The sequence below is a fragment of the Nostoc sp. EspVER01 genome, from assembly GCF_034530635.1.
Taxonomy (GTDB): domain Bacteria; phylum Cyanobacteriota; class Cyanobacteriia; order Cyanobacteriales; family Nostocaceae; genus Nostoc.
Genome location: NZ_JAVRCS010000009.1, coordinates 137,876 through 195,546 on the forward strand (window position 1 = coordinate 137,876; position 57,671 = coordinate 195,546).

The 57,671-nt window shown below is 42.5% G+C and carries 45 protein-coding genes, 1 tRNA gene, 2 pseudogenes and 1 riboswitch (1 of these 49 cut by a window edge); of the genes and pseudogenes, 18 read left to right on the plus strand and 30 right to left on the minus strand.

The genetic code is table 11. From position 1 onward, the window contains the following. Nucleotides 1-287 precede the first annotated feature (287 nt). From RMX69_RS10520 to RMX69_RS10555, 8 genes are all read right to left on the minus strand, one after another. Nucleotides 288-1,268: a 2-dehydropantoate 2-reductase gene (locus RMX69_RS10520; RefSeq protein WP_322637430.1), complete on the minus strand. Its 981-nt coding sequence runs from the start codon at nt 1,266-1,268 to the stop codon at nt 288-290. Nucleotides 1,269-1,379: 111 nt separating this feature from the next. Continuing rightward, nucleotides 1,380-2,255 carry an inositol monophosphatase family protein gene (locus RMX69_RS10525; RefSeq protein WP_322637431.1) on the minus strand — a complete coding sequence of 292 codons (876 nt, stop codon included), beginning with the start codon at nt 2,253-2,255 and terminating at the stop codon, nt 1,380-1,382. A 168-nt stretch (nt 2,256-2,423) separates the two neighbouring features. Next, a complete protein-coding gene (locus RMX69_RS10530) occupies nt 2,424-2,912 on the minus strand; it encodes a PEP-CTERM sorting domain-containing protein (protein ID WP_289797097.1) in 489 nt (162 codons plus the stop codon). A 77-nt stretch (nt 2,913-2,989) separates the two neighbouring features. Beyond that, nucleotides 2,990-3,793 carry a cobalt-precorrin-6A reductase gene (locus RMX69_RS10535; RefSeq protein ID WP_322637474.1) on the minus strand — a complete coding sequence of 268 codons (804 nt, stop codon included), beginning with the start codon at nt 3,791-3,793 and terminating at the stop codon, nt 2,990-2,992. A 222-nt stretch (nt 3,794-4,015) separates the two neighbouring features. After that, complete coding sequence (locus tag RMX69_RS10540) at nt 4,016-4,429, minus strand: DUF1636 family protein (RefSeq protein WP_289799988.1); 414 nt, start codon at nt 4,427-4,429, stop codon at nt 4,016-4,018. Nucleotides 4,430-4,450: 21 nt separating this feature from the next. Beyond that, nucleotides 4,451-4,613: riboswitch (cobalamin riboswitch) on the minus strand. 78 nt (nt 4,614-4,691) lie between these two features. Further along, nucleotides 4,692-5,471, minus strand: a complete 780-nt coding sequence (cobA, locus tag RMX69_RS10545; protein WP_322637432.1) for a uroporphyrinogen-III C-methyltransferase — start codon at nt 5,469-5,471, stop codon at nt 4,692-4,694. Beyond that, a complete protein-coding gene (locus tag RMX69_RS10550) occupies nt 5,468-6,193 on the minus strand; it encodes a sirohydrochlorin chelatase (RefSeq protein WP_322637433.1) in 726 nt (241 codons plus the stop codon). The genes cobA and RMX69_RS10550 overlap by 4 nt, the downstream gene beginning before the upstream one ends. 383 nt (nt 6,194-6,576) lie before the next feature. Beyond that, complete coding sequence (locus RMX69_RS10555) at nt 6,577-6,960, minus strand: DUF4359 domain-containing protein (RefSeq protein ID WP_289797100.1); 384 nt, start codon at nt 6,958-6,960, stop codon at nt 6,577-6,579. 124 nt (nt 6,961-7,084) lie between these two features. On the opposite strand from RMX69_RS10555, the gene RMX69_RS10560 reads away from it, so the two are divergent. The 4 genes from RMX69_RS10560 (at nt 7,085) to RMX69_RS10575 (ending at nt 13,208) form a co-directional block, all read left to right on the plus strand. Next, nucleotides 7,085-7,157 (plus strand) — tRNA-His (locus RMX69_RS10560). Nucleotides 7,158-8,488: 1,331 nt separating this feature from the next. Further along, nucleotides 8,489-10,909, plus strand: coding sequence for a sucrose synthase (locus RMX69_RS10565; RefSeq protein WP_322637434.1), 2,421 nt, complete (start codon nt 8,489-8,491; stop codon nt 10,907-10,909). A 551-nt stretch (nt 10,910-11,460) separates the two neighbouring features. Next, nucleotides 11,461-12,555, plus strand: coding sequence for an AAA family ATPase (locus RMX69_RS10570; protein WP_322637435.1), 1,095 nt, complete (start codon nt 11,461-11,463; stop codon nt 12,553-12,555). Beyond that, nucleotides 12,552-13,208, plus strand: a complete 657-nt coding sequence (locus tag RMX69_RS10575) for a DUF4276 family protein (protein ID WP_289797103.1) — start codon at nt 12,552-12,554, stop codon at nt 13,206-13,208. Before RMX69_RS10570 ends, RMX69_RS10575 begins: the two co-directional genes overlap by 4 nt. Nucleotides 13,209-13,375: 167 nt before the next feature. On the opposite strand, the gene RMX69_RS10580 is transcribed toward RMX69_RS10575, so the two are convergent. Both RMX69_RS10580 and RMX69_RS10585 read right to left on the minus strand, forming a co-directional pair. Beyond that, a complete protein-coding gene (locus RMX69_RS10580; RefSeq protein WP_322637436.1) occupies nt 13,376-13,930 on the minus strand; it encodes a peptidoglycan-binding domain-containing protein in 555 nt (184 codons plus the stop codon). Nucleotides 13,931-14,574: 644 nt separating this feature from the next. Then, a complete protein-coding gene (locus RMX69_RS10585; RefSeq protein WP_322637437.1) occupies nt 14,575-15,291 on the minus strand; it encodes an ROK family protein in 717 nt (238 codons plus the stop codon). Between the two features lie 422 nt (nt 15,292-15,713). Between RMX69_RS10585 and RMX69_RS10590 the strand changes: the two genes are divergently transcribed. Next, nucleotides 15,714-16,217, plus strand: a complete 504-nt coding sequence (locus RMX69_RS10590; protein ID WP_289797106.1) for a 2TM domain-containing protein — start codon at nt 15,714-15,716, stop codon at nt 16,215-16,217. 95 nt (nt 16,218-16,312) lie between these two features. Here RMX69_RS10590 and RMX69_RS10595 read toward each other — a convergent pair whose 3' ends face one another. Both RMX69_RS10595 and RMX69_RS10600 read right to left on the minus strand, forming a co-directional pair. Continuing rightward, complete coding sequence (locus RMX69_RS10595) at nt 16,313-16,879, minus strand: phycobiliprotein lyase (RefSeq protein ID WP_322637438.1); 567 nt, start codon at nt 16,877-16,879, stop codon at nt 16,313-16,315. 75 nt (nt 16,880-16,954) lie between these two features. Next, a complete protein-coding gene (locus RMX69_RS10600) occupies nt 16,955-17,635 on the minus strand; it encodes a HEAT repeat domain-containing protein (RefSeq protein ID WP_099104155.1) in 681 nt (226 codons plus the stop codon). A 500-nt stretch (nt 17,636-18,135) separates the two neighbouring features. On the opposite strand from RMX69_RS10600, the gene RMX69_RS10605 reads away from it, so the two are divergent. The 6 genes from RMX69_RS10605 (at nt 18,136) to RMX69_RS10630 (ending at nt 27,843) form a co-directional block, all read left to right on the plus strand. Then, the gene (locus RMX69_RS10605; RefSeq protein ID WP_322637439.1) at nt 18,136-19,149 is read left to right on the plus strand and encodes a zinc-dependent alcohol dehydrogenase family protein; all 1,014 of its coding nucleotides are present in this window, start codon (nt 18,136-18,138) and stop codon (nt 19,147-19,149) included. 280 nt (nt 19,150-19,429) lie between these two features. Then, nucleotides 19,430-21,418, plus strand: a complete 1,989-nt coding sequence (locus tag RMX69_RS10610) for a pentapeptide repeat-containing protein (RefSeq protein WP_322637475.1) — start codon at nt 19,430-19,432, stop codon at nt 21,416-21,418. A 515-nt stretch (nt 21,419-21,933) separates the two neighbouring features. After that, nucleotides 21,934-22,782, plus strand: coding sequence for a hypothetical protein (locus RMX69_RS10615; protein ID WP_322637440.1), 849 nt, complete (start codon nt 21,934-21,936; stop codon nt 22,780-22,782). A 360-nt stretch (nt 22,783-23,142) separates the two neighbouring features. Then, the gene (locus tag RMX69_RS10620) at nt 23,143-24,447 is read left to right on the plus strand and encodes a hypothetical protein (RefSeq protein ID WP_322637441.1); all 1,305 of its coding nucleotides are present in this window, start codon (nt 23,143-23,145) and stop codon (nt 24,445-24,447) included. 275 nt (nt 24,448-24,722) lie between these two features. Then, nucleotides 24,723-26,069, plus strand: coding sequence for a P-loop NTPase fold protein (locus RMX69_RS10625; RefSeq protein WP_289797112.1), 1,347 nt, complete (start codon nt 24,723-24,725; stop codon nt 26,067-26,069). Continuing rightward, nucleotides 26,026-27,843: a tetratricopeptide repeat protein gene (locus RMX69_RS10630; RefSeq protein WP_322637442.1), complete on the plus strand. Its 1,818-nt coding sequence runs from the start codon at nt 26,026-26,028 to the stop codon at nt 27,841-27,843. Before RMX69_RS10625 ends, RMX69_RS10630 begins: the two co-directional genes overlap by 44 nt. Before the next feature lie 108 nt (nt 27,844-27,951). Here RMX69_RS10630 and RMX69_RS10635 read toward each other — a convergent pair. The 11 genes and pseudogenes from RMX69_RS10635 to RMX69_RS10685 all read right to left on the minus strand — a co-directional run. Beyond that, nucleotides 27,952-28,215: pseudogene (locus RMX69_RS10635) on the minus strand (type II toxin-antitoxin system RelE/ParE family toxin); the annotation flags it as partial. A 23-nt stretch (nt 28,216-28,238) separates the two neighbouring features. Further along, nucleotides 28,239-28,427: a hypothetical protein gene (locus tag RMX69_RS10640; protein WP_322637443.1), complete on the minus strand. Its 189-nt coding sequence runs from the start codon at nt 28,425-28,427 to the stop codon at nt 28,239-28,241. Nucleotides 28,428-28,876: 449 nt separating this feature from the next. Next, the gene (locus RMX69_RS10645; protein WP_322637444.1) at nt 28,877-30,742 is read right to left on the minus strand and encodes an ABC transporter ATP-binding protein; all 1,866 of its coding nucleotides are present in this window, start codon (nt 30,740-30,742) and stop codon (nt 28,877-28,879) included. A 100-nt stretch (nt 30,743-30,842) separates the two neighbouring features. Then, nucleotides 30,843-31,898: an aliphatic sulfonate ABC transporter substrate-binding protein gene (locus RMX69_RS10650; RefSeq protein ID WP_416211621.1), complete on the minus strand. Its 1,056-nt coding sequence runs from the start codon at nt 31,896-31,898 to the stop codon at nt 30,843-30,845. Nucleotides 31,899-31,968: 70 nt separating this feature from the next. Then, nucleotides 31,969-32,967, minus strand: coding sequence for an aldo/keto reductase (locus RMX69_RS10655; RefSeq protein ID WP_322637446.1), 999 nt, complete (start codon nt 32,965-32,967; stop codon nt 31,969-31,971). A gap of 109 nt (nt 32,968-33,076) precedes the next feature. Then, entirely contained in the window at nt 33,077-33,679 is a 603-nt protein-coding gene (locus RMX69_RS10660) for a GDSL-type esterase/lipase family protein (RefSeq protein ID WP_322637447.1), read from the minus strand. A 154-nt stretch (nt 33,680-33,833) separates the two neighbouring features. Then, nucleotides 33,834-34,502, minus strand: coding sequence for a dienelactone hydrolase family protein (locus tag RMX69_RS10665; protein WP_322637448.1), 669 nt, complete (start codon nt 34,500-34,502; stop codon nt 33,834-33,836). Between the two features lie 169 nt (nt 34,503-34,671). Continuing rightward, on the minus strand, nt 34,672-36,210 hold the full coding sequence (locus RMX69_RS10670) for an amidohydrolase family protein (RefSeq protein WP_289797120.1): 1,539 nt from the start codon (nt 36,208-36,210) through the stop codon (nt 34,672-34,674). 242 nt (nt 36,211-36,452) lie between these two features. After that, entirely contained in the window at nt 36,453-37,817 is a 1,365-nt protein-coding gene (locus RMX69_RS10675) for an LLM class flavin-dependent oxidoreductase (protein WP_322637449.1), read from the minus strand. A 1,149-nt stretch (nt 37,818-38,966) separates the two neighbouring features. Next, the gene (locus tag RMX69_RS10680) at nt 38,967-42,140 is read right to left on the minus strand and encodes an efflux RND transporter permease subunit (protein WP_322637450.1); all 3,174 of its coding nucleotides are present in this window, start codon (nt 42,138-42,140) and stop codon (nt 38,967-38,969) included. Nucleotides 42,141-42,420: 280 nt separating this feature from the next. After that, nucleotides 42,421-43,770, minus strand: a complete 1,350-nt coding sequence (locus RMX69_RS10685) for an efflux RND transporter periplasmic adaptor subunit (protein ID WP_289797124.1) — start codon at nt 43,768-43,770, stop codon at nt 42,421-42,423. A 731-nt stretch (nt 43,771-44,501) separates the two neighbouring features. Between RMX69_RS10685 and RMX69_RS10690 the strand changes: the two genes are divergently transcribed. The 5 genes from RMX69_RS10690 to RMX69_RS10710 all read left to right on the plus strand — a co-directional run bounded on the left by RMX69_RS10690 (nt 44,502) and on the right by RMX69_RS10710 (nt 50,722). Then, entirely contained in the window at nt 44,502-44,675 is a 174-nt protein-coding gene (locus tag RMX69_RS10690) for a hypothetical protein (RefSeq protein ID WP_322637451.1), read from the plus strand. 284 nt (nt 44,676-44,959) lie between these two features. Then, nucleotides 44,960-46,837, plus strand: a complete 1,878-nt coding sequence (locus tag RMX69_RS10695) for an NAD(P)H-quinone oxidoreductase subunit F (RefSeq protein ID WP_289797125.1) — start codon at nt 44,960-44,962, stop codon at nt 46,835-46,837. A gap of 51 nt (nt 46,838-46,888) precedes the next feature. Then, nucleotides 46,889-47,602 (plus strand): carbonic anhydrase, encoded by a 714-nt coding sequence (locus RMX69_RS10700; RefSeq protein WP_322637452.1) that lies wholly within the window; start codon nt 46,889-46,891, stop codon nt 47,600-47,602. Between the two features lie 181 nt (nt 47,603-47,783). Then, the gene (locus tag RMX69_RS10705) at nt 47,784-49,280 is read left to right on the plus strand and encodes an NADH-quinone oxidoreductase subunit M (protein WP_322637453.1); all 1,497 of its coding nucleotides are present in this window, start codon (nt 47,784-47,786) and stop codon (nt 49,278-49,280) included. Between the two features lie 134 nt (nt 49,281-49,414). Continuing rightward, complete coding sequence (locus RMX69_RS10710) at nt 49,415-50,722, plus strand: CO2 hydration protein (protein WP_322637454.1); 1,308 nt, start codon at nt 49,415-49,417, stop codon at nt 50,720-50,722. Nucleotides 50,723-51,222: 500 nt separating this feature from the next. Here RMX69_RS10710 and RMX69_RS10715 read toward each other — a convergent pair whose 3' ends face one another. Continuing rightward, a complete protein-coding gene (locus tag RMX69_RS10715) occupies nt 51,223-51,828 on the minus strand; it encodes a hypothetical protein (protein WP_322637455.1) in 606 nt (201 codons plus the stop codon). A 589-nt stretch (nt 51,829-52,417) separates the two neighbouring features. Here RMX69_RS10715 and RMX69_RS10720 point away from each other — a divergent pair. Next, on the plus strand, nt 52,418-52,777 hold the full coding sequence (locus RMX69_RS10720; protein ID WP_322637456.1) for a hypothetical protein: 360 nt from the start codon (nt 52,418-52,420) through the stop codon (nt 52,775-52,777). Here the strand turns inward: RMX69_RS10720 and RMX69_RS10725 are convergent. Continuing rightward, a pseudogene (locus RMX69_RS10725) lies at nt 52,754-53,539 on the minus strand (chromate transporter). The gene RMX69_RS10720 and the pseudogene RMX69_RS10725 overlap by 24 nt on opposite strands. Then, nucleotides 53,532-53,975, minus strand: coding sequence for a beta-lactamase hydrolase domain-containing protein (locus tag RMX69_RS10730; RefSeq protein WP_289797129.1), 444 nt, complete (start codon nt 53,973-53,975; stop codon nt 53,532-53,534). Before RMX69_RS10730 ends, RMX69_RS10725 begins: the two are co-directional and overlap by 8 nt. A gap of 568 nt (nt 53,976-54,543) precedes the next feature. Here RMX69_RS10730 and RMX69_RS10735 point away from each other — a divergent pair. Further along, nucleotides 54,544-55,080 carry a GNAT family N-acetyltransferase gene (locus RMX69_RS10735; RefSeq protein WP_322637457.1) on the plus strand — a complete coding sequence of 179 codons (537 nt, stop codon included), beginning with the start codon at nt 54,544-54,546 and terminating at the stop codon, nt 55,078-55,080. 130 nt (nt 55,081-55,210) lie between these two features. Here RMX69_RS10735 and RMX69_RS10740 read toward each other — a convergent pair whose 3' ends face one another. The 4 genes from RMX69_RS10740 to RMX69_RS10755 form a co-directional block, all read right to left on the minus strand. Then, entirely contained in the window at nt 55,211-55,651 is a 441-nt protein-coding gene (locus tag RMX69_RS10740) for a hypothetical protein (protein WP_289797131.1), read from the minus strand. 83 nt (nt 55,652-55,734) lie between these two features. After that, nucleotides 55,735-56,589: a DUF72 domain-containing protein gene (locus RMX69_RS10745; RefSeq protein WP_322637458.1), complete on the minus strand. Its 855-nt coding sequence runs from the start codon at nt 56,587-56,589 to the stop codon at nt 55,735-55,737. A gap of 209 nt (nt 56,590-56,798) precedes the next feature. Beyond that, a complete protein-coding gene (locus RMX69_RS10750; RefSeq protein WP_094347732.1) occupies nt 56,799-57,446 on the minus strand; it encodes a pentapeptide repeat-containing protein in 648 nt (215 codons plus the stop codon). A 161-nt stretch (nt 57,447-57,607) separates the two neighbouring features. After that, nucleotides 57,608-57,671, minus strand: the 3' portion of a protein-coding gene (locus tag RMX69_RS10755) for a hypothetical protein (RefSeq protein ID WP_094347731.1). 431 nt of this gene lie beyond the right edge of the window; 64 of the gene's 495 nt are visible here — the last part of the coding sequence; its start codon lies off the right edge, out of view; the stop codon is at nt 57,608-57,610.

Sequence of the window (57,671 nt, forward strand, 5' to 3'; positions counted from 1 at the left end):
TGCCATTGCATCGACTTGTTATGCCATTGCATCGACTTGTTATGCCATTGCATCGACTTGTTATGCCATTGCATCGGCTTGTTATGCCATTGCATCGACTTGCAAGCCTTAATTAATGCATAATAAAGTCTCTGCTTAGGGAACTCTAATAAATAAATTATTCAATCTTGTGGGGTGGGCAACATGAGCGCCCAATTCACAGGACAGGCAAGATGCCCATCCCACAAGAAATATTGTGATATTTTATTACTTGGAAATCCCTTAATCCCATAAAAACTTCGGGACTGTCAAATTCTGACTTTAGTCGCCTCCAGCAACTTAACGCTGGCATAAATCGCATCAATATAAGGTGTAGGAATTTGAGTAAGTTTTCCCAATTCTGCCACCGCACCAACGATCGCGTCTATCTCCGTAGCGCGTCCGGCTTCAATATCTTGTAGCATTGAGGTTTTATGGGCACCAACGTTTTCTGCGCCATTAATTCGCTGTTCTAAAGTGATGCCAAACTTGATACCTAAGTTTTCTGCGATCGCTTGAGTTTCTGTCATCATTTGTCGCGCTAGTTCGCGGCTGAGGGGATAACGACAAATATCCTCTAGAGTCGCACCAGTTAAGGCACTGATGGGATTAAACGCTACATTTCCCCACAACTTGATCCAAATTTCCGTGCGAATCTGATTGCGGATTGGTGCTTTGAATCCTGCTTGTTTTAAAGTCTGTGCCAATAATTGGATGCGTTCTGTTTTACTACCATCGATTTCACCGAGAGTAAAGCGATCGCCTTCAATATGTTTGATTACACCCGGTTCAATTATCTCAGTTGCCGGGTAAACCACACAACCGATAGCGCGTTCAGCACCGATACTAGCTTCAATGATCCCATCTGCGTCAACAGATTGAATCCGCGTACCTTCAAACTCACCGCCATGCTTGCGAAAGTACCACCAAGGAACGCCATTTTGGGCTGTCACCACCATCGTATGAGGATTGTAGAGTGCAGGGAGAAAAGGTGCGATCGCACGAACACTGTGAGCCTTCACAGTTAAAATTACTACATCCTGTAGCCCCGCTTCTTGAATATCGCTAGTTGCCAGAAATGGAGTAGCAATTTGGCTAGAACCATCTGCCATGAGTAACTTCAGCCCATTTTTTTGAATTGTCTCCAAATGAAAACCACGCGCGATTAGTGTCACCTCTTCACCCGCCAGTGCCAATTTCACCCCTAAATATCCACCAATCGCACCCGCGCCAACAATACAGATTTTCATTTAGCCAAAAAATATGATTTGTAGAAAACGGTATCCAATTAAGTTCCCAGTAGTAAATTCTCCAGATCAGAGTGGAAAGATTCACAACTACTACTCATTACTCATTACTCATTACTCATTACTCCTAAAGCTTCGCATCGCTTCTAATAAATCTTGATGAACAGATTTTGAAGCAGCTACGATCAATCCAGGCATACTATAGTTTTGACAAGTATGCAGTGGCGGTAAAGTTGAACCGTCCAGAGTAGTTACAATCCAGCCAGCCTCTTTTGCAATAAAAGCGAGTGCAGCACTATCAAGAAATTTGCCCGATTTAATGACTGCTCCACTCAAATCGCCACTGAGAATACCATTGAGATTGGGAATTTGAATATCACTAGAGTAATCAGCCGCTATATCGATTACTTTATATTTATCTTTTAATAAATGTGCGATAGAATTCATTCCCCATCCCAATAAAATAGAAGGTTTGGCGGACGTTATATCTAATGGGGCACAAGCTTCTAAATTCATCTCCAGCGTGCCTTTAAAAGCACCTTCACCTCGAAGGGCGTAAAAATAAATGTTTTGGGCAGGAGAAATGGCAATTACTGCTTCAAAGTCATCCGCATTTAGAATACTGAGAATAATTTGGTAATTAGAATGTCCATCCATATAAAACTTCGTGCCATCAATCGGGTCAAGTGTTACTAAGTAATCACCTTCTGAACCGAGGTCGGTAGCACGAAAATATTTGGTATTATTAGAACTTTCATATTCTTCACCATAAAAGCGAATATCTGGAAAAGTTCCTAGTAATACTACTTCTACTAGATTTTGAATAGCCACATCTGCATCAGTAAGAGCGGCACTAAAAAAGTTGTTTGCTTGTTCTTTGGCAGGAAGTGCAGCAATTTTTGGTTGTAGAAAATGGGCATAGGCTGCTGCTACTTTGAGATGGGGGAGTAAAGTCTCTAAAATTAATCGAGTAGTTGGTTTTGTGGACATTGCAGCAAACTCCTTTTAGAAATAATCTATCGTCCGCAAGGCAATAGAATTCTATATCTAGACAAAATTACGGTATCATTTGGATGCAATGATACCACCGTTGCTATATTACTTTAATCTGTATGTCTCTAAGAGCCTATAGAGGAGTAAACTCAAAATAGAAGTGGGTTAAGGGGCAATGATTAGGGTCGCAGAAAAACTAATGGGTAATTCCCTATCTTCTAATCCTAAATTTTCAAAACCTGGTTTAGTTGGTGCAGAAAAAACCTCTAAATAACCTGGTGTCGGCAAAAAACTAGCGAAAAATGGACTAGAATAATTTCCTCCCGAAGTGGAATAGGCAAAACCCTTATCTGTTAATTGCTGAGTATTAAGGCTAATTAAATTATCAATATCAAAAGGTTCGTTTCCTGGCATTGGAGTACCGGCGGGTTGCAGGCCAGTAATTGTTTCACCATTTCGTGTACCAGTAATTTCAGTAATCAGGTAAAAACCCAAATCGTTAGGGGTGTCATTAGTCGTCAAAGTACCGTTCGCCGCTATGCCAGTACCAGAATAATTCCAACTCCAACTTAAAGCAGAAGCGGCTGGCATTGTCCCGAAAACTAATCCAGATATGGTGGCAAGGGCTATAACAGATAAAGCTAGATTTTTCATGGAATTTGTGACTGCGATCGTTCCCGTGTATTATACGGAATTAGGAAAGATCGTATTATCAATTTTGCCTATATTATTTAGCAGCGATCCCTACGGTGGTCACTGAGTGGCTGGTGAGCGGAGTCGAACCATGTCGAAGTGCGGGCTACGCCTACGCATAACCACGCCAAAGCAGCATCAACATTACTAACCTGCTCTCCTGGCGGTACAGCTGGGCGATTTACCATCACAACCTTTACGCCCAGTTCTCGCGCTGCAATTATCTTGGGCTTTGTGGCATCGCCACCGCTATTTTTACTGACGATGGTATCAATGTTATTCTCAATCAGAATTTGTCTCTCATTATTGAGGGTAAAAGGCCCGCGATCGCACAATACCATCCCCGGCGGTACTAAAGCATCTTCGCCAGGAGGGTCAATCATCCGCATCAAAAACCAAATTTCCTCCAAATGAGCAAAAGCGCCCAGTTCTTGCCTTCCAACTGTCAAAAATACCCGCTGTGACTGATTTTGCAGGGCTATTGCTGCGGCTGCAACATTATCAACTTCAATCCAGCGATCGCCACTTTCTTTTTCCCAAGGTGGACGGATTAACATTAGACGGGGTACTCCAACTTCCGTTGCCGCATCTGCTGCATTGAAGGAAATCTGACTAGCGAAAGGATGGGTTGCATCAATTAATAAGTCGATTTCCATAACTCGCAGATAGCTAGCCAATCCAGCCGCACCACCGAAGCCTCCAACTCGCAAATCGCCCAACGGTACTGACGGTTCGCGGGTGCGGCCAGCTAGAGAGGTGATTACTTCTAACCCTTGGATAGTCGTAACTTTGGCAGCTAGTTCTGCTGCATCACCAGTCCCACCCAAAATCAAAACACGCATCATTAAAAAGGAGTCAGAATTCAGAATTCAAGATTCAGAATACTGTACCCATAAAAGGACAGGTTCAAGGAAGAAATATTTGAATTTCTTTTTGCCCACGGAGAAAGAGGTTTTAATCTATACTTACACTCTCGCGGACTCGCTTTGCTTGGCTCTATCAGCTATTCGTACAGAAAACTTTACTGAATTCTGACTCCTGACTCCTGACTTCTGACTTCTTCTTCATAAAGGTGGAATCTTTGCTAAAATGCCCTTTTTCATTGCTTCTGGACGCTCTGACCAAGGCAGCAAACCATCTGCTTTAGCATAGTATTGACTAGCACATTCCAGCACCGCAGAAGCACTCCCATCAACAGCTAAATCACCAAATAAATATGTTAATTTGCCTTTGGCACTAAAGGCGACTACACAAGAACGATTACAAGCACTCATGCATTCAACTTCCTGAATTGGGAATTGATCTCGTAAGTCCCAATCTTGTGCCAACTGCTGAAGTTGGTGTAAAAGTTTTTCACCACCACTTTCACCTAAACGTTTTCCATTTTGCCAAACACTGGCACAGGTTTTGCAAACAAATAAAGTATGTTCAGCAACTTCCATTGGACTGGTTGGGGAAATATTTACAGTCGTAGTCATCTGTACCTCGCAGATATGTGAAACTAATAAATCGATTTCGGCGGGCATCCTGACTCACTCAACTTGAGATTTTCCTTAATCTCAAATTGGTTCACAGTTGCGGGACAGCGCCGGATTTGCACCGAACTTTCCCCGTTACCTCTGGTAGCTGACTCCCACCAGAACCGAATAACCTTATCGATCATACACTCGCAACAGCCAAGATCCCCGACTTATTGAAGAAGTCGGGGATCTCGTTTGTGCGCGTTTGATTCAGGATTGCTTATACTGGACGACAGCCAGATAAAATACTGTGCATTTTCACTACTTGTCCAATAACTGCGATCGCAGGCGCACTAAATCCAGTTTCCTCTACTTGTGTGACTATTGTTTCCAATGTCCCAATTAATTCTTCTTGTTCTGGGCGCGTACCCCAGCGTACCAAAGCAATGGGCGTTTCTACATTCAACCCAGCAGTACTTAATTCTTCCACAATATAAGGCAGATTGTGAATTCCCATATAAATTACAATGGTTTCGGAACCGTGAGCGATCGCACTCCAATTCACTTGCGGTCTATACTTACCTGCCGCCTCATGTCCAGTGACAAATGTCACCGATGAACTATACAGCCGATGCGTTAAAGGAATACCTGAATATGCTGCTGCTGCAATTCCCGATGTGATACCTGGCACAACTTCCGTTGAGATTCCAGCGTTGACTAATTCTTCCATCTCTTCGCCACCGCGACCAAAAATAAAGGGATCGCCACCCTTTAACCGCACCACAATTGCATGATCCTGCGCTTTATCAATCAGCAATTGAGTTGTTTCTGACTGCAACAACGAATGTCTCCCCGCACGTTTACCAGCATTAATTTGCTCGGCTTGGGGATTAATCATTGCCAGAATTGCCGGACTCACCAAGGCATCATAGATAACTACATCTGCACATTCCAACAAACCTTTCGCCTTCAGGGTAATTAATCCTGGATCTCCTGGCCCCGCACCTACTAAATAAACCTTTCCCAAATACTTGTTCTCCTGCTTTTCTGTGCGGTTCATCTCTGTGTTAAATCCCAAATTAGCTCGGCTAATTCTGCACTTGCTCCCAGTGGCTTGGCCAGTTGGAAATTCACCGCAGAAAATTGTAATTTTAGCTCCTCTATTGAGGTGGCGATCGCATCGGTTATTCCACCAGCGAATAAAAAGTATGGCAAAATTGCAATTTCCCGATAACCAGCAGTTACTAACTCTTTCACCCGTGATTCTAAACTAGGAGGCCCAGCCCAATAAGCAGTCACGGCTCCCAAACTCGCCGCCATTGCTTCCACAGTTTCTTGCGAACCTGGGCGACGGCTACCATGAGCTAAGAGAATCCATGCTTCTGCTTTGATAGCAGCTATTTGCTTTGCCAGCAATTTCTCTAAATTAGGATGAGAACCTAAATATGGTTGCAACTCAATGATGATATCTTGACCAGTAGCCTGTTGTGCGAGTGCTACTTCGGCAGGAATATCTGTCATCACATGCACTCCCGGCAATAGAAATAGCGGTATAATTTTGAGGCGATTCTCATTTTGAGACTGTGTGCAATCGCCAAAAGCGCTTTTAGCAAATTGTTGAATCTGCTCGTGTAAAGGTTGAGGACTCATTTCTAAAGCAGCGATGCCAACTAAATGTTCGCTTGGCAATTTCTGACATACCAGACTAGCTAGTTGCTGCATAGCAATTTCTGGGCGGCGATCGCGACTTCCATGAGATAATAATAGATAGGCAGATGACATCGGCAAAGCTTGAACTTTCAGTTACTATATCTTACTTAAGATTCAGCCTGGGTTCATAAGTACTCTGGTAATTATTGAAACTATTATCAATTACTAAACAGAATTAGGGGTTGCATATTTGCGGGATGATTTTACTATTTTTGTGGGATGGGCAACATGAGCGTCCCTTGTATTTCCGGGCGGGCAGGATGCCCACCCCACAAGAATCATCCCTTAATTCAGCAACACCCAGAATTATTCTTAATCACTTTTACAGCGGAATTCAAGTTGTAAAGTACACAACTATTCGTTTCAAAAGCAGGTATAAAGCTTGTTTTTATTCTGTTAGCGCAGCCGATTCTGATTACTGAATTCTGCTGTATATTCTTCCCCTGCTGCTTACCTTATTGTTCTTCGGCAGTGTAAGTATAAAATTGATTAAAAGCTCCTACCGTTTCAAATTTGTATGAAGGTATCCAAGAGTTTATTTTTAAATCTGTACGGTAAACACTAAAAATAAGGAAATCTTGCCTTTCTGTAGTCTTGGCAATAATTTCTTGGATTTGCGGGCTAGCCGAGTCAACCAATTTATCACAATTAAAACGGATTAAATTTTCTATAATATTCGTAGTTTTTTTACATACATCGGTTTTTAAGTATTTTGTCAGGCGTTGAACTGCATATTCTTCATATTCAACTTGACCGGGATTGGTTTTCGCCATTGTCACACCCAAGGCGGCGAGGCCTACTGCTGCTCCAGTATACGCAATGATGGTCAATGGTTTCATATTTGCCAAGTAAAATTCGTTGTAATCGTTAGATTCCAGAGACTCTAAATCAACTAAGTCCGTTCCTTGAACAAAAACTCTTGATCGATTGCCAAATTATTGCTATAATTCAAATTGTTGAATGGCGAGCGTAGCCAAGTGGTTAAGGCAGTGGTTTGTGGTACCACCATTCGTGGGTTCGATTCCCATCGTTCGCCCTATATAATTTTATATTGATATATATATTCCTATATAAAGATAGGTTGTGGTTCTGAAGATTCATAACCATTACTTTAGCAATGATTTGTTGTATACGAGTTCATAGACTTGGAAGGGTTACAAACCTATAATGATTTATTACTTTATCTTATCAAGAAGTTGATGTATATAAGCAAATCTACTTTTTAGCAGCTTCTCTAGGAGACGGGCTATAGATAGAGAACCTGTTACTATGCTATCGGACTAAGCAGATGCTCTTACTTCTCTGGAGCCTGAGCTATTTATATTAAGAATTCCCGACTTCTCCAAGAAATCGGGAATTTGAGTGTCAGAAGTTTTTGAACGCACATTTAACTCTTAAAAAATGCCTAGAAGAATGATCAAAGTCAGCCCACAGAAGGCAAGTAAAGAAATAATCAGAATGTTGCCTATACTGTGGTCAGAAGGTGTTAACTTATCTGTATTGGTAGCCATATAAATCGACCCAATTTAAACAACCTTTGCCTAAATTATAACTATGGCAAATCAATATTAGTCTGCTTTTGAACAAAAATTTATTTTAATTTATTTAAGTTGAGCTAAATAGTTAAACTTCAGTAAAACTATTAACTTTTGTTTCAACTATTTAAAAAGAGATTAATGCCAAGACTATTACTTATTCCCAAAATTAATGCAAAACATGAATCATATTTTATTTTTGAAATTATTTACCTTATGTACAACAGATTTCAAGTTGGTGAGCTATACAAGCTATCAAAGCCTATTTTACCGGAATATTGGGTCTAAAGCCCCGTGCTTCTAACACAGCTTTAAAGTAATGAGTACGGAGTAATGAGTAGATGAAAAATGGGTATTTACTCATTACTCATTACTCATTACTCATTACTCCAGAATCACCGTGCGTTCACGGCGGTGAGGATGTCAATTCTGTTAGCGCAGCTTATTCTGATTATTATCAATTCTGAATTATGCTGTATGTGCCGCTCATCAAAATATACGCAAATCAATGATATAGTAAAGATTACATTAAGCAATTGAGGGCGTGATAATTTGTGCCCCAAATCTTATGATGGACTTATTTACTAACATCTATCAAAAGAAATAAAAATTGTATTCCTTTAGTGAGATCCAAAAATACTGAGTCATAGATACTTTAAGTAAAGTAGAACATGATTTAAGTGCCTGCTAAAAAGTTGATACTTGTAGGTACACAGGTAAATATAATTTATCTGTGTTGTTTCGTGTTTATATATGTCTAACAAAAGGTTGAGGCTTATTTGTCTCGCCTAGAAAGTTAACAATGCAAACATCGTCATTTAGTGGAGTTGCTATGTCTGAATTGCTTCAAGCAGTCTTAGATAGTGAAGAAAGAAGTGATTTACGTTCCTTTATTAGTGAATTACGCCAACAAGAAAAGAAGTACTTGCTACGGAACGACATACTCAATGTATATAGTGAGTATTGCTCCAAATCCCAGAAACCTGAAGGCTTTTACACTTCCTCGGAGTTAGGCAAACTCATTTACTATACTCAGGAAATTATTCAGGAAGACTCAAACTTCTGTTTCATCATCCGTTCTAAGATTGCCAGCCAAGAAGTTTATTGGTTGACATCAGACTTAAGCATTGAGCCGATGACGGTGCAGGATTTGTTGGATCTGCGCGATCGCTTGGTGGACAAATTTCATCCTAACGACGGCGGCTTGCTAGAATTGGATTTCGGCCCCTTTTATGACTACACCCCAGTCATCCGCGACCCCAAAAATATTGGTAAAGGGGTGCAATTCCTCAACCGCTATCTATCCAGCAAAATATTTCAAGATTCCAAACAATTGCTGGACAGCTTGTTGAATTTCTTGCGGCTGCACCACTACAACGGTGTGCAACTGCTAGTCAACGATCGCATTCAATCACAGCAGCAACTTTCTGAGCAAGTTAAGAAAGCTATCAGTTTTGTTAGTAATCGCCCCGCAGATGAACCCTACGAACAATTCCGCTTCCAATTGCAGTCAATGGGTTTTGAGCCGGGTTGGGGTAACACCGCAGCGCGAGTGCAGGAAACCCTAAATATTCTCGATGAATTGATTGATTCTGCCGATCCTCAAACCCTAGAAGCATTCATTTCTCGCATCCCGATGATTTTTAGAATCGTCTTGGTGTCAGCTCACGGTTGGTTTGGGCAAGAGGGAGTTTTAGGGCGTCCCGATACCGGCGGTCAAGTAGTTTACGTCCTTGACCAGGCAAAGAGCCTAGAGAAGCAGCTACAAGAAGATGTTCTGCTTGCGGGTTTAGAGAAATTGAATGTCGAGCCAAAGGTAATTATTCTCACCCGTTTGATTCCCAATAGTGATGGTACTCTTTGTAATCAACGGCTAGAAAAAGTCCACGGGACTGAAAATGCCTGGATTTTGCGAGTGCCTTTACGGGAATTTAACCCTAACATGACTCAAAACTGGATTTCTCGGTTTGAGTTTTGGCCTTATCTAGAAACTTTCGCCATTGATTCTGAAAGAGAACTACGGGCAGAATTTCACGGCACACCTGACTTAATAGTTGGAAACTATACTGATGGGAATTTAATAGCATTCTTGCTGGCGCGACGGCTGAAAGTTACTCAATGCAATGTTGCCCATGCTTTGGAAAAATCTAAATATTTGTTCAGTAACCTCTACTGGCAAGAATTAGAGGAGAAATATCATTTTTCCTTGCAATTCACAGCTGATTTGATTGCCATGAATGCTGCTAATTTTGTGATTAGCAGCACCTACCAAGAAATTGTCGGAACACCGGATAGTGTGGGACAGTACGAATCTTATAAGTGCTTCACCATGCCGGAGTTGTATCATGTTACCAATGGCATTGAATTATTTAGTCCCAAATTTAATGTTGTACCGCCAGGAGTAAACGAAAATAATTACTTCCCCTACACTCGAAATAAAGACCGGGTAGAGAGCGATCGCCAACGCCTTGCAGAAACCCTCTTTACTCTGGAAGATCCCACACAAATCTTTGGTAAACTCGACGATCCTAACAAGCGTCCTCTCTTCTCAATGGCGCGTCTTGACCACATCAAAAACCTCACAGGTTTAGCTGAATGTTATGGTCAAAGTAAAGAATTACAAGAGCATTGCAACTTAATTTTGGTAGCGGGTAAATTACGCGTCGAAGAATCAGGCGACAACGAAGAACGTGACGAAATTATCAAACTCTACCAAATAATTGACCAGTACAATCTCCACGGGAAGATTCGTTGGTTGGGTGTGCGCCTGACTAAAACTGATTCTGGTGAAATTTACCGAGTCATTGCCGATCATCAGGGAATTTTTGTACAACCAGCTTTATTTGAAGCTTTTGGTTTGACAATTTTAGAGTCGATGGTTTCAGGATTACCGACTTTTGCCACACAGTTTGGTGGGCCATTAGAGATTATTCAAGATAAGGTGAATGGATTTTTAATTAACCCAACAAATTTAGAGGAGACAGCCACCAAAATTGTGGACTTCATCACAAAATGCGAACAAAATCCTAACTATTGGAGTGAAATTTCCCAACGAGGAATTGACCGAGTTTATAGCACCTATACTTGGAAAATTCACACTAGCAAGCTGTTATCATTAGCACGGATTTATGGCTTCTGGAACTTTACCTCAAAGGAAAATCGGGAAGATTTATTGCGCTATATTGAGGCTTTGTTCTATTTAATTTACAAGCCAAGAGCGCAACAGCTATTAGAGCAGCATCAGTACCGATAATAAGTTAGAAGGGATAAGCTGTTCCATATTTAACTCAATACGCTTGGTTTAAGAATTTTTGATATGTAGAGACGTTGCAATACAACGTCTCTAAAAAGGATTGCGGGCTTAACTAAACCGTATAGTAAGGATATTTAAATTACTGTGGACAAAAATCTTTATTTATATATTAATCGAATAATATCATGTCCGCATAATTAGTTATGATTCCCAGAGTCATTGCACCCCACCCCCAGCCCCTCCCCGCTCTTCGGGAGGGGAGACAAAGCGCAGCTTTGGCGGGGTGGGGTTCTTGGGGTTTAGTAAGTAATCAAGCGGACATGATATAAGAAGAATTTACCTTTTGATTAGTGTTCCAGATCCGAAAGCAATGTCTACGATGGGCTACGCCTACGGAGAAGATATTGTCAACAAGCAAGATTTCATGCGGATATATGAGAAATTTTTGATAAAATGTGCTGATCCTAGCTAGATGAGCTAAATCACAATTACTATTAAGGTCTATTTGTGAAATAAGCAGTCCAAAAGCTTAAAAATCAGGAAACCATTCCATGAGCGATCTGACCAGTGACAGCCAACTATCAAGGATTGTTTTGAAAGGCTTTAAGTCTATTGCTGAATGTGACCTTAAGCTTTTGAAACTAAACGTACTTATTGGATGTAATGGTGCAGGTAAATCTAACTTCATAGGCTTCTTTCGCATGGTTCAGCAGATGCTTGAGAGGAATCTGCAAGTTTTGGTAAGCCGCCAGGGTGGCCCCGATGCGATCTTGCATTTTGGCCGTAAAACAACTGAGCAACTAGAGATTGAGCTTTATTTTGGAAACAACGGGTACTTCGCTACTCTTGAACCAACTCAAGACAACCGTCTAATGTTTTCCAAAGAATCTTTTTGGTGGAATATGAGCGGTGAGCGTGAAATCGGTAGTGGTCATTTTGAGAGTAAGGCTTTACGAGGCAGTGGCACAAGAATTGACAAGTACATATTACCCACCATGCGGCAGTGGCGGGTTTATCATTTCCATGATACAAGCGACAGCGCTTATGTGAAGCAACCACACAAGATTAATGATAATGTTTACTTGCGTTCTGATGCGCGTAATCTTGCAGCTTTCCTATATTTGTTAAGTGAAAATTATTCGGAATCTTATCGGCGAATTGTCAAAACAATTCGACTTGTTGCTCCTTTCTTTGGTGATTTTTATCTACGTCATTCTCCACAAAACAATGAGGTGATCGAGTTGGAATGGGTCGAGCAAGGTCAAGATATTCCGTTTAAAGCTCATCTTCTTTCGGATGGAACACTTCGTTTTATATGCCTGGCCACTGTCTTTTTGCAACCTACTTCCCTTCAGCCCGAAACGATTTTGGTTGATGAACCTGAGCTAGGTCTTCACCCGTATGCAATTACTGTTCTTGCATCGTTAATGCGTTCCGCCGCAAGAGAAAAACAAGTTATTGTTTCAACTCAGTCGGTTGAATTGCTCAATGAATTTAGGGCGAAAGATGTAATTGTTGTAGATCGCGATCGTGGTAAATCATCCCTCCGAAGATTGAATGAGGATGATTTACACGAGTGGCTTGAAGACTACAGCTTAGGAGAACTGTGGAAGAAGAACATCCTTGGCGGGAGACCTTCACGATGATCCGAATACACGTTTTTGTAGAAGGACAGACGGAAGAAACTTTTGTAAAAGAAGTACTCTGCGAACATCTTCAGCGAAAAGAGATATATCTCAACCCCATTCTTGTGCGAACTAGCTCAACAAATAAGGGTGGTGTAGTGAGCTATGCAAAGATCAAGCCGCAATTAAATCGTAAATGCCTTGAGGATGTTTCGGCGTTCGTCACTACGATGTTTGATTTATATCGATTGCCAAATGATTTTCCAGGAAGCAGTTCTCTGCCTAGTACGAATGACCCATTTCAGAAAGCTGAATATCTTGAGCAGCAAATGAGCGCAGATATTAAACACCAAAATTTTCTCCCCAATTTACTGGTTCATGAGTTTGAGGGACTCCTGTACAGCAATCCACAAGCTTTTCTCGCATGGTTTGACCAAAGTATAGTAGATAGTCTACAGGCAGAGCGTGACTTATTCCTTTCACCTGAACATATTAATGAAGGCCCGACAACAGCCCCATCTAAACGAATTATTAGATGTTGCCTTGGATATGAAAAGCCATTACATGGCTCCTTGATTGCAATGGATATTGGGTTGGATACAATACGTCAGCAATGCCAGCATTTCAATCAATGGTTAATGCGTCTTGAAAAGATCAACGGTAGTAATGGCTAAAGAAAATATATTGCCCTCAAAAGACAGTAAAAATGTTATTTGTGTTCTCCATATTTTAGAAAGTTTTCAGCATTATTACTAATTTACAAAAGTGATTTTTTCTGAGATTTCCATAAATGAATCAGGAATTATGAATAATACGAAGTTTCATAACTCCTAACTTCTAACTAAATTGTTAGCGCACTCCAAGTTCGTTGACCAACTACTCCATCTACACCTAAATTTTGCTGATTTTGAAAGGCTTTGACAGCAGTCTCTGTTAGTGCGCCAAAAATCCCATCTACTCTCACAGCATAACCGTTAGTCACTAATAACTGTTGTAAGGCTCTGACAGCAATACCAGAACTACCAAAATAAAGAGTCGGTAGAGGTTGGCTACTAAACTTCTGGAACCTTCCTGTAGCCTTTGTACGGACTTTACCTCCAGACTGAAAAGACTTCTTAGGCTTACCTAAGTTAGAAGAAATTAGTCCCAGATTCTTTTTGCTAATTTTCTGAAGTATGTGTTCTTTTTCTGGTTTCAGCGCTGAGAGAGAAGCCTGAGAAATCTCATCTGTCTGCATAAATTCAGGTGGCGTAATTTTAGCCGCTATCTCTAACTGACTCTGTTTTGACTGGTTTACGTCATTTTCCATTTGCAATAATTGCTGCTGTGGCAAATTGACCCCAGATGCTTGTCTTATTGTTAATACGCCCGTCATCATCAGGCCAATTTCATTCATTTTAGTTTATTTTATTTCAAGCAATTTTTTTTAACCAACAACATTATTCTTGTCCGGGATAGTACATACTGACCAAATAAAAAAGTCATGTACTAATTTTTCTAGATAATATTTTTATGTTCATATTTGCTCACCTCCGATTCCATTTAATCAGATTAATATCATTAATCAAGCCATCAAGTAATCAGACCTACTATCTAAATCAATGGGTTAGACAATAACATACTATACGATCGCCAGGGAATGCCATCAAACAAATTTACCTTTTAGTTAAGGATTATTGGTCTTTGAAGACGCGATAAATCGCGTCTCTACAATAAGGGTTTTGGGTTTATCTGAACTGTATTGCAACTTATGTCGCTCTTTCAAGCTATTCTCGAAAAGCGCACACTTTCACCTCAAAAGAATGAAACCGCACAACCTTGTTGCACGGTATGGAATTTGAGTTAAAGTTTAGATACCACATAAAAAATCACACAGGGGCACTGAACATAATGTTTGTGCAATTCTCTTGTCTAATCTGTGTTAATTTTTATATCATTTTGAAACTTTGAGAAAGAATGCACCTTAATCAAAAAGCGTGTAGGCGTAGGCCGCCCTTAGATATCGCTGAGTACTCTCAGTTGTGGATATTGAAAAACTTTTTACCTTTTATCATCTCGCCACAAAGCAATACCGCCTAATAAACCAGTGATATTGGGGATGAGTTTAACATTTAACGGTAGCTGTAAATTCACTTTCACAGCTTCACCACCACCAATGTAAAGGTAATCATAATTAAACAGATGTTGCAAAGATGCGATCGCTTTTTCTAAACGCCTATTCCATCTTTTCTCACCAATTTTTTCTAACTCTGCACGCCCCAACTGCTGCTCAAAAGTCTCTCCTTTGCGAAACGGGTGATGCCCCATTTCCATATTCGGTACCAGCTTACCATCCACAAATAAAGCCGAACCAAAGCCTGTACCCAGAGTAATAACTAATTCAACACCTTTACCTGCGATCGCACCAAATCCCTGCATATCTGCATCATTAATCACCCGTACAGGCTTGTTTAAGTGTTTTAATAATGCTGTTTCCAAATCAAATCCGATCCAATCTGGATGTAAGTTTACCGCTGTTTCCGTAACTCCACACCGCACCACACCGGGAAAACCGACCGAAACGCGATGAAATTCACCTTGAGCGGCAGCTAAAACTACAATTGCATTAATTACAACCTCCGGTGTCGCAGGTTGCGGTGTATCTAAACGCGCCCTTTCCGTTACAGGATGCCCCGTAATATCCAAAACCATCGCCTTAACGCCACTACCGCCAATATCAACCGATAGGGTACGAATTGATCCATTTTCTTCAACCATTGAGTTACATCCTTGTTAATGCTTGTTATTTCGTTATTATGCTCTGCTGCATTTGATAATATCTTGGATATTTGGAGAGTCTTTATATTGGTGGGGAAATGGGGAAGCAGCACTTCTCTACGAGAGGCTGCACTTCGACTACGCTCAGTAACCAAGAAGAAGTTGCAGTAAATTTTTCCCCTCTGCCCCCCTGCCCCTCTGCTCCCCTGCTCCCCTGCTCCCCTGCTCCCCTGCCCCTCTGCCCCTCTGCTCTCCTGCCCCCTGCCTCTTTACCCTATACCCAAAGTTAAAAATCCCATACATTAAATGCCGGACAGCATCTAGATTTGTTAATCTAAGAATAATAGAGATAGTACTGGCGTAGCTGCTTAAAATCTATCGGGCAGCAAATTTCTATTAAAAGTAATATAAGAGAAAGAATTATGACGGCGTTTGAACCTCAAAGCATCCGCTCGTATAGCCAAGAAGATGTCCAACAAATTCTGCACTTAGCGATCGCTCGTCAAGCAGATGATAAAGACACAGAATTTTCTTATGAGCATATATTAGAAATTGCTGCTGAGTTAGAAATTTCACCTGAGTCTTTAAAATTAGCAGAACGTGATTGGGTTGCACAACAGGGGCAACTCCAACAACGAAAAGCTTTTGACGCTTATCGCATCAGAAGATTTCAGAAACGCCTAAGCAAATATGCAATTTCCACTGGCTTTTTTATACTGCTTGATTTAATCACAGGTGGCGGAATTTCTTGGTCGCTGTACATTTTGCTATTCTGCGGATTGCCTGTAGCGCTTGATGTCTGGAATACCTTTCAAATCAAAGGTGAAGAGTATGAAATGGCATTCCAAAAGTGGAGTCGTAACCATCAGATTAAGAAAACCATCAGCACAGTTTTGAATAAGTGGTTTAAGGTATTACAGGCTTAATCAAAACTTTCCCTAACCCATCTCTACTTAATTCCCCCCAGAAACGCCTACTGTGTAAACCGTAGCCAGAAACGGGGGGAATATTTACGCTCGAACTAACTAGATACTGAATTAGCCGCCTCGGAAACCTTCTCGGCTGGTGGAAAGCCACCCATACGAATCTCAGAAGTGAAGGAAGTGATACTAAATCCACCAAAACTTTTGAGGACGTTTACCCGCATTCGCAAATTGGGGCTAGCAAACCACAGCCGTTCCTCTGAAAAGATGGTTTCATCCTCTGTAGTTAGGATTAAAGCACCATCACTGTCAAATTTATAGCGTCCGGGAACTGGAGTTTTATTGGCATCAACTATCTCTCGCAGTAACCTCCCTTGGGCCGGATTATCCGCATCAGGTACCGAAACTAACACAGTTGAACCACTATGTTTTGTTTGATCCTTGTCCATTGTGCCGTTCCAGGTAATTTTGGTAGCACAGGAAGCAGAACTAGGATTAATGTTGTAACTTTGACACAGCTTGACTGCTTCTGGATGATCTAATGGCAGCGCCTCAATGATGATATCTGACTTGCTATGTTCCGATTGGTTAAAAGCCAAATGTTGACTAGTACGATGAGAAAACCATTTACCAGTACTTAACTGAAAAAACTCTTCAATATTCATGAATGAAATTACCCTGCATCAAAATGCTAAAATTCCCACTTAATTATTATTAAAAGGTAGTAGGAGGCTTTAATATTAAGCTTGATTGCCTATTTCCTCAAGCTTCTTGAGACCAATTCTGGCTGCCTCAGCAACGTTGAAATGATTGTCTTTTTCCAGGTATTTTAAAGCTGAGACACTCTTGGGAGTGGGAAGATTTCCCAAGGCTTCTGCCAAACGCTGCCTGACTAACCAATCATCTGATTCGGCAAAGCGCAGGATCTTATCTACAGACTCGATGTCTTGAATTTCTCCCAGTGCAGAGATTGCAGCTTGTTGTAATACGACTTCTTTGCTATCCAATGCCTGAAGAAGAATTTGACGGGCACGAGGATCTTTAATATTACCTAGAGAAACAGCTGCACTAAATCGCACTAGCCAATCAGTATCTTCATAAAATGCCCGTGAAAGCACCTCAAAGGCTCTGGCATCACCCAAATATCCTAAAGCACCAGCGGCATCAGCGCGTATACCATAATCGGGGTCATTTTCGAGAATTTTTACCAAAATAGAATAACATTCTGGCGTTGGCTTGATTCCCAGAGCAAATATTGCCATCGATCGCAGTTGCAAAGATTCGTCGTCTAGTACCTTTTTAATCAAAGGTACTGCATCCTCAGCCGCAACATGACGCAGATTAGCAAGGGCTACCATGCGATCGCGTAAATTCGGACTTTCTAACTGAGTAGAAATTTCTTGTAAGCTTAGAGCTGCCATTTAGTTCAAAGCGTTTTCTTTACTTATCTTAATTTACTCGATCTGTTCATCAGGCTGTCGCCATCGTGAAGTAGGAGTTTGGCGACTTTACAAAATGGCTCGATTATGAGTCAAAAATAAACAAATGTTACTTACCGTGAGAATATATATTGAATTTAGAAGTAACGCGGTGTGCAACTTTCTCTCAAACCTAACCCCCAGCCCCTTCCCTACAAGGGAAGGGGAGCAAGACTTAAAGCCTCTCTCCGCTTGCCTAACGGCAGGCTAACGCCAACGGGGAGAGGTTTGGAGAGGGGTTTTAAGAATAAGTCGCACATCGCGCGAAGTAATTAAGGGATAATCTTCAAAGCTTCAGTCGCTTGTTTTTTGTTGAATGTAGATGTAGGGCGATCGCACCTGGTCGTCAAAAATCGCAGTTTTCCCTCAAACATAGCTTTGTGTTCACCCTCTTACGCTAAAGTTGCATAAGAACGTGCATCTAAAGCCAGGAGGAAAGAGTTGTGAAAGCAGTCTTGATGACAGCAGCTGGCAGTCCCGAAGTTCTGCAAGTACAGGATGTGCCAAACCCTGCTGTTCCTGTGGGGAATACTGAACTTTTAGTGCGTTTGGTGGCGGCTGGTATTAACCCCATTGACACTAAACTTCGGAGTCGAGGCAGTTTCTACCCCGATCGCACGCCGACTATTTTAGGATGTGATGGTGCAGGTATTGTCGAAGCAGTGGGTGCTGGCGTTCAGCGTTTTCGCGCAGGTGATGAAGTATATTTTTGCTATGGGGGCCTAGGCGCACACCAAGGAAATTACGCTGAATATACCGTTGTCGATGAGCGGTTTGTGGCACGTAAACCCGCGTCTATCTCCTTTGCCGAAGCAGCAGCAGCGCCTTTAGTATTAATCACCGCCTGGGAAGCGTTATATGAACGAGGACGATTAGAACCTGGGGAACGGGTTTTGATTCATGCGGGTGCTGGTGGTGTCGGCCATGTAGCAATTCAATTGGCGAAACTCAAAGGTGCTACTGTTTCCACCACAGTGGGTTCTGAGGAAAAAGCTAATTTCGTCAAAGAACTCGGTGCCGATAATGTAATTTTTTACAAACAAACAGACTTTGTGCAAGCGGTATTAGATTGGACTGGCGGCGAAGGCGTAGACCTGGCTTTTGATACCGTAGGCGGCGAAACTTTTCACAAAACCTTCCCCGCAGTGCGAGTCTATGGCGATATTGTTACCATTCTCGAACCAGATGCCAACACTGTTTGGAAAACTGCTAGAACTCGCAACCTCCGCATCGGTTTAGAATTCATGTTGGCACCAGCATTGCTAGGATTACAAGATAGTCTCCACCATCATGCAGAAATTCTCGAACAATCTGCCACTTGGATCGATGAAGGCAAATTAAAAATCCATGTCAGTCACAAATTTCCTTTAAAAGAAGCAGCTAAAGCCCACCAATTAATTGAAAGTGGGTCTGTGGCAGGTAAAATTGTTCTGCTGATTAGCGACGAATTTGCATAATTTATCTTTTAAACGCATAGGCGCTTCTCTACGAGACGCTACGCGAACGCCTTCCCGCAGGGTAGGTACGCAGAGGTTAAACGCAAAGGTACACAAAGGAGTTTCTCTGCGTACCTCTGCGCTTCCCTTAGCGTTCCTTTGCGTTTTACTCCTCCTTCCCCTACCAGCTTCGGCAGCACAAACACAACCAGAACGCACACCCTTAACCTTAGAATTATTGCAAGAACGACTACGCACACCGACACTCCGCGAAGGAAATTTGACCGTAGATTTGCAAAAAATGGCGATCGATTTACGCCCAGAAAACGCCAGCTTTCGTGATGCTTTTTACCAACTTCTGCGAAAAGAACTCGGTACAAAACCTCTGGGTTTAGACCTCAGCAATGCTTTGATTCTGGGGGATTTTGTCGGCAGCGATTTGGGTTTAAGAACACCATTGTATGCAAAAGCCATTGCACCTATTTTCACCCCTACCGAACAAGAAAAACTAGAACGTTTGCGCTTCGTTTGTCTAGAGTCACTCGCCATCGCTTTACCCAACTCTAAAGATTGTCGATCGCTTCTGGGAACAGAGTCAACCCCAGCCAGTGAAATCGCTGTCTTTCGTGGTGTCTTAACACTGGTGCAAACTCGCTTCAATGGCGAAGTGAAGTTCTCCAATACTTTTTTTCTTCAGTCTGTTGATGCCCAAGGTGCAACTTTTCTCCAACCTACTGACTGGACTCAAACCAGATTTGCTCGTCCTGTTAGTTTCACCAGTGCTAACTTCCAGCAACCAAGCAATTTTCAGGGCAGTATATTTTTTGAGAAAGCTAACTTTAAAAAAATTAAATTTCGGGAACTGGCTGATTTTCAAGGTAGTATCTTTGAGACAACTGCCAACTTTAACCAAGCAACTTTTAAACAGTTGGCTAAATTTAGTAGTGTCCAATGGCAAGGAAATGCTGATTTTTCTGAAGTGGATTTTGCCAATCAAGCCCAGTTTACTAAAGCAGATTTTAATCAGTTCCTCCTTTTAACAGAAGCGACTTTCGAGCAATCTGTAAGCTTCCGAGAAGCGGAGTTTAACCAATTGGTAAATCTGCAAGGTGCAAATATTCTGAACCTTGCAGATTTTAGTGATGCCAGGTTTGCTAAGGAGGCTTGTTTAAGCGTATCTGGTTTAACTTTTAACTCTAACCAAGCGAAAATTTTAGGTAATCCCGGTGAGATTGGTAAGATGTTCTGCATCCCAACATTACAAGGTAATCAAAACATCTTGCGGAATTTGGGGCAAAATTTCCGTCAGCAGCAGCAAGTTGCCGATGCAAATGAACTGGAATACACAAAACAACGACTGCGATTAATCGAATTTGGCCATCGTTTGACGGCTACAAATATTAATAGTGCAACTGTTGCCAGTTTGATTAATCTGGGTTTTTCTGCAACTCAAGCCCAAGCGATCGCCCAGCGTCGTCTGGTAAAATCCTTTCGCAACAGTAGTGAGTTACTCACCATAGCAGACATCGATTTAGAAAAATATACCAAACTAAGCGATCGCTTAATTGTTGGCGAAACCCTTTCTATAGTTGGGTGGTTGCTGCAAGCTTGGAGTTGGTTGGCGTTGAGTGTATTGCTGTTGTTGAGTGGCTATGGGACAAATTTTTGGTTAGTGTTTGGCGTAGGAGGATTAGCGATCGCTTATTTCGGCTTACTATTTTGGCTAGTGGATCGCTACCGTCGGCTGCATCCCGTACCAATTATTCCCACATCCTACGAAACCATTTCGATATTAGTCAGTTTTAGCATTTTAGAATTCTTCAGCTTACTAGCGATCTTTCGCAATGCTGAACAACCTTGGCTGACATTGGGATGTCTTTTCATAATTATTGTCCCCGTCCCAATGGCTTTATTGATCCGACTTTACCAACAAGGTCGTTATCATGACTTAATGGACGTTTCTTACTTTACAGAAGACGGCACATTTCGCCAGTTACGATTATTGATTGGGCGTTTGCCAGTCATACCAAGGAATCAGACGTTTCGTGAACGATATATGCCCTTGTTGTGCGATCGCCGTTGGAACTGGCTCAACTACTATGATTTTAGTCTCAACAACTTAGTTAAATTAGGATTTAATGATATTCGCCTGCGAGATGAACATTTACCAGGTATTATCTCTGCACTTGCTTGGTATCAATGGAGTTTGGGTTTAATTTACATTACGCTAGTTTTGTGGACACTTTCTCGCACAATTCCGGGATTGAATTTGCTGATTTATCTGAAGTAATCTCTGCACTTCGTAGTGGTGCTAATATTATGCAACGTATTCCAGAGTGCCAGGAACCGTGCTATTTATTGTTATCAGTCTGGCAGTATTACATCAGATAAAAGTGATAGAACATCGGTTAAACGCAAATTAATTAAATACCTAAAAATTTGGCAAATTTACCCAAACATTGTTCATTGCAATATAATATTTAACCAAATTTAATTTTGACTATACAAACATATCAGTTAACTTTTTAAATCATTGTCTAAAAATATCTACAAGTTTGATAAATTCATCAAAATATTTTTCATTGCCCTTCAAAATTAAATCACATAGATTGTAAGTGTAAGTAGCATTGATTAAAAATCGATTATCTCCACTTAACCAAGATAATCAAATAATCTAATAGCTACTAACTAGCTTTGCTAACAAAAAGACAACAAATCAAAATGACAAAACAGACTTAATTTTTGTCTATTTTATGTTGCGATGCTAGCAAGAATTTTATCAAAACAATAAGAGGATTAATTCTAATGGCAGAAAATTCAAGTAATAGTGGTAGCAGCAACTCCCCTACTAGTGAGAATAATCCGATTAGAGATTCGCCCTTCGGTCGCTTGAGTGAAGTTATCCCTGAGAAAGACCTCCCCAAGATATTCAGTGGTGTTGGTAATGGAGAAAGTGGTGGTAGCCCATTTGGTGGCGGTGGTGCTGGCGGTGGTAGTAACCCTGATTTAGCCTATGGTGGTAATCCCTTCGCTGGCGACAACTTCTGGAATATCTTTGCAGGGGGTGTAAACCCATCCGCAGGTGGTGGGAACCCATTCGCAGGTGGTGGGAACCCATCCGCAGGTGGCAGCAACCCATCCGCAGGTGCTGGGAATCCATTCGCAGGTGGTGGTAGCCCATCCGCAGGCGGTGGCAACCCATTCGTAGGTGGTGGCAACCCATTCGCAGGTGGTAGTAGCCCATCCGCAGGCGGTGGCAACCCATTCGCAGGTGGCGGCAACCCATTCGCAGGTGGTGGCAGCGACCCTTTGACTGGTGCTGGTGGCGGGAACCCATCCGCAGGTGGTAGTAACCAAGGTACTGGTAGCGACCCTTTGACTGGTGCTGGTAGCCAGACCTATGGTATTAGCACAAGTGAAATACCAAACGGATTCGATTTGAGGGTTACTATTGACAAGGTAGTTGACTCAAGGCTTGACAAGGAACTGGGTGGTGGAGGAATCCTATCATTTGGTGGTAGTGGACAAACCTCTCCATTTGCTGGTGGACAAACCCTACCATTAGGTAGTGATGCACAAACCTCCCCATTTGGTAGTAGTGGACAAACCTCCCCATTTGGTGGTGGTCAAACCCTACCATTTAGCGGTCAATAAATCCCGTTTGCTTAATAGAATCCTTGCAAAAATGAGCAGATAAATAGACGGAACAATAATGAGTTCTTCAGTACATAGTATGCTAGTACAGTTTGGCGCAAATAAACATACCATTCGATAAAGCTCAAAAGGGTGTATTATTATCGTTGATGTGCCTTCTGCCTTATTGTACTAGTTTGCTGTTTTATGTCCTGTAACTCTTTATAGGTAATAATTTAAGCAATATTTTCTGTTAGTTTGACAGTAAGATAATTAAAGCCTTTATTTTAAAGAGATTTTGGGTTTAGCAAATTCATAATTGTTATAAAAAGTACTGAATCCTTACTAAATTTTTAACTAAAGATAGGAAAATTAGCGCCAATGGAAGAGTCTGCTGTCAATCCCCTTAATGGTGGAGTTCTCTTAAGTGCAGGTGTCCCTAACAGCGTTAGTTCCTTTGCTCCCAATGGCAGTTTGTCTGCTGAAGGGAGCCTGTTGACAGGTAGTAGCAATCTGTTATTAGGTAACGGTAACAATCCCATTCCAGGTGGCGGTATTAACCCGTTTGCAGGCGATGCTGGCAGTGGGCTTCAGCAATTAATCTTTGATCGATTAAAGTCAATTTTAGGTGATAACTTTTTCAAAGGTATTGACAACACATTGGCAGGAGGTAGTAATCCTTTTGCAAACAGTGGTTATACGATTCCAGGTGGGGCTACCAACCCATTTGCAGGCGGTAGTAATCCGTTTTTAGGCGGTGGTAATGCGATTCCAGGAGGAAGTAATCCTATAGCAAGTGCTGGAAGTCTGCTTCAACAATCGCCTTTCGATCCGTTGAAAGAAGTTCTTGGTAACAATATACTCTTTAGTAACATTGGGAATACATCTAATTCAGGTAGCCAAACCTTTAATCAGAGCAACGCACCGATTGGGAAAAGTAACAAGAATTTTGGTAATAATAACGCAACTATTGGTAATTTTAATTCGGATTATGGCAGTAACAGTGCAACCATTGGGAATGGTAACTGGAACTTTAATAATGACAACGCAACCATCGGTAATGGCAACTGGCTATTTGGAAAGAGTAACACAACTCTTGGTAACGGCAACTGGTATTGGGACGATGGAAGTAATAATTCAACATTAGGTAATGGTAATTGGCACTTTGGCAGTGACAACGCAACCATTGGGAACGGCAATTGGGACTTCGGTACTAATAACACAATTATTGGTAATGGTAACTGGGTTTTTACCAATGGAAATGAAATTATTGGTAATGGCAATTGGTTAACAAAGACTGATAACACAAAGATTGGAAACGCTAACAATATCAGCAGTTTAAATTTATCCCCACTAGGAATAAAAACTGATGTTAACAATCTGATTGACTCTCTTATAGGTAAAGTAGGTCAAAATTTTCTTGGGTTCACAGGGAATTTTGATGTATCAAGTAGCCAAACCTTTAAACGCCTCATCTCTTCTAAAAGTGTTGGTAATGACACTGATATATCTAGCGATATTGAGCAACTTTTGGCATCACTCAGCCCAATTCAAGAAAATTTCATCAATTATCAGCCTGTGCAAAACCCTCAGCCTGTCCCAGAACCTGCTTCTTCAGTGTCGTTGGTAGTAATGGGATTCGTGTGTTTGCTGTTGTCACTGTTCAAAAAAAAGCAACACTGTTAAGGTAAATTCAATCCTTCTAAACTTATTGCGATCGCACTTTCTGTGGGAGCATCCCACTTTTTTATATGTCATTGCGAGCAAAACAAAGCGAAGCGATCGCAAAATCTCCAACTAAAAACTATTCCATGCGATTGCTTGTCTGCGACACACGTAGGAATCATAACTAATTTTTGAACTTGCGCGCGGAGTTTTATGAGTTTTATAGCTGTATTTGCTAAATTTGATGGGCGATCGCTTAAAATTTAGAAGTTGATGATTGTTATCTGCCCAAAACAATGTCTCAGTCAATTTTTCAGCGTGCAAATACTCTTAGAGCGGCTTTTTTGGCTTGTAATGTTGAGCCGCTTGAACCAGCAGAAATGGAACGGTATTATGTCGATCTGTCGCTGGTGCGGAAAACTTCGGCTATTGATAATGTCAGTACAATTTTGGATTTTCAAGAAGCAGGTGATTTTACAACAATTTTATTTACCGGACATCGCGGTTGTGGAAAAAGTACGGAGTTAAAAAAAATTCAGAGTCTTTGGGAAAATAATTATCGGGTTATTTATTTAGAAGCGAACGAAGAGACAGATATTAATGATACCCGGTATACAGATTTATATTTGATTGTAATTAAACAAGTTGAATTTGAATTACGAAAACTAGGTTTAACTTTTAATCAAGCTTTATTAAAAAGTTTTGAATCATGGTTTAAAGACATTACTCAAGAAAACGAGCAAAGTGTCGAAAAATCAGTCAACGTCGAGGCAGAAGCCACTCTCAGCCCTACTGCGCCATTTCTCGCCAAACTAATGGTCAAATTGCTGGCACAAATTAAAGGCTCGGACAAGCAAAAGACAACTATTCGGCAAACTCTAGAAAAAGATTTATCTCGCCTCAAATCTGATACTAATCTGTTATTAAGCGACGCTTACGCAAAATTGAGGCAAAAATTTCCTCAATGTAAAGGTTTATTAATTATCTTCGATAATTTAGATCGGGTTCCTCCTGCCGTAGCAGAACATTTGTTCTTTGATTATGCGGCTCAGATGCAAGAATTAAATTGTACAATCATTTATACAGTACCAATTTCAATTCTTTGCTCGCCGAAAAATCCCTTAAATCAGTTTGATGGTGATCCTCATATTATACCGATGATTAATATCTATAAATTTGAACGGCATAAATGCGATTTAAATTACGATCAGACGGGCTTAGATGCGATGGCAAGTGTAATTGAAAAGCGGGTTGATATTGATGCAATTTTCGAGAGCCGTAATCAATTATTAGAATTAGCAAAAGCAAGTGGTGGGCATGTGCGTCAGTTAATGCAAATGATGCGCTCTGCATGTCAAACAGCGAGTACCCGAAAACATACAAAAATTATCTCCGAAGATATAGAGTATGCAGTTAAACAGCAACAATTTAGTTTTGAGCGGTTTATTCCTGAAGAACATTACGCTCATTTGGCTCAGGTTTGCTTAACTAAAAATGTCAGCAAAGATGAAATTGGACAATTAATGTTATTTAATACTTCCGTATTGGAATATAACGGTGATAAACGGTGGAATTATCCAAATCCAGTGGTGAAGCGAAATGAGTTCTTCCAAGAAGCTCTCCAATCAGTACAAAAACAGTGAACTTCAAGCAGAAATAGGTAAATTTATTGCCTATAATAAAGATGAATTTGCTGAATTAGTGACATTTGTCGATTTTGCAGAAAAATTTACATTAGGCTTTATTGAAATTAATTTTACACCCGATATAGACCTATTAATTGCTGGATTGCAACAGAATCCTCAATGTGAAGAAATCCAATTTGTGGTTTTAGATTTTCCTGATGGAAATTTGCGATTTTTGCGGGATGAATTGGTGGAGCAATTAGCCGAGATTACCAAAGAAACAAATAAAAAACTTGTTTTATTAATTCGGAATTTAGAAAAATCGATTGGTGTTTTTGGAGATTATCCACCAGTTTTACAGGATTTAAACTTCGTCCGCGATTCCTATCGTCAAACCGTACCCCATCCGCTTTTATTTATCTTGCCAGATTATGCAATTTCGCGGTTAGCAAAATTTGCACCTGATTTTTGGGCTTGGAAATCAGGTTTATTTCGCTTTAAAACCACAGAATTGACTAGAGATAGGGCAATTGCCAATACTCTGAATACAGACATAAATATAGAACGCTTACCAACACCAGAACAACAAGAACGGATCGATTTATTACATGGACTGTTGATGGAATATCACCCAACTGGAGAAATACCCAGCCCAGAACATCTCCGTAATTGCTGTAATATTTTAAATGAATTGGGCAAAGCATATTTAAGCCAGCACAAACCAATCAAAGCTAGAGAATATTTAGAAAAAGCTGGGAAAATTGCCAACCAATTTCCTGATTATTCCTTACAAATCGAAGTTATCAATCAGTTAGGTAAAAGCTATCGGCAGCAACGACAGTTTGAAAGTGCAAACAGCTATCATCAACAAGCTTTAGATATTGCCAAAAAGCAGGAAAATTGTCGTGCTGTCGCCAATTCATTGCATTATTTAGGTAATGTCTCTCTGAATATGCGACAGTTCCACCAGGCACGGGATTATTATCAACAAGCCCTGGAAATAGATATCGAATTTGGCAATCGCTATTCCAGTGCTAGGACTTACCACCAGTTGGGAAGGATTGCCCAACAGTTGCGACAGTTCCACCAGGCACGGGATTATTATCAACAAGCCCTGGAAATAGATATCGAATTTGGCAATCGCTATTCGAGTGCTAGCACTTACCACTACTTGGGAATGGTTGCCCAAGAATTGCGCCAATATGACCAGGCACGGGATTATTATCAACAAGCCCTGGAAATATATATCGAATTTGGCGATCGCTATTCCAATGCTAGGACTTACCACTACTTGGGAATGGTTGCCCAAGAATTGCGCCAATATGACCAGGCACGGGATTATTATCAACAAGCCCTGGAAATATATATCGAATTTGGCGATCGCTATTCCAATGCTAGGACTTACCACTACTTGGGAATGGTTGCCCAAGAATTGCGCCAATATGACCAGGCACGGGATTATTATCAACAAGCCCTGGAAATATATATCGAATTTGGCGATCGCTATTCCAATGCTAGGACTTACCACTACTTGGGAATGGTTGCCCAAGAATTGCGCCAATATGACCAGGCACGGGATTATTATCAACAAGCCCTGGAAATATATATCGAATTTGGCGATCGCTATTCGAGTGCTAGCACTTACAGACAATTAGGATTGTTTGCACAAACCCAGGAGAATTACGCGGAAGCTAGGGCTAATTTGCAGACAGCCTTGGAGATATATGTTGAGTATCAGGATGAATATATGGCTACGGTGACGCGAGAGATTTTAGAGGGTTTACCGGAGTAGGTGGGGATATGGGCGATCTAATCGCGTTTTGGGTTTTGTGGAGGTGCGTTAGCGAAGCTGTCCGCAGGAATCGCGTTTGCTTGATTGGTTTGGGAGTGCGATCGCTATTCATTCTATACTTGGTGTAATTTCCTGTGCCCCATGTATAACAGCAAGTACATCAATTTGTTCGGGCTTGATGTAATAGATAATTCGATATGAACCTTCAATAACTTCCCGAATTTGCTCGGTTTCAAACTCTGGTACAATTCGACCAGATAGAGGGAAATTCGCAAGCTGCTGGGAACGTTTGGTTATACGGTCGATAATCCTGGTTGCGTACCGAGGTGAATTCTGGGCAATGTAAGTATAAATTGCCGATAGGTTTTCTACTGCTGTTTCTGTTCAAAAAACTTTCACTCTGGTAGTCCAAATTTTGCCCTAACTTCCTGTACGGAAATTACTTTACCAGCTTGACTCTCAGCAAGTCCAGCTTCCACAACTTGCCTAACATAAATCCCATACATGAGGTCATCCCATGTTGAGTTAGCAGGTAATTTATCAATTAGCTTTCGAGCTTCTTCTTTAATATTGAGCTTTTCCATAGAGATTACAGATAACTTGCTTTTCTATATTCTATGCTCAACGGGAATCGCGTTTGGGGTTTGTGGAGGTGCGATGTCTAACGACAAGCCGCGTTGCGTCTACGCGTTTTGGGGTTTTGAGATGGGGAGAGAAATAAATAAGTGTATTGATGGCTATAACAGTCGTAAAAATTACTCAAAATTTCTCTTTACTCCCCTGCTCATTTCACGATAATCTCACTTTTTCGCGTTGCTCCTCTTAAGGAAGCGATCGCATCTGTATTTTATTTCCCTGGTGGAAAAGTTCCCCTGTCACCTGCATCCGTATACTTAGGGACTTGCGTAAAAATAAAGTACCAATAAACCGAGTTTCGACTGCGCTCAACAATTACATTACTTTAGTTTTGTGAACTCTTTCCCGGACAATTCTTGAATTGAATTTGCAAATAAACCTCAAGTAGCGCTAAATGTCAAGCGATCATTCCCTTTTCGATATTATCTGTGCCACTGCGAATCTCGTCGAGATTTTCCGGTAGAAATCCACCTGCTTGCATTTTCCATAACCTGTAGTAAGCGCCACCAAGTGCCAGCAGTTTGGTGTGAGAACCATCTTCAATAATCCGACCTTTGTCGAACACCAGAATCCGGTCTAGATGAACGATGGTAGATAATCGATGAGCTACTACGATCACCGTTTTCCCATTCATTGCCAAGTCGAGGGTATCCTGGATCGCTTTTTCGGTGATTGAATCCAGGCTAGAGGTGGCTTCATCTAAAATCAGAATCGGTGCATCTTTGAGGATTACCCTAGCAATCACAATCCGCTGTCTTTGCCCTCCAGACAACTTGACACCACGTTCGCCCACCAGAGAATTGTAACCATCCTTACTTTGGACGATGAAATCGTGAGCATGAGCCTTTCGCGAAGCTTCGATTACTTCCTCATCGGTTGCATCCAAACGTCCATAACGAATATTTTCTAGCAAAGTGCGATGGAACAGAGACGGATCTTGGGGAATCAAACTGATCTGAGCGTGCAAGGCATCCTGAGTCATGTCTCGAATATCGACCCCATCAATGATAATCTGTCCAGATTGTGGGTCGAATAAACGCAAAATCAGATTCACAAAGGTGGATTTTCCAGAGCCGGATAAGCCCACTAGTCCAACACGCTGTCCCGCTTGGATGGTGACAGAAAGGTTATTGAAAACTTTCTTCTCATCTGTGTAGTTGAAATTCACCCGCCGAAACTCAATTTTACCTTGGGTGATTGAGTGGGCGATCGCTTTTTCGCGATCAACCAACTCGTGCGGTTGAACGATGGTGAAGACACCATTGGCGACATTCCCAACATGTTCAAAAAATTCCAGAAAGCGGCGGCTCAAATTGCGCGCTTCACTGATGATCAACAGTGATAAGCTAGTTGCTACAACAAAGTCAGCAGTAGCGATCGCTCCTTGACTCCAAAGAGAAAGCGAGTAATACAGTGTGCTAATTTTTAGAATAGCTGCTGAGATGAACTGAAACCAGCGAATGCGCTCTGAATACCAGTTGGACTCTCTCACGTGTTTGAGTTCGCGCCTTAATTGCTCATTCAAATAACGTCGTTCAAAACCAAAGCGAGCAAATAGTCGGCTACTAGTGAGATTCGTGACTGTATCTACAATGATGCCAGTTGTCTCACTTCTGGCGGCTGCGGCTTTCCGGGAGTAAAATCGGCAGCGAGTTGCCAGCCAGAACGAAATACTGATGAAGAGAACTGCCCATATTCCCACGAGTGCAGCCAGTGGAGGATAGGCGCGATACAGTATTGTCGTGGCGACGGTATACACAACAATTACTGGCATAAATTCAGTAATCATCATTTGCATCGTCTGGGTAACACCTAGAGAAGTTTCGCTAATTCGATGTGCCAATGCCCCAGAAAAACTGCTGCTTAAGTAGCGATGTGAATGGTGTTGCAAGTAGGCATATAGCGATCGCACAATGTGCTGTCGGTGGATGGGATGGAGAATCGTTTGCAAGAGTCCAGCCGATCGCCCAAATACCACTTCACCCACACTCAAGCCGATGAATAACATCAAGGGTTGCTTCATGGCATCAAAAATCGGCTTGTTGTCGCCCGTCGATCGCGCCACGCCCCGGATAATCTCGCCAATAGCATAAGGCAACATAATGCCACAGGTTGCGTGTATTATCTCCAGGATCACCATTAACACATACCACCAGCGAAACTGGTTCACGAAATACAAAATGAACCTAAATGGAGTTGATGGTAAATCTGGTGCATCAGGAGCACGTTGAAAGGATTTAGATTGTCTAGCTTTTTTCGTCATGAAAGCCGATCTCTTAGCATCATTTTAACTTTTCTACCAGATAAAAATGGACGACTCGATAAGCCGTCCGATGGCATTAGAGACTTTTAGAAGTACTCCACTAGACCATAATTTCTTTTGGTGTGATTGCAGCATAGATATCAGGCGGGAGTAACGCTTCCTGAATATTAATTTTCTTTGGTATTACACCCTCGTCAAAAAACAAATCTGCCACACGTTGTTGTTCCTTAATTAGTGCAGGGCTAAGTCCTCTGCGTCCTGCGAAAGTACGCCGAGACATCGCTATTTCTACCACATCTGGATCGAGCTTTTGTTCTGTTATCATCAATTTGGCAACTTCGCCTCGATTTGCCTCTGCCCATTTGTCGAGCTTATTAAGCTCCTCAATGATAATTTTTAGCAAGCCAAGATTTTCTTCGGCAAACTTTCTATCAGCAATATAATAGCCACCAGGAGAATCTAGCCCAACAGAATCTTTAAGCACTCGAATTCGACCCATCTTTTGAGCGATCGCATAGTGTGGATCTCCCGTCATCCAAACTGGAATTTTACCTTCGAGAAAAGCAGCCCGTGCTTCAATAGTCGGCAAACTTCTGATTTTAATATCTTTAAGGGTCAAGCCGATTGATTGCAACGCTCTGATAATAAAGTAGTGCGATGCCGAGCCTTTTTGAAAGTAAACTTCTTGACCCTTGATATCCTCAAACTTTTGAAGTGGAGACTCAGGGGGAACGGCAATAACACTACTTGTCCCTGTCCTTTGGTCTCTTTGTGTACCGACTACATAAACAAGTTTTGAGCCAGCCACTTGTGCAAAAATTGGTGGTGTTTCTCCCACCGATCCCACGTCAACTTTTCCCGCAGCCATCCCTTCCATCAGTTGGGGCCCTTGGACAAATTGCGCCCATTCTACCTTAATGCCCAATGACTCCAAGCGTTTCTCTAAAACTTTCCGATTTCTGAAAAGATCCCCCGCACTCTGATATCCCATGCGTAGAACTTTAGTTTTTATCCCAAGGGAATTTTCACTGGCATTAATACTATTGATCAAAGAAGATTGTTGGCTTTGTTCGCTACAACTTCCTAACAGATATGCCATAGAAAAGCCACATAGACCGGAAGTAGCAACATGGAGAAAACGACGGCGTTTAATCATAGCTATTTTATCCATGAGATATTTCTGATTTGAATCATTTGTCATTTGTTATTCGCTGCGTCCCTAGTTTCTAACGAAGAGAATCTCCTCTTCGGTATTCGGCGGTTATGTCGTCTAATTTTTGTTTCAAATTGTCGTCAAGTTTTAGTTCTACCGCCTTGAGGTTGTCAGCAAGTTGTTCTGGACGGCTAGCGCCAATGATGGGGGCAGTGATAATGGGATTAGATAAAACCCAAGCTACTGCTAAGGTGGTGAGGGACAATCCCGCCAAATCTGCTACTGTGCGTAAATCTTCGACAGTATTAAATTCGCGATCGCGCCAGTAGCGTTCTTGATAACGTTCTGCGGCAGCACCTAGCGTAAAACGCGTACCTGATGTGGGGCCTTGAGTAAAATTGTGTTTGCCTGTAAGTAGACCACCCGCCAAAGGATTGTAAGAAATTACACCCAGTCCTTCTTCTTTGGCAAGAGGCAATAATTCTCGCTCAATTTCGCGGAATAACAGGTTGTAGCGGGGCTGAATTGAGATGAACTTGGTTAAATTGCCCGTCTCGGCACGACCCAAAGCGCGGGCGAGTCGGTAAGCTAAGAAGTTGGAAACCCCGATGTAGCGCACCTTGCCAGCACGAACCACTGCATCCAGCGCTTCCAAAGTTTCATCAAGAGGGGTTGAAGCATCATCGGAGTGCAATTGGTACAGGTCGATATAATCAGTTCCCAAGCGTTGCAGAGAAGCATCGATCGCATCCAAAATATGTTTCCGCGAAGCCCCCTGATCCCAAGGTGCAGGGCCAACTCGACCGACGCATTTGGTAGCCAAAATAAAATGTTCGCGTTTGCCTTTGAGCCAGCGCCCAACAATTTCTTCGGTGCGTCCCGCAGTAGCAAGCCCACCGCCGAGGGGATAAACGTCGGCTGTATCTAAAAAGTTGATACCACCATCGGCGGCGGTGTCGAGGATGTGCCTGGAAGTTTCTTCGTCAGTCTGCAAACCAAAGGTCATAGTGCCGAGACAGAGGCGCGAAACGGTCAATCCAGTTTTACCGAGATTGATAGTTGGTAAGGTCATAGATATGTTGTTGATTGAGAAAGTTTTAAAATTTTTAAATAGAATGCGACGTGCGTTCTGCGTTAGCGAAGCGGGGCGGAATTAAAACGCTATGCAATAAATGCATTTTTTAAGGTGTAAACCAATTTAACCAACCTTCCCAGTTTTGGACGATCGCAGCAAATTCCGCGTAACCATCTGCTTTTGGGTGAGCGCCATCATTAGCTTTTGCTTCTGCTAGCCAGATTGGTGACTTTAGCAAACTGGAAAACACATCAAGATACGGAACATCTAGTTCATTACAAACCAATGCGAATTCCTGTGACAGATTGGCAAGAATTTGATTGTCACCACAGGGTGGCGGACTAACCATCAAGATTGGATAGAGTTGCTTTGCTTGGTTTAAGATACTACGAGCATTTGCGATCGACTCTGAAAGTTCGATTCCTTGCTGTTTACCCGCCCATCCTGAATCGTTTGCCCCAAAAGAAAACACTACTCGACCATCAGATTCTCTTGGGAGACGATAGGAGACTTCCGAGTACCAACGTTGTTTGAGATACCGACTTGTCTCTGCCCGCACCCCCAAGTTGTAATGGGTGATAGCGTATCCTCTTGACTCAGCATTGCGGCACACTCTACCTGTCCAACCCAGAAACTCTGGATCGCCTGTGCCATTGACAAAGGATTCACCAATAAAACAAATTCTGATTTCTTTGCGAGAATCTGACATAATTCAACTGAATTTTGCCGAAAAAGTTCGGTTTAGAATTGAGAAGAAGCATTATGTTCATGATTCTAGAAGATATTAATATATTGTTATGTTAGGTAGGCAGAACGCTGCCCACCCCACTGGATATTGCAAGTTAGTTTTTGAACATTTCACCTCAAGCAACTACAGAAATTTCACGCCGATTCTGTGAAATTAGCCATTGTTGTAACTTCGGATCGCCGTATACTTCATCTGCAATAAAATGATCGCCTTCCGGTAGCACTGTCAAATCAACTTTTCCGCCGACTTTGCGTAAGCGCTCAACAAAATTCTCTGTATCCTCAATCGGCAGATTTTTATCCTGTCCACCTTGGAATATCTGAACAGGAATGTTTTTGAGTGCAGCTAGTTCGCTTTCTGCTAATGTTTTTGGTACACGTCCAGACACAGGAACTAAACCTGCGAAGCGATCAGGATGTAAAGCAGCGATATGCCAAATACCTGCCGAGCCTAAGCTGAACCCAGCCAATATCACCCGCGCTGGATCGACAGGCTGAGAAACGATCAGTTCATCAAGCAAAGCAAGCACATCATCGGCTCGATCTGTCCAAGTCTGTTCGGCCAGAATTTGGGGTGCAGCGAAGACATAAGGTAACGAGTCGGATAAATCTACGAAACGAGGTAAACCCCATTTCAGTAGCACATTCAAATCTGTGCCGCGATCGCGTCCTCCATGCAGAAAAAGTACTAAGGGTGAAGGTTGCTTGGCATTGTCAGAAACAGGCGAGAAAAGATAAGGCAAGGAACCATTGTTGGTGTCGTGAGAGCGTTGTTCAACAGACATTTTTGTGACTCCTAATTTGATTTGGGGATTGGGCATTGGGCATGGGGCATGGGGCATAGGGCATTGGGCATTGGGAAAGGGGTAAGGGGAAAAGGGGAAAGATTAAATTTATTCCTTTTCCCTTTAACCTTTAACCTTTTCCCCTGCCCCCACTCCCCGATCTCACCTTTTACGCCACTACTAGGCTCTTGTCCACTTGTTTAAATTCGGTGTTACTTACCTTGGATTCGATCGCTGTACCCTTGAAGAAATCGGGGTTAGCTTGGGTGTAAAACTTGTAGGGATTAGCGAATACATAGGACTTGAAGTCGGCTTCGGTCAGGACGCCTTCTTGCACGAGATCCCAGCTTTCAGCCAATGGGGAAGTTAAGTCTGGCACATCCCAGTGACCAACATCTGAGGAATAGATGGCGTTGATCTTGACTCCCAAGGGATTGGTTTTGTCATTAAATGCTGTAGCGATCGTGCGATCGTCAGACTCGGAACCAAAGAAGAAACTATTCACCCAGCGATCGCGGATGTCTTCAATTGTTTCAATACCTGCGGCGGCAAAATCATCCAATTCGCTACCAATGGGCGCACGGCTATGACGGCTAAATGAAGCTCCCAGTACAGTCTTGGTCAATTCGTCCTTATCGAGGGAATGTCCTTGAGTAACTTCTGCACCGTAGCGCTCAAATATCTCAAACAACTCATCGGCATTTGTCAAGGCTGGATTGTAGTTTTGCAGTGCCTTGATATTGCGCTTCAAGAACCGATCTACCAAATGAATGTAGACACGCGCACCCCAATCTGCACCACCTTCCAGCATCGCTACGCGCAGCTGGGGAAAACGCTTGGTAACACCACCGAAAAACAGCGCCTTCGCAAATGCTTCCGAACCATCGGCGAAGTGACCGATATGGTTGTTCATGTAGTTACTGATGGAGGAACGACCAGTCCAACCCTGACTGCCGTAATGGGTGGTGACAGGTACGCCAAGTTCCACGACCTTTGCCCAGAAAGGATCGTAGTCGTATTCACTATCTAGTCCGTAGAAGTCGATATAAGAAGCATACTTGGCGATTTCGGGATATTTATCGGCTGGATATTTATCAGCGATCGCTTTGATTGGCCGTTTCACCCCGCCAGTAATATTAATCACTTTTAAGCCCAGTGTTTTCACCGCAAACTCTAACTCCTCAATGCCTTCTTGGGGAGTAGTTAATGGGATACCAGCTACTGGTGTCAAGCGATCGCTATATTTCCGGTAGATATCAGCATGATAGTGATTGACTGCGCGTTGCAGTGCTTGACGATTCTCTGCACTCGCTCCAGCCGGTGCTAAGACATTGTTGGGAAACAGCACCGAATAGTCCGATCCTTGCTCCGCCTGACGCTCATAGAGGAGTCCGGGGAGGGTGTAAGTAGCGAGATCGAGTGTGTTTTTGGTAACTCTAGCCCACCAAGGCGATCGAATTGTCCGGTTGTATTGACGTTCTTCAGGAGTTTGCTGATACCAGTCTTTACCGTTGCTCTTGGAGTTCAGACGAGAAGCTTCCGTCTTACGTAACTCATCTACAAGTTTCACACCGCCGTACTTAGCGATGTAATCCTCAAAAGCTGGCGTGAAATCATTGGTATGAACATCGGTGTCGATTACTGGATAATCAAGGGTTGCTCTGATTGCAGCAGAGCGTGAGGTCTTCAATCGGCTATATTCAGTCATGTTTTTTCCTTGCCTACGGCACAAAAATTACAGAGTTTTTTCAGCATCCAATGCTGCTATTGACAAATAAATTTCCTGTAGAGACGGCGATTTATCGCGTCTTTCCACCATCGCGTCTCCCTACAATTTTCCGTAAGGCGGCGATCTACAGAAGGTGCAATTTAAAAGGTATGGCATAAGCATCCCTGAAAAATTCATTTATGCAACAGCACTATAAACACAGTGCAGATATGAAAAGTCATTTACGCCAACACCAATCTTTCATCTAGTTGTTTAGCAGCAAAACGATTGGCCGGACGACGCAATCCCAGGTTTTCGCGCAAAGTACTGCCTTCGTATTCAGTACGGAACAGTCCCCGTTTCTGTAGAACGGGAACGACTAGGTTAACGAATTCATCTAATCCTGTGGGAAGGATTGGCGGCATGATATTAAAGCCATCTGCTGCACCGTTGTTGAACCATTCTTCTAGCTGGTCGGCAATGGTTTCGGGAGTACCGAGTATGGTGCGATGACCTCGTGCAGTAGCAAGAGAGAGATACAGTTGGCGCAGTGTGAGAGTCCCACGAGTAGCCAAATCTCTAACTAGTTTGAGACGACTTTTGTTAGTGTTGGTATCGCTGGGTAGTTCGGGAGCTACATCATCTAAAGAATATTGCGACAAATCCACACCCTTGTAATAGTTCTTTAAAATCCCCCAAGCCACATCGGGATGGATTAATGATTGCAGAAATTCGTACTTCTCTTGAGCTTCTGATTCAGTACGGCCAATGATTGGGAAAGCACCAGGCATAATTTTGAGATCGTCTGGCGATCGCCCATATTGTGCTAGCCTACCTTTGACATCAGCATAAAATTCCTGGGCATCGGCTAGGGTTTGATTGGCGGTAAAAATCACCTCAGCAGTACGTGCAGCTAAATCCCGTCCCGATTCGGAGGCTCCAGCCTGAACAATCACCGGATAACCTTGGGGCGGACGACCAACGTTTAAAGGGCCTTTTACAGAAAAATATTTGCCCTTATGGTTCAATGTATGCAGTTTATCAGGGTCGAAATAGACACCAGACTCTTTGTCCCGGATGAAAGCATCATCTTCCCAACTATCCCATAGACCTTTCACCACTTCCACAAACTCTTCAGCTCGCTCATAACGCTGGCTGTGTTCTGGATGATGCTCTAGTCCGAAGTTACGTGCAGCATTCTCATTGCCTGTAGTAACTACATTCCACCCGGCCCGGCCTTTACTCAAATAGTCCAACGAGGCAAACTTACGTGCCAGGGTATAGGGTTCTTCATAAGTAGTCGAGGCAGTGGAAATGAAGCCGATGTTTTGGGTTACAGAGGACAAGGCCGAGAAGAGGGTGACAGGCTCAAAATGGGCAATTTTACCATTGCGATGCTGAGTTTCTGGAGCGCCGCCCCAGACTCCTGGACTATCTGCCAGGAAAACTGCATCGAATAAGCCGCGTTCGGCGGTTTGAGTAATTTCCTTGTAATGCTCGAAATTCAGTCCCGCATCTGTTTGTGAATCGGGGTGTCGCCAAGCGGAGACATGGTGTCCGGTGGCTTGAATAAATGCACCTAAACGAAACTTGCGTGTTGTACTCATATATTTTTTCTTTTCTTATAGTGCGTTAGCCTACCCCTCCGGGGAAGCAAGCTACGCGGCGCGGAGCGTCTCGTAGAGAAGCTTAGGGTCGGTATCGCTGATTTGCGCTACGCCAGTTATGATTACTGCTGCTACGAAAGGTTGGCAATTCCTAACTGCTCAAATGCATTACACATTTCGGTCAAACCCACATAATTAGGTGGTAAGTGCTTATGAAAAGACGACAGCATCATGGTTTTAAGCATGATATATGTCCAAAAAATCCTCGGATGGCATATCGATAAAATCTTTTCCCCGTACAACTTTGAGGTATTGGTGTCAGCCATTCAGGCATTCACCTCTTGCTAGACGTTGAATGTCGTCATGCAAAGATTTTCTAGTAACTAAACTTGCCGTTCAGTTACTTACTAGTTGCTCAAAAATCAAATAACCTAACTGTAAGTCAGGTTAATACCACAGCAGAATTAGGAATGCTGCTGCTTGGCGCTCTAACTACATAAATTTATCTAGTAATTTTATCCACCAGATAGAGCCTACACAATAAATACAAAAAAAGATGTGTTGGAAATCACAATAATACGTAAAACTAATAATTAGTTTTGCAAATATTAAGTCTTGCAAATCAATGTTTATTGAATATATAGTTATTTATGATACCGAAACCTTGTTATCGTATGTCCGACAACTCTACTTGTCATTACGTTCGCTCTTAGCGTTCCCGCAGGGTACGCAACGATAGCGGAGTGAAGTAATCGCAATGATTCTGTGATTGCTTTGTTTCACTCGCAATGACATATCATAAGTGATTAAGCGGACATGATATTACACAATTTTCTAGGGAGCATCCCGTTTTGGCAGATCGCCGCACGCTACGCGATGGGGTTTCCCATTCAAATGCGGTACAACATTATATGGCAAGGTATAGGGGGAAGGTATGCCGTCCCCCGCAAGGTCACAATGTCAATACCCTAACCCGGATTTCTCACCACACCTCGAATGGAGGAGTAATGAGTAGTGAGTAAGGAGTAATGACTAAGAATGTACAAGTTCTTGCACTGGTATTGCGCCTGTTGCTCTTTTACTTATTACTCATTACCCATTACTTATTACTCATCATCAATTGTTTTGGAGCTTGTGAGAAATGCGGGCCTAATTAGTAGCTAGTTTGTCCGGCTTTTTTGCAGCTGGCGATCGCGGCGATTTCCGCCCAGAAAGATCGTATAGTAAACCCATAAGTGCGGGTACAACAGTGGGAGTCAAAATAGTAGAAAACGCCAGCCCACCAGTCAAAACAATGCCTAACCCTTGGTATAACTCTGAACCTTGACCTGGTAAAACTGCTAGCGGTAACATTCCCAAGACACTAGTGCCGGCAGACATGAAAATTGCCCGTAAGCGATCGCTCGTCGCATTATATAAGGATGCATCATAATCCTCACCTGCTTGCTGGAGTTGCAAGGCGCGATCGACCAACAAAATGGCATTGTTAACAACCACACCCGTCAGAATCACAAATCCCAAGGCTGTAATCATATCTAATGCCACATTCATTCCCGGAATCATGTTGGCGATTACTAGGCTCAATAGTGCGCCACTCATACCCATCGGCACTGTTGCCATAATCACCACTGGGTACAGGAATGAGCGATATAATGCCACCAGTAATAAGTAAGTAATCAAAATCGAAAATGCAAATGCAGCAGCTAATTGACCAACAGTTGTTGCTAACTGATCCGCTGAACCTGCGAGTTCTAGCCGATAGCCTGTTGGTAAACTCGCACGCAGAGGATTCAGAATTTCTGCTTCGGTACGTTCTACCAGGGTAGCAAGGGGAGCATCGGGTGCAAGGGAGACAGTGAGGCTAATTGAGCGCTCTAGATTGACGTGGTTAATAGCATCGGCTCCCGTTGTTTCGCGGACTTCGGCAACATCGCCCAGTTGCACTTGTCGTCCTTGTGCATATAGAGGCAATTGGCGCAGTTGTTCTGGTGTTTCCACAGCAGTATTTTGCAGTTCCACTGAGACATCTAGTTCTTCTTTGCCATCAATGTAATCGGAAGCAACTCGACCACCCAATGCTGCTTCTACCATTGAACCAATTTCTGCTTCCGAAAGTCCTACTTCCGCGATGCGTTCGCGGTTGGGAATCACTTGCAATTCACCTGCACCCAAGACGAAGTTTGAGCGCACATTCTGCACTCCTGCAAGCGATCGCAATTTGCCGGTAATTTGCTTTTCTAAGTCACCAATTTGGTTTAAATCAGCCCCAACAATATCCACTTCAAATTCTTTACCCGGATCGCGGAAGATAGAAATCCGGGTTGGGATTATAAAACGGTATCCAGCAAAGTTGCTGCTTTGGGCGCGTAACCGATCCACCATATCAGCCAGTCCGGTAGTGGTGGCAAATTCTGGTTTTAAAATAGTTGCAATACCGCGTAATGCTCCTGGACGGTCAACATACATGATGCGCTCAACTTCTGGTTGCGATCGCAGAAATTTTTGCACAGGTTCAGATTGCCGAATTGCTTCGGGTATACTGGTTCCCGGTAACGGTTCGGCCCGCAATACAACTAAGTTCCGATTTCCTTCGGGTAGATAATCGGCAGGTGGTAAAAGAAAAATACTAGTCACGAGCAAAACAATCGGAATCGACAGCACAATTAACCTGCGCCCAATACGTTTACGCCCCAGTGACCAACTAACAGTAGCGACGAGAAAGTTTTCCAGTTTGGTTTGGAAATGACGAAACACCGCAGAGGTTTTAGCCACCATCCGTTCAAACCAATTACCGCCCCGGTATTCACCACCCTGCATCATTTGCATGGCTTCCGATTGTTTCAGGAACAATCCCGATAGCATGGGTACTAAAGTTAATGCCGCAAACAGGGAGAATAGAGAAGAGGCAGAAAGTGCGATCGCCATATCAGCATAGAGTTGCCCGGCTTCACCCGTCACCATTAACAATGGTACAAATACCACTACGTTAGTTAACGTGGAACCAAGCATTGCGCCCCAAACTTCTTGCGTACCTTCAATGGCTGCCCGCATCGCACTTTTACCTTGCTGCATGTGGGTGAAGACATTTTCAATCACAACGATCGCATTATCTACGACCATACCCACTGCAAACGCCAATCCCGCCAAACTGATGATATTTAATGTGCGTCCAAATGCAGACATGACAATAAACACCATAATCAGTGTAATGGGAATTGTAATTGCCACCACTGCAACGGTACGCATGGAACCAAGGAACAAAACCAAGACAATGGTTGCTAACAGCGCCCCACTAACTAAGTTGCCTTGGACAAATTCGATGGATTGATTGATATACTGACTCTCGTCATAGTTGTAGACAAAGCGAATACCTTGATTTTGCTTGTCAAACTCAGTTTGGAGTGCCGCAATTTCCGCCCGAATGCCTTTAGCCACCTCTGGCACATTCGCCCCAATTTGGCGAATTACACCGACTGCTACCCCAGGTTTGCCGTTGAACACCAACGCCCCATCTTGGGGTTTGCGTCCCATCTGTACTTTTGCCACATCTCGCAAGTAAACAGTGCCCGATTGGTCGCGTCGCAACACAAAGCCTTCAAGTTCTGATAAATCTTGCGATCGGCTGGTTGTGCGGACTCGATATTCCCGTCGTCCGAGAATTAATGGCCCACCCCGAATATCACGGTTGTTTTGTTGAAGGACTCGCACTACATCCCCAATTCCCAGGTTGCGATCGCTTAATGCTTTTGGATCAACCTTCACCTCGACTTCTCGTTCTTGTCCACCTACTAACAGAAATTGTCCAGTTCCCTCGACTCGCCGCAAACGGGGAATTACGACTTCTTTTGCTAAGTCCCGATAACGATTTGCATCCGGTTTAAATCCTTCTTTGGTATCAAAGGGAATCCACATCATTGGTGAACTGTTACCACCCACCAGTTCCACACTCGATTCCTGTGCTTCTGGTGGCAAGCTTTCCACCTGCTGCAAGCGGTTGAGAACATCTACCATCCGCTCTTTAGCGTTGGCATCCTGAGCAAATTCCAAGGTAATGCTGCTGCGTCCAGCACGAGAAGTACTGCTAATTTCTTGGACACCTAGCACCTCTTCCATCTGTTCTTCGATGGGGCGGGTAATCAGGTCTTCTACTTCTGTTGGCCCTGCGCCGGGATAGGTAGTTGTAATTGTAATTTCCGGGCGATCACCTCCTGGTTGCAATTCTAGGGGTAACTTTAGTAAGGAGAATACCCCAAACATTGCCAGCAAGCAAAACAAAACAAAAGTTCCATGTCGCCAACGAACGGCGGTTTCAATAAAGTTCATATTAATTGGTAATTCAGAAAATCATATTTAAACTGGGTTTGCAGTATTTTGAAGGAAAGGTTAAAGGAGAAAGAGACGATTCTTCCTCTTTAACCAACTTCTGCAAGAAGTCTATGGAAGTGTGGTGCAACCTATGTTACGCCGTGTGCGACTTTCTCTCAGACCTAACCCCCAACCCCTTCCCTACAAGGGAAGGGGAGCAAGAATCAAAGCCTATCGACCTTTCGGGGAGAGGAATGGAAGTGGGGTTTCAAGAATAAGTCACACATCGGGTTATGTTTTAAGTTGGATCAACTATCTTTACAGGCGCACCATCTTGCAATCCATCACCGCCACGTAACACAATGCGTTGACCAGTGCGTAAAGTGGGATGATAAATTGCGACATTTTTACCCATGTCAGAAACCATCTCGACTGGAATTTGTTTAGCTTTGCCATCTGCAACTGCAAAAACTAGCCACTCGTTTTGTCTTCTGGTTAATGCATCTCGTGATACTACAAAGCTGGAGCGATTCGAGGGCATATTTAAGTTACCTGCGATCGCCATTCCTGGTATTAATCCTGACGGGGGTTTGTTAATTTGGACACGCACACGCTGGCGACGTGAAGCAGTTTCGGCAGAAGGAACTACAGCAGTGATGGTGGCGCGTTGCTTCCATTGCGGTAGAGCGCGAGTTGTGAGATCGATTGTCATCCCTGGGGTAACTTTACCACTGAGTTCTTCTGGTAACTCTAGGAAAATATCGAAGCGATCGCCTGCTACTAAGGTGACAATTTCACCAGAACTTTGTACCAAATCACCATTGCTGATGTGGCGAGTCTGCACTATTCCCGATTCCGATGCCAGAATCCGCGTGCGCTGTCGGGCTAATTCTGCTTGAGCTAAGGTGGCTTTAGCTGCTTCTACATTTGCTCGTTGGGCGGCGATTTCTTCTTGAATCGGCCCAGCTTTAGCTTCGGCAAGTTCTGCCTCAGCTTCTAACCGTTCTCCTTGAATGTTATTCAATTGTGCTTGGGCTTCCACTAACAATCTTTGAGATAAAGCACCCTCTTTCACAAGATCGCTAGTGCGTTTCAGGTTATCCTGTGCTTCCAGTTCTCGCGCCTTCGCAGATGTGACAGCCGCTTGCCGTTGAGCAATGATTTCAGGACGAGTGCCAACTTCCAAGCGTGCTAGATTGCTCCGTTGTTGTGCCAGTTGCGCTCGTGCTTGGCTAATTGCCAATTGCTGATCGGTATCATCCAGTAAAGCGATCGCCATTCCGACTTTGACGCGATCGCCTGGTTGCACTGAAATTTGCTTGACAATTCCGCCAGTTTGAGCGCGGATTGTTGACTGCTGAGTGGCTTCTACTTGTCCCAACAACTGGACACTTCTGGTAGCACTTCCACTTGCGAGGGAGATTGTTTCAATTGGCTTTGGAGGTGGCCCTTGCTGCTGTGCCACAGAAGAGGGTGGTGTGCCACCAGGAGCGAACATCCGCCAGAGGATAATGCCACCAGTTGCCAAAAATGAAATCAGCAATCTCCAGAACCAAGGTTTACCTGAGCGAGTCGGTGCTAACTCAGAAGGCACAGAACTATCTGATTGGGTTTCAACCTTTGAAACTTCAGTTTCAGAAGTATCCATAGCGATTAACGGTGGGCTACTGAGGGTTAAGTACTAACTATTAACCGTTGAAAGTGAACAATGAATAGTCCAATGTTCGCTATCAACAGTCAATTATTTAGATATAAAGTAAATTTACGTTACCTTTCTTGTAGTTTATTGGATAAATATGACAGAGAAATGTCAAAGATAGTCCGAAGAGTGGAGAGGGATGTTAGAGGATGTTTGAAAAGTCATGATTGATGTATCAAATATTTTTTACCCCACCCTAACCCTCCCCTTTACAACTACCGTGTACACACAAGTCTTGTCGCAGCCATATCTTTATTAATAAATTAATAAATCTCGCACTGCGTTCCCATCCCGCCTCGGAATAAATTCCGAGTCTCATAGCCCAAGTCCACTTAAGTGGACTAAATTGATTATTCAGTCCACTGAAGTGGACTTCAGCTATTAGCCCTGAACTTTAGTTCTGGGCGGGATATCGGTAAGTATGACAGCTTAACTCTGACATCTGACAAAAATGTGGGTAAAAGAGTTGAAACGTATGTGGAAAGCACTTGTGTGTACACCATAGCCTTGTAAAGGGGGGATTAAGGGGGGTGATTAAAATTACAGCCAACCACTTTTCAAACAACCTCTAAGGTGTACTGAGTTTTTTCAGAAATCAAATATGAGTCCTATAGCACGAAAATGCTTTCCCCAAGGAAACGTATATACGACAATGCAGGATGAACTGGGAGTGTTGTACCTTGAAATTCGCTACTGCTGCCGCCATTAATCTCTCCCGGATGTGGGCTTGGTGGTCTAATGTTCCTCTTGGCAAAACCCGTGTCTCTCGTTTTGCCTGTGTAGACGTGGTTTCTAACCGCCCTTGTAACAATAGAAGCTTAATATCAATTGATAAAACTAATGATAACTATTGATTCATTCCTTACTCAATGCATAGATTAAGAATAAATACCTATTATTCCTTGCTGAAATAGTTGATCATATAAGAAATAATTAGAGTTATTATCTTAAATTTATTTAATTAACTAATTCCATTTTGACAAATATAACGGTAAGCTGTTTCTAACAAAATTAAATAAACATAAATTTGTATGTTCTGCGTAGGCGTCGTCCGTCGTAGACATCCCTGGGTTAACTGGGATCAACGCCAGTTGACTCAAAACCCATAATTTTTGATGACAAATTTAGAGGTAAGTTAATGGCTCAGTTTCTACTAGAGACTGTTTGGCTAGTTCCGTGCTACGCCTTAATAGGTGGCTTGTTAGCCGTGCCTTGGTCGCCAGGGATCATTCGGAAAACGGGGCCAAGACCGGCGGGTTATCTAAACTTGGTGATGACATTTTTGGCGTTTGTACATAGTGCGATCGCCTTACAAGCAACTTGGAATTATCCAGCCCAAGAAGTATTTATTCCGTGGTTATCTACGGCTGGTTTAGACTTAACCATTGCTTTGGATATATCCTCGGTGAGTGTCGGCGCTTTAGTTGTGATTACTGGCTTGAATTTGCTGGCGCAGATTTATGCCATCGGCTACATGGAAATGGATTGGGGTTGGGGACGCTTCTATTCTTTATTAGGATTATTTGAAGCGGGATTATGTGCCCTTGCTTTGTGTAATAATTTGTTCTTCAGCTATGTAATTTTGGAAGTCCTAACACTAGGAACCTATCTACTAGTCGGCTTATGGTTTAGCCAACCGTTGGTAGTCTCAGGTGCGAGAGACGCTTTCTTAACTAAGCGGGTGGGAGACTTATTCTTACTGATGGGCGTGTTGGCATTATGGCCTTTAGCTGGAACTTGGAGTTATCCAGAACTAGCTAAGTGGGCGGCTACTGCTAACGTCAACCCGACAACTATGGCACTGGTAAGTTTAGCTTTAATTGCTGGGCCGATGGGTAAATGTGCCCAATTTCCCCTGCATTTATGGCTAGATGAAGCAATGGAAGGCCCTGTTCCTAGTACGATTTTGCGGAACTCGGTAGTAGTAGCTAGTGGTGCATGGGTGCTAATTAAATTGCAACCTGTGTTAACCATCTCGCCCATAGCTTCCTCGGCGATGGTTGCGATTGGTGCGGTGACAGCCGTGGGTGCTTCTTTAATTGCGATCGCTCAAATCGATCTTAAACGCTGCCAATCTTATTCTGTCAGCGCATATATGGGTTTAATATTCATCGCTGTAGGAACGCAACAATACGAAGCGGCGCTATTGTTAGTACTCACTCACGCCATATCCGCCGCCTTGTTGGTAATGAGTACTGGGGGAATTATTTGGAATAGCATTACCCAAGATGTTACCCAATTAGGCGGATTGTGGACGCGTCGCCCAATTTCGGCGATCGCTTTTATCGTTGGGACATTGGGATTAATTGGTTTTCCACCACTGGGTAGCTTTTGGGCGCTGGTGAAACTAGCAGATGGATTATGGGAAACGCAACCTTGGTTAGTGGGAGTAGTAATCGCGGTAAATGCTTTAACAGCCGTGAGTTTAACCAGAGAATTTAGTTTAGTTTTTGGCGGTAAAGCTAGACAAATGAGTCAGCGATCGCCGGAAGCTCACTGGCCGATGATTTTGCCAACAATGATTTTACTTGGTGTAAGTCTACATCTTCCTTTAGTGTTGCAAAGCTTATCACTTTTACCAGATTGGGCAAGTCTAAATAAAGATGTCGCACTGCTTTTAATTTGGTCGAGTATTTTCGGTTGCAGTATCACTGGCGTGATTTATTTAAGCAATATTCCTAAACCGATTCGCCTCCCTTGGCAAGGTTTGCAGGACTTGTTCGCATACGACTTTTACACCCCCAAACTCTATAAAATGACCATAATTTTTGGAGTTGCCAAAATTTCCCAACTTGCCGATATGATTGACCGCTTTGTAGTCGATGGCATCGTTAACTTCGTTGGTTTATTTTCGCTATTAGGTGGTGAAGGTCTTAAATACAGCACCTCTGGACAAACCCAATTTTATGCATTCACTGTTCTTTTAGGAGTGAGTTTTTTAGGAATGTGGGTAACTTGGCCATTTTGGGGAATGCAATTTTTAAATATGGTTTTTCAAATCTCGACAATTGGATAGGAGTAACTATCCTACTAAAAGCTAACAGTTTAATATTGTGAGGAGAATTTCATGAGCATACAAGATCCCCAAATCAATCTTTCCAGAAGAGGTTTATTGAAGTTTGGTGCAGGTGCGATCGGTACAGGTGTATTGACAGCCGGACTTGGTTCAAACTTGCTTGCAGCCGAAACAAAACCAGCACAAGATGAGATTACCCCCGATAAGGCACTGCAAGAATTATTAGATGGCAATGACAGATTTGTTCAAGCAAAACGCCGCAATCCCAACCAAAATCAATCACGTTTAGTCGAAGTTGCCAAAGGTCAAAATCCCTTTGCTTCTATTCTAGGCTGTGCAGATTCACGAGTACCTTCAGAGATTGTTTTTGACCAAGGACTTGGAGATTTATTTGTCTGCCGTATAGCTGGTAATATTGCCACAACACAGCTAATTGGTAGTTTAGAATTTGGCAGCTTAGTATTAGGCACTAAAGTCATTATGGTCATGGGGCATGAAAGATGCGGTGCAGTAGAGGCGGCAATTAAAGGTGCTCAAGTACCAGGGCGAATTGGAAGTTTGCTTGAAGCTATTAAACCAAGTGTAGAAAGCTCAAAAGAACAATCAGGAGATAAGCTAGAAAATGCTTGTAAAGCAAATATTTTAGCACAAGTTGAAAAATTGAAATCATCGGCAGTTTTATCTGAGTTAATCAAAGCAGAAAAGCTGAAAATAGTCGGTGGCTATTACGATTTAGATACCGGAAAAATTAACGTAGTCAGTTAGCTTTTTTGTCCTTTGTCATTAGTTACTTTAAATCTCGTTCCCAGTCTTCGACTGGGAATGCAAATTTCAGAGGCTCTGCCTCACGAATTCGCGGTAGAGCCGCAATGATGTGCGTTTCCAATCTCTGACTGAAAACGAGAAAAACTATAACAATTACCAATTTTCCTAAATCCTAAATACCATGTTAAGTGTTTTGATTTGGCTCCCGATTTTAGCCGCCGCTCTTATAGCAATATTACCCGTAAGCTTCCCTAATCATCGTATTCGTTTAACAGCATTAATTTTTTCTGGAATAGTTCTTTTTTGGAACCTGTTTATCCTGCTAAAATTTGATATTAGCAATCCAGGAATGCAATTTAAAGAGTATTTACCCTGGAATGAAACCCTTGGCTTGAGCTATCAATTAGGTGTTGATGGGCTTTCTATCTTGATGTTGGTGTTAAATAGCCTGCTCACCTGGATTTCGATTTACAGTAGCAATAAAGAAACTGAACGTCCTCGGCTGTTCTACTCGATGATTTTATTAGTTAGTGGAGGAGTCGCAGGTGCTTTTCTCGCGGAGAATTTGCTGCTATTCTTCTTATTCTACGAACTAGAATTAATCCCCTTCTATTTGCTAATTTCCATTTGGGGAGGGACAAAACGGGGTTATGCTGGGATGAAATTCCTGATTTATACTGCTGTTTCGGGAGCCTTGATTCTGGCGACATTCTTGGGTATGGTGTGGCTGAGTGGTTCTACCAATTTTGCTTTTGATGCAGTCTCTACAGAAAATCTGTCAACAACAAAGCAAATCCTTTTGCTAGCAGGAATAGTATTAGGTTTTGGCATTAAAATTCCCTTAATTCCCTTCCATACTTGGCTACCCGATGCTTATGTTGAGGCTTCAGCGCCAATTGCCATTCTTCTCGGTGGCGTGTTAGCAAAGCTGGGAACTTATGGACTGCTGCGATTTGGGTTGGGTATGTTTCCCCATGCTTGGAGCATTATTGCACCGACTTTAGCAATTTGGGGAGCAATCAGCGCTATCTATGGGGCAGTAATTGCGATCGCTCAAACAGATATCAAGCGTATGGTAGCATATAGTTCCGTTGGTCACATGGGCTATATCTTGCTAGCTGGTGCTGCTAGTACTCCCTTAGCACTCGTTGGTGCAGTCGCCCAAATGTTTAGCCACGGTATCATCTTGGCAATTCTCTTCCACTTGGTGGGAGTCGTAGAAGCCAAAGTCGGTACCCGCGAGTTAGATAAACTCAACGGTTTAATGAGTCCCATACGTGGCTTACCCCTAATTAGCGCTTTACTAGTTTTAAGTGGGATGGCTAGCGCAGGTATTCCCGGTTTAACAGGATTCATCGCGGAATTTATCGTCTTTCAAGGTAGCTTCTCTGCCTTTCCCATCCCAACTATTTTGTGTGTAGTAGCTAGTGGATTAACCGCAGTTTATTTTCTCATCCTCCTGAACCGCACTTGTTTTGGCAGACTTGATAACTTAGCTTACTATCCCAAAGTTCTTTGGTCTGAGAAAATCCCAGCTTTAATTTTGGCAGCTTTCATTATCTTTTTGGGAGTGCAACCCACTTGGTTAGTGCGTTGGAGTGAATCTACAACTACAACAATGGTGGCTGCAATTCCCTCTTTGGAAAAAACCGTAATCTCTGAAGTCGCCCTGAAATAGAAAATACATCAAAACACTTGTAGAGATGGCGATTTATCGCGTCTTAAAATCTATCCCTCCAAACGCGAGAAATTGCGTTTCAAAACCTATCCCCCAGACGCGATAAATCGCGTCTCTACCAATTTACTATTACTATGACAGCAATTAAAACAGCAATTAAATTACCTCCTTCTAATCATGAATTTGCTGATGTAATTCACCGCTTAGAAGCTGGCGGTGCAATGTTACCCGATACTCCAGAAAATTTGATGCAAATCATCGGTTTATACAAAGCTTATGCCGTGCCGATGGATTTCTACTGGCGTGACCTACTTTATATTGCCGAACGCGAATTTTTAAACCCGTTACCGTTTTTTAAATACTTCTTACCCAAAGAGTATTTAGAACTGCATAATCATTACGCTGGCGATGATGCCGATTTACGAATTTGGCGCGGTGAAGCTACTGCACATCCAGAACTTTTGGCATTTATCGAAAAGGGTGAAACCTTCAAAATGCCGAAGTTGTTGCATCACTTGTTCCACGATCGCATTAACATGGAATTTGCGGAAGCTTGTATGCGGGCGATGCTGTGGCACAGAGGGATGGGTGGACAATTTGACCCTTACCTAGATTCAGACGAATACAAAGCCAACGCCGACAGGGCAATTAAAGCTTATTTCCAAGGAAACCCCGTCATGCTGGGGCTTTACAAGCTGTTCCCCGATATGTTTTTGGAACAGTGCCGCCAGATGTCATACTACGCTAATCTGGGCTTATTCTGGGAAATCATGGCCCCAGTATTCTTTGAAATGTCTGATCGCTATGATGAAGGTACCATTAGCAGTGTTCCAGAGGCAATGAGCTTCTTAGTTAATGGTATATTTGCGATCGCAGGTCGTCCCATTTACCATCACGTTTATATTCGTGGTGAATGCTACGAAATTGTCCCCAAATCTAAGGGTTTCATGTGGTTATACGAAGCCGCATTACCATACGTTGAGGCAGTTTTCTACCGCACTGCACCCTTCCGAGGCACAAAATCTTATAATGCTCAAGCGCGTCAAGTACCAGAAGACCAGAAAGACTTTCACTATGGTATTCTTTACGCTGATGTATTTCCAGTGGGTACTGCTGGCATTCCCCCCACATTATTAATGCAAGATATGTTGCATTTTTTGCCACCATATCTTATTGATTATTACAGCCAACATTGCCGAGGTGAAGAAGATATGTTGATTCAGTTAGGAGTGAGTTTTCAACGGTCAATGTACTGTGTCACTTCTGCGGTAATTCAAGCTTTGCGGACTGCACTTTTATATCCATTAGATGACCAAAACCCCAGGCATTTACAAGCTAATCGAGACTTTTTTGAAATGCAGCTAAATCGCTTTACCCGTGCTGACTACAACATTCGTGATGCTGCTCGTTTAGGGAGCATTCAAAGTCAAGATTATCGATAAGATATCTCCATCTAAAACCTTTGTAGAGACGTAGCAGTGATACGTCTCTACATTTTTTTATCCCAGATTGACCTGGAAATGCGATCGCTAGCAGGGGACAGGGACAGGGATAGGGGACTGGGGACTGGGGACTGGGGACTGGGGACTGGGGACAAGTCGAAAGTCGCTTTTTGTCTAGGTTCTATTATTACTGACTTTTAGCCCTAAACAGTGCCCCCAATGACTTGCTAGGGGTCGCTGTGTGGATGATTGGGTGTTTGTTGGGTTGGTTTACAAGAGGAATTAGGGAGGGTGTAGAGTACTTAGGTTATTAAATACGCAAATAAAATAATTGCCCCCAAGTAGAGTTATGCCCTGGAAAAAATCAAAGGCATAACTACGTTAATTTCGGGGAGGTGAAGGGCTGGAGTGAAGGGGTGAGGTTTTTTGTGATTTTTATGGGTTGATTTCATCCGATTTGGTCAAATCGGTAGGGCTGAACAAGTGTGTTTGCACTGAGGTTAGTAGTTATTCAAGCGCCTCTGTTCATATTGTCTTTGCATTTCCTGTTGCTGTTCATATTGTCTTTGTTGTTGTCTTTGCATTTCCTGTTGCTGTTCATATTGCCTTTGTTGTTGTCTTTGCTGTTCATATTGCTGTTCATATTGTCTTTGTTGTTGTCTTTGCTGTTCATATTGCCTTTGTTGTTGTCTTTGCATTTCCTGTTGTTGTTGCTGTTGTTGCTGGTCTTGTCGTCTTTGTGCATCTCTTTGCTGGTCATATTGTCGGTTGTTATATTGTCGGTCGTAATATTGTCGGTCGAAATATTTTTGGTCGAAATATTTTTGGTCGTGATATTTTCGATCGTAATATTGTCGATCGTAATATTTTTGATCCTCTTCACGTCTACGTTCTTCATCTCTACGTTCTTCACGTCTACGTTCTTCACGTCTACGTTCCCTACGTTGCTCATCACTCAAGAAAAAATCACCTATCTCAAACGCTATTTTTTCAACTTTAGGAGTAGCAGCGTATACCTTTGAGTTGAAATTAAAAGTCGTACAGATAATTGATAAGACGACTAAGACTATGAAGTTTTTCCCGTAATATAAAGTGTGGATCTTCATTGAATCAAATACTGAAAAAGACAACAGAGAGAAATATATATTCTTGCAGGAAAAGTATCAATAATGTTTTTTTAGACAAATTAATTAACTAATTCACAATTTTAATAGAAAAAGCCTTTTCGATACTTGTTTCTAGGCAATTCACGAGGATTAACCGAGATGTCGTCTAACGCCCATTTCCCGACATTTTAGCAATTGCAACAGGCATAGTATCGGGAAATGCGAACTTTTGTAAGGGGGAAGTTTTTACTCATTGTGTGGCGACTCATACCACTGGAGTTTAGACTAAGCTATGCAAAATGACCCAGCAGGGCTGAGTTAATCAGAGACTTAGTGAAATTCAGTAGACCGAAAACTTCTGCGATCGCGCACAGACGGATAACTATGAACCTACTCCTTGCCAAAAAAACCATACTTTTAGATACATTTTTGAAAAAAATCTTGAGCAAAATTAAATAAGTAAAACTAATTAATTACCGAAAAAGTTAAGGGTAACGCGCCCTCCAAAACATAGTTCTAGATCCGTAGTATGCAATTTTTGTAAAGTATGGAGGTAAAGAAACAAAATTGAGGATTATTTAGTTTGGCTATGACAACAACGAAGCCAGTTTTAACTGATAGTAAAACCTTAAATGAAGTAGTTGACTGTTTAACAGAACATATTCCAATTCAAACTCAAGGGAAGTATGAACAAAAAAATATCTTTGACATTTTAATTCGAGCAGCCACCCAAAGGGATAGTATCGAAAACACAAGCAAAGTCTTAAAGAATGTTCCAACAAGCAACGATATTCGTTACCATTTAGATAAATATTCAGACCTGAAATCTTTAGAATCAAACTTAAATACAGCAATTCAAAGCCGATTACCCGATGGAATCTGTATCGTAAGCTACTATTTTTTAGCGATCGCAGAACTTTTCGGTCTACTGAGTGTAGCCCAAGAGTAAAGCACCCCAGCCAATGAAGGCGCTACCAAAGACTAGCCATGCAGCATTGATGCGAAAGCGAATAGCCAAAATGGCTGAGACGATCGCGATCGCCAAGCCGAGAAAATCTACAAATGGGGCTTGTGGTAATGTTAAAGTCGCTGCCCCCAGTTGCAGAGTAGTCACAACCATTAGCGCTACGCTACGGCACTAACATTCACAGCATCCAAAAATGCTCTAGTCCAAGAAGAGGCTCGTAAGCGTGGGATTAGGGGATTGAGGACAGCAACGAAAACAAAAGAAGGTAGAAAAATTCCAATGGTGGCAACAATTGCGCCAGGTATGCCAGCAATCACATAACCGATAAACGTAGCAGTGGAAAGTACTGGCCCAGGGGTAAATTGACCAATTGCGATCGCATCTAATAACTGTTGTTGTGTCAGCCAGCCGTATTCTTGAACTAATCCCCCTTGCAGAAAAGCCACCAAAAGGTAGCCACCACCAAACAAAACACTACCGACTTTGAGAAAAAACCAACCCAATTGCCATAAAGAAACGTTGGTTACAGTTGTGGATAGCCATTTCTGTGGAATTTGGCCCAGGAATTAGGTTAGTTGCACCCAGCAAATCTAGAAAATGCTCCCTTGTCAACCATTGACGCCGCTTAACCACTTCATCTTCAATCATGGCAATATGGACAACTGGGCCCCCAAAGCCGATGACGCCCAATTTAAAAAACAGGTTGGCGAGTTCACCCAAACGACTTAGTGTTGAGTTAGTCATTTTGCTTGGCAATATACTTTTCAAGTAAAAATTGCTTGAGGTGCGGTTGTTCTAAGTTTAAACCAAGCTTTTGCGCTTTCTGACTAATTTCCTCATAAGTCAGACCTTCACTAATAGCATTGGCAATCAAGGCGATACCACCAGCCCTTGCTCCAGCAGCACAGTGAATTAAAATTGGTTTGGGTAAGTTCTCAATCTCCTGAATTGCTAACTCTGTTTGCTCTTGATTTGCTTCTGAAGGCTTTAATGGGACATTAGCATATTGCAGTCCAGCCGCTTGAGCTTGCTGCTGTTCGTCACTGAGAAAACCTGCTTCATCGGGAGAACGCAGGTTCAGCACTGACTTAAATCCCTCTTGGGCTGCCTGTTTTAACTCTTCAGAAGTTAGTTGAGGAGCAGCGCTCAAGTCGTCACTAACTTTTTTAGTGTTGCTCATAATCTTTAAAAACACTATTCTGATAGTTTTATCGTAGTTTATTCTGTAGACTATTTATACAGCAATTTTTCTAAGGTCTTTTCGCCTAAAATGCAAATGCTTTGACCGAGGAAAGAATACTGACGAAAAGCAGCTTCTATTTTTTGAATGACATGGAAATCACGGTTTTCTCGCAGCATCAATTTTCCCAGTCTTTCAGCACTAGCACTACTGTATAAATAATTGATCGCTTCAACGAAATAATCAGACTCAAAAGGCTGCGATTGCTCGGCTTAAATTTAAAAAGCCCTGATAAAAGTTCAGGGCTTTGATTTATACGCGGTTTATTAAATGCCAGCCTAAAATTTGTGCTGGCGCTTTTCTATAGGGTTAATCATCCCTGAATCGCTTGCTTAAAGATAGCGGAGAACTACCCGTTTTCTACCTGGGTAGCTATTTAATAAAGTCTTTAGATTTGTATATATCTTCACTCTGCGATCGCTTCTTGGTAAAATTACTCTATACTTTGGTATTTGGTTACACCACGATAAACATGAGTAGGTAAGTGCTAACTAACCTGAGTAAAGCCATGAACTATAACGTACCACCTCCGATGAGGATAAATCTCCGCCCTGCTACCTTTGCTGATTTGGATCTGCTGCGACATTGGGATGAGCAACCTCATGTGGTAGAATCCGATCCTAACGATGACTGGGGCTGGGAGACAGAACTTGACCGCACTCCTGAATGGAGAGAGCAATTGATTGCTGAAATTAATGGTCGCCCCATCGGATTTATTCAGATCATCGATCCGGCACGTGAGGATAGTCACTACTGGGGTGATGTTCCGGCGAATCTTCGCGCGATTGATATCTGGATTGGGGAAGAGAGTGATTTGGGCAAAGGCTATGGAACCCAAATGATGCAGCTTGCACTTGCTCGATGTTTTGCTGACCCGCAAGTGATAGCTGTACTCGTCGATCCACTTGCTGGCAATACCCGCGTCCACCGCTTTTATGAACGTCTTGGTTTCCAATTTGTCGAGTCTCGACGATTTGGTGACGACGACTGCTTCGTTTATCGTATCAACCGAAGAAGAATCCATGAGTACTCAAATTTTCGTTAATCTGCCAGTCAAAAACCTCAATCAATCGATCGAGTTCTTTACTTAACTTGATACCAATGGCAAGATGCCCATCGCACAAGAGTTATATTTAATTCGATTATGCAAATTAGATGTGTTTTAGCTTACACCTTCAAATCGCTCTTTGTCGCACATGTCGCCCATCAAACCCTTGCTTAATCCAATTCAGACATTCATATTCCGATTTGAATAACTTTGGAGCTGCAATATTATTCAATAACTCTGGTGGGTAATGGTCATAAAAATATTTATCTCTTTCTTGAAAGATGATAATCAAATTGTTCCGATAAACATAGCGAGATTTAAAACTATCCCCGCGATGAACAAACTCGGAATTTTGATCGATATGCTCTTTAGCAATATCAATGATGTTACTAGCGTCACTTCCATAGATTTCTGCTGGATTTTCTGCTTTGTGAAATTTGCTTCTGTGCCCAATTTCAGATAGCATTTTATACGAATAAATTTCGTAATTATCCGCCTTGCCAAAAATAAATGGAATGATGAGATATCCTTTATATGAGACTGATTTTTCATAAAGAAGACGACTCATCTCAACCTCCTTTGATGGAACTACTCTAAAAAAATTTTCTTTAACAGAAAAGTATTACAACCCCAATTATCTACTAAATACGATCACCATAAACTGAGTTGATTGGGGGGATGCTCAAGGTTATTCCAAGGTAAGGGTGGAATTGGTGTTTCACTCTGTTCCAATAGCTGTTGGAAGTGACGGGCTGTGCTGGGCGATCGCACTTCTATTGGACAATGGACAAAGAAATAAATTCGCACTCCCATCTGTAACCATTGCTGAATCTGCCTTACCCACTCTTCCATAAATGGCTGATTCACTGATAAATTCGGATGAGAAATAAACCGAATCAGAGTAAAAGGTGCTGTTACACTCAATTGCAACGGTAATTTCGGTTTGCGTCGTTCCGATTGCAACTGGGGGTCATCATCTCCAGTGTAAATGGGGCGCGAGTCTAACAGTACCCGTCCGACACCTAACTTTTCTAAAAGTGCCGTCAAGTTACTAGAATGGGGTTCCTTGAACCAGTCGGGATGCCGAACTTCCACTGCTAGAGATACTTCTGTATGCGGCCAAGCTTCCAGAAAGCTGGCCAAATCATCAAGTAATGCAGGTGCATAACTGGGTGGTAACTGGGCAAAAATTGGGCCAAGATGCTTACCTAAAGGGCGCATCCCCTCCAGAAATTTTAAAGCAGCTGGTATATAAGGTTTTAGCAACCCTTGATGGGTAATATCTCGCGGTAATTTTAGACAAAATTCAAAACCTGCTGGTGTCTCGGCAGCCCAACGGGTTACAGTTTCCTGGTTAGGCACGGCATAAAAGGTGGTGTTACCTTCTACAGTGGTGAAGCGACGACTGTAGAGATGAAGAAAATCGGCAGTACGAGTACCTTGGGGATAGAGTTCGCCTACCCAACCTTTATATGCCCAAACAGCACAACCGATAAAAAAGTTCACAATGCCTAAAAGCCTTGATGTATATATTCAATTTTACACGCAGGTTGTAGGGACGGATAAAGCTAGTACCGCAAGGCGGAAGTCAAATAGTTAACCCTGAGCGCAGTCGAAGGGTCAAAAGTCAAAAGTCAAAAGTGGATAATTGGTTTTTTAAGACGCGATAAATCGCGTCTCTATATGAGGGTTTTGGTGTTATGGCGCAACCTCAGTTATTGATAAATTGAGCCATCAGGCATAATTGCCCCTGCTAAGTTAGTCCCAACTAATTTAACCAAAAGACGCTCACCAGAACGAATCCGCGCTCCCGTCAAGTCGGCTCCTCGCAAGTCGGCACCACTGAGATCCGCTCCAATCAAATTAGCAGCGCGTAAATTCGCTTCCCTGAGATCGGCTAAAAGTAGATTTGCCCGAAATAAATTTGCTTCAGATAAATTTGCGCCTCTAAGGTTGACTTTGTGCATAAAAGTATCGCTGAGATTAGCGCCGCTCAAATTGGCATAACTTAGATTTCTGCCAGATAAGTCTTTATTGCTCAAATTTGCCCGACTGTAGTCTTTGCCACTCAAGTCTGAGTTTTGCTTTGGTGGTTTCTGGATTGTTTGAGATGGTTTTTCCTGTTGAGGTGGCGGTGAGTGATGTGTGGTTTGATGTTTGGTTTTTAAAGAGCGCAACTTTTCACGAGCTTCATTTATAGCTTTCAGCTTGTCTTGCGCTTTCTGCTGTAAACGGAGATTGTCTTTGGGAATGCGATCGGGATGCCAAACAAAGACTAAATCTTTGTAAGCCTGGTTCACTTCTTCAAGTGTTGCTCCAGGCTCTAATTCCAAAACTCTATAGTACCGCTCCAGATCGCTCATACGATATTTTGGTGGACAATCAACTTAATTATGAGTGATGGAGTCATTTATCCGCTGCATCATTTGTTATGGATTATGGGGCTTTGGGCATTGGGAATGGACAAGAGACAAGGTAGAGACGTTCAATAATTCCCCCTTGTCCCCTGTCTCCCCCCAATCCCTCATCTCCCCATCTCTCCATTTCTCCATCGAGCGATCGCTCGAAAATATGCTGCAACTGGAATC

Excerpts from the sequence above, each read along its gene's own strand:
- RMX69_RS10590 (WP_289797106.1), top strand. The coding sequence starts at position 15,714 with ATGACGGCGTTTGAACCTCAAAGCATCCGCTCGTATAGCCAAGAAGAT.
- RMX69_RS10625 (WP_289797112.1), top strand. The coding sequence starts at position 24,723 with ATGTCTCAGTCAATTTTTCAGCGTGCAAATACTCTTAGAGCGGCTTTT.
- RMX69_RS10525 (WP_322637431.1), bottom strand. The coding sequence starts at position 2,255 with ATGTCCACAAAACCAACTACTCGATTAATTTTAGAGACTTTACTCCCC.
- cobA (WP_322637432.1), bottom strand. The coding sequence starts at position 5,471 with ATGAACCGCACAGAAAAGCAGGAGAACAAGTATTTGGGAAAGGTTTAT.
- RMX69_RS10680 (WP_322637450.1), bottom strand. The coding sequence starts at position 42,140 with ATGAACTTTATTGAAACCGCCGTTCGTTGGCGACATGGAACTTTTGTT.
- RMX69_RS10715 (WP_322637455.1), bottom strand. The coding sequence starts at position 51,828 with ATGAAGATCCACACTTTATATTACGGGAAAAACTTCATAGTCTTAGTC.
- RMX69_RS10555 (WP_289797100.1), bottom strand. The coding sequence starts at position 6,960 with ATGAAACCATTGACCATCATTGCGTATACTGGAGCAGCAGTAGGCCTC.
- RMX69_RS10620 (WP_322637441.1), top strand. The coding sequence starts at position 23,143 with ATGGAAGAGTCTGCTGTCAATCCCCTTAATGGTGGAGTTCTCTTAAGT.
- RMX69_RS10550 (WP_322637433.1), bottom strand. The coding sequence starts at position 6,193 with ATGTCATCTGCCTATCTATTATTATCTCATGGAAGTCGCGATCGCCGC.
- RMX69_RS10630 (WP_322637442.1), top strand. The coding sequence starts at position 26,026 with ATGAGTTCTTCCAAGAAGCTCTCCAATCAGTACAAAAACAGTGAACTT.
- RMX69_RS10580 (WP_322637436.1), bottom strand. The coding sequence starts at position 13,930 with ATGAATGAAATTGGCCTGATGATGACGGGCGTATTAACAATAAGACAA.
- RMX69_RS10685 (WP_289797124.1), bottom strand. The coding sequence starts at position 43,770 with ATGGATACTTCTGAAACTGAAGTTTCAAAGGTTGAAACCCAATCAGAT.
- RMX69_RS10610 (WP_322637475.1), top strand. The coding sequence starts at position 19,430 with ATGGCGATCGATTTACGCCCAGAAAACGCCAGCTTTCGTGATGCTTTT.
- RMX69_RS10600 (WP_099104155.1), bottom strand. The coding sequence starts at position 17,635 with ATGGCAGCTCTAAGCTTACAAGAAATTTCTACTCAGTTAGAAAGTCCG.
- RMX69_RS10540 (WP_289799988.1), bottom strand. The coding sequence starts at position 4,429 with ATGACTACGACTGTAAATATTTCCCCAACCAGTCCAATGGAAGTTGCT.
- RMX69_RS10675 (WP_322637449.1), bottom strand. The coding sequence starts at position 37,817 with ATGAGTACAACACGCAAGTTTCGTTTAGGTGCATTTATTCAAGCCACC.
- RMX69_RS10565 (WP_322637434.1), top strand. The coding sequence starts at position 8,489 with ATGTCTGAATTGCTTCAAGCAGTCTTAGATAGTGAAGAAAGAAGTGAT.
- RMX69_RS10720 (WP_322637456.1), top strand. The coding sequence starts at position 52,418 with ATGACAACAACGAAGCCAGTTTTAACTGATAGTAAAACCTTAAATGAA.
- RMX69_RS10615 (WP_322637440.1), top strand. The coding sequence starts at position 21,934 with ATGGCAGAAAATTCAAGTAATAGTGGTAGCAGCAACTCCCCTACTAGT.
- RMX69_RS10735 (WP_322637457.1), top strand. The coding sequence starts at position 54,544 with ATGAACTATAACGTACCACCTCCGATGAGGATAAATCTCCGCCCTGCT.
- RMX69_RS10695 (WP_289797125.1), top strand. The coding sequence starts at position 44,960 with ATGGCTCAGTTTCTACTAGAGACTGTTTGGCTAGTTCCGTGCTACGCC.
- RMX69_RS10535 (WP_322637474.1), bottom strand. The coding sequence starts at position 3,793 with ATGCGTGTTTTGATTTTGGGTGGGACTGGTGATGCAGCAGAACTAGCT.
- RMX69_RS10665 (WP_322637448.1), bottom strand. The coding sequence starts at position 34,502 with ATGTCTGTTGAACAACGCTCTCACGACACCAACAATGGTTCCTTGCCT.
- RMX69_RS10670 (WP_289797120.1), bottom strand. The coding sequence starts at position 36,210 with ATGACTGAATATAGCCGATTGAAGACCTCACGCTCTGCTGCAATCAGA.
- RMX69_RS10585 (WP_322637437.1), bottom strand. The coding sequence starts at position 15,291 with ATGGTTGAAGAAAATGGATCAATTCGTACCCTATCGGTTGATATTGGC.
- RMX69_RS10730 (WP_289797129.1), bottom strand. The coding sequence starts at position 53,975 with ATGAGCAACACTAAAAAAGTTAGTGACGACTTGAGCGCTGCTCCTCAA.
- RMX69_RS10740 (WP_289797131.1), bottom strand. The coding sequence starts at position 55,651 with ATGAGTCGTCTTCTTTATGAAAAATCAGTCTCATATAAAGGATATCTC.
- RMX69_RS10650 (WP_416211621.1), bottom strand. The coding sequence starts at position 31,898 with ATGATTAAACGCCGTCGTTTTCTCCATGTTGCTACTTCCGGTCTATGT.
- RMX69_RS10645 (WP_322637444.1), bottom strand. The coding sequence starts at position 30,742 with ATGACGAAAAAAGCTAGACAATCTAAATCCTTTCAACGTGCTCCTGAT.
- RMX69_RS10655 (WP_322637446.1), bottom strand. The coding sequence starts at position 32,967 with ATGACCTTACCAACTATCAATCTCGGTAAAACTGGATTGACCGTTTCG.
- RMX69_RS10660 (WP_322637447.1), bottom strand. The coding sequence starts at position 33,679 with ATGTCAGATTCTCGCAAAGAAATCAGAATTTGTTTTATTGGTGAATCC.
- RMX69_RS10575 (WP_289797103.1), top strand. The coding sequence starts at position 12,552 with ATGATCCGAATACACGTTTTTGTAGAAGGACAGACGGAAGAAACTTTT.
- RMX69_RS10750 (WP_094347732.1), bottom strand. The coding sequence starts at position 57,446 with ATGAGCGATCTGGAGCGGTACTATAGAGTTTTGGAATTAGAGCCTGGA.
- RMX69_RS10570 (WP_322637435.1), top strand. The coding sequence starts at position 11,461 with ATGAGCGATCTGACCAGTGACAGCCAACTATCAAGGATTGTTTTGAAA.
- RMX69_RS10705 (WP_322637453.1), top strand. The coding sequence starts at position 47,784 with ATGTTAAGTGTTTTGATTTGGCTCCCGATTTTAGCCGCCGCTCTTATA.
- RMX69_RS10700 (WP_322637452.1), top strand. The coding sequence starts at position 46,889 with ATGAGCATACAAGATCCCCAAATCAATCTTTCCAGAAGAGGTTTATTG.
- RMX69_RS10520 (WP_322637430.1), bottom strand. The coding sequence starts at position 1,268 with ATGAAAATCTGTATTGTTGGCGCGGGTGCGATTGGTGGATATTTAGGG.
- RMX69_RS10595 (WP_322637438.1), bottom strand. The coding sequence starts at position 16,879 with ATGAATATTGAAGAGTTTTTTCAGTTAAGTACTGGTAAATGGTTTTCT.
- RMX69_RS10710 (WP_322637454.1), top strand. The coding sequence starts at position 49,415 with ATGACAGCAATTAAAACAGCAATTAAATTACCTCCTTCTAATCATGAA.
- RMX69_RS10530 (WP_289797097.1), bottom strand. The coding sequence starts at position 2,912 with ATGAAAAATCTAGCTTTATCTGTTATAGCCCTTGCCACCATATCTGGA.
- RMX69_RS10640 (WP_322637443.1), bottom strand. The coding sequence starts at position 28,427 with ATGGAAAAGCTCAATATTAAAGAAGAAGCTCGAAAGCTAATTGATAAA.